The organism is Sphingobacteriaceae bacterium GW460-11-11-14-LB5, assembly GCA_002151545.1.
Lineage (GTDB): Bacteria > Bacteroidota > Bacteroidia > Sphingobacteriales > Sphingobacteriaceae > Pedobacter.
Window position 1 is genome coordinate 5,248,104 of record CP021237.1, and the last position, 57,671, is coordinate 5,305,774.

At 39.0% G+C, this 57,671-nt stretch carries 54 protein-coding genes (2 of these 54 cut by a window edge); 25 read left to right on the plus strand and 29 right to left on the minus strand.

All coding sequences use genetic code 11. From position 1 onward, the window contains the following. From CA265_21280 to CA265_21310, 7 genes are all read left to right on the plus strand, one after another. Positions 1 to 1,612, plus strand: partial view of a hypothetical protein gene (locus CA265_21280; GenBank protein ARS42051.1) — the 3' portion only. The gene continues 1,322 nt to the left of window position 1, outside the view; the window shows 1,612 of its 2,934 coding nt (coding positions 1,323-2,934); the start codon falls outside the window, past its left edge; the stop codon is at positions 1,610 to 1,612. Positions 1,613 to 1,647: 35 nt separating this feature from the next. Further along, positions 1,648 to 2,274 carry a DNA-binding response regulator gene (locus CA265_21285; GenBank protein ID ARS42052.1) on the plus strand — a complete coding sequence of 209 codons (627 nt, stop codon included), beginning with the start codon at positions 1,648 to 1,650 and terminating at the stop codon, positions 2,272 to 2,274. Between the two features lie 105 nt (positions 2,275 to 2,379). Then, positions 2,380 to 2,745 (plus strand): hypothetical protein, encoded by a 366-nt coding sequence (locus CA265_21290; GenBank protein ARS42053.1) that lies wholly within the window; start codon positions 2,380 to 2,382, stop codon positions 2,743 to 2,745. Next, a complete protein-coding gene (locus CA265_21295; protein ARS42054.1) occupies positions 2,696 to 3,616 on the plus strand; it encodes a hypothetical protein in 921 nt (306 codons plus the stop codon). Before CA265_21290 ends, CA265_21295 begins: the two co-directional genes overlap by 50 nt. A gap of 290 nt (positions 3,617 to 3,906) precedes the next feature. Beyond that, positions 3,907 to 7,083: a hypothetical protein gene (locus tag CA265_21300; GenBank protein ID ARS42055.1), complete on the plus strand. Its 3,177-nt coding sequence runs from the start codon at positions 3,907 to 3,909 to the stop codon at positions 7,081 to 7,083. An 11-nt stretch (positions 7,084 to 7,094) separates the two neighbouring features. Beyond that, positions 7,095 to 8,603 (plus strand): hypothetical protein, encoded by a 1,509-nt coding sequence (locus tag CA265_21305; protein ID ARS42056.1) that lies wholly within the window; start codon positions 7,095 to 7,097, stop codon positions 8,601 to 8,603. 99 nt (positions 8,604 to 8,702) lie between these two features. Then, positions 8,703 to 9,230 carry a hypothetical protein gene (locus CA265_21310; GenBank protein ARS42057.1) on the plus strand — a complete coding sequence of 176 codons (528 nt, stop codon included), beginning with the start codon at positions 8,703 to 8,705 and terminating at the stop codon, positions 9,228 to 9,230. 95 nt (positions 9,231 to 9,325) lie between these two features. Here the strand turns inward: CA265_21310 and CA265_21315 are convergent, their stop codons facing one another. The 3 genes from CA265_21315 to CA265_21325 form a co-directional block, all read right to left on the minus strand. Next, positions 9,326 to 9,895 carry a hypothetical protein gene (locus CA265_21315; GenBank protein ID ARS43082.1) on the minus strand — a complete coding sequence of 190 codons (570 nt, stop codon included), beginning with the start codon at positions 9,893 to 9,895 and terminating at the stop codon, positions 9,326 to 9,328. Positions 9,896 to 10,028: 133 nt separating this feature from the next. Continuing rightward, entirely contained in the window at positions 10,029 to 10,214 is a 186-nt protein-coding gene (locus tag CA265_21320) for a hypothetical protein (GenBank protein ID ARS42058.1), read from the minus strand. A 72-nt stretch (positions 10,215 to 10,286) separates the two neighbouring features. Continuing rightward, positions 10,287 to 12,797 (minus strand): cellulase, encoded by a 2,511-nt coding sequence (locus CA265_21325; protein ARS42059.1) that lies wholly within the window; start codon positions 12,795 to 12,797, stop codon positions 10,287 to 10,289. 111 nt (positions 12,798 to 12,908) lie between these two features. Between CA265_21325 and CA265_21330 the strand changes: the two genes are divergently transcribed. The 6 genes from CA265_21330 (at position 12,909) to CA265_21355 (ending at position 21,448) form a co-directional block, all read left to right on the plus strand. Continuing rightward, a complete protein-coding gene (locus CA265_21330) occupies positions 12,909 to 13,535 on the plus strand; it encodes a TetR family transcriptional regulator (GenBank protein ID ARS42060.1) in 627 nt (208 codons plus the stop codon). Further along, a complete protein-coding gene (locus CA265_21335) occupies positions 13,532 to 14,851 on the plus strand; it encodes a transporter (protein ID ARS42061.1) in 1,320 nt (439 codons plus the stop codon). The genes CA265_21330 and CA265_21335 overlap by 4 nt, the downstream gene beginning before the upstream one ends. An 8-nt stretch (positions 14,852 to 14,859) precedes the next feature. Continuing rightward, on the plus strand, positions 14,860 to 15,939 hold the full coding sequence (locus CA265_21340; GenBank protein ID ARS42062.1) for a secretion protein HlyD: 1,080 nt from the start codon (positions 14,860 to 14,862) through the stop codon (positions 15,937 to 15,939). A gap of 8 nt (positions 15,940 to 15,947) precedes the next feature. Then, positions 15,948 to 17,495 carry an MFS transporter gene (locus CA265_21345; GenBank protein ARS42063.1) on the plus strand — a complete coding sequence of 516 codons (1,548 nt, stop codon included), beginning with the start codon at positions 15,948 to 15,950 and terminating at the stop codon, positions 17,493 to 17,495. Positions 17,496 to 17,757: 262 nt separating this feature from the next. After that, positions 17,758 to 20,343: a phosphoenolpyruvate carboxylase gene (locus CA265_21350; protein ARS42064.1), complete on the plus strand. Its 2,586-nt coding sequence runs from the start codon at positions 17,758 to 17,760 to the stop codon at positions 20,341 to 20,343. 904 nt (positions 20,344 to 21,247) lie between these two features. Continuing rightward, complete coding sequence (locus CA265_21355) at positions 21,248 to 21,448, plus strand: hypothetical protein (GenBank protein ARS42065.1); 201 nt, start codon at positions 21,248 to 21,250, stop codon at positions 21,446 to 21,448. Between the two features lie 149 nt (positions 21,449 to 21,597). On the opposite strand, the gene CA265_21360 is transcribed toward CA265_21355, so the two are convergent. From CA265_21360 to CA265_21380, 5 genes are all read right to left on the minus strand, one after another. Next, positions 21,598 to 21,846 carry a hypothetical protein gene (locus tag CA265_21360; protein ARS42066.1) on the minus strand — a complete coding sequence of 83 codons (249 nt, stop codon included), beginning with the start codon at positions 21,844 to 21,846 and terminating at the stop codon, positions 21,598 to 21,600. Continuing rightward, positions 21,846 to 22,154, minus strand: a complete 309-nt coding sequence (locus CA265_21365) for a thiol reductase thioredoxin (protein ID ARS42067.1) — start codon at positions 22,152 to 22,154, stop codon at positions 21,846 to 21,848. Before CA265_21365 ends, CA265_21360 begins: the two co-directional genes overlap by 1 nt. 14 nt (positions 22,155 to 22,168) lie before the next feature. Further along, the gene (locus CA265_21370; protein ID ARS42068.1) at positions 22,169 to 22,801 is read right to left on the minus strand and encodes an alkyl hydroperoxide reductase; all 633 of its coding nucleotides are present in this window, start codon (positions 22,799 to 22,801) and stop codon (positions 22,169 to 22,171) included. A gap of 407 nt (positions 22,802 to 23,208) precedes the next feature. Beyond that, positions 23,209 to 25,488, minus strand: a complete 2,280-nt coding sequence (locus tag CA265_21375) for a S9 family peptidase (protein ID ARS43083.1) — start codon at positions 25,486 to 25,488, stop codon at positions 23,209 to 23,211. 285 nt (positions 25,489 to 25,773) lie between these two features. Further along, entirely contained in the window at positions 25,774 to 26,961 is a 1,188-nt protein-coding gene (locus tag CA265_21380; GenBank protein ARS42069.1) for a hypothetical protein, read from the minus strand. Positions 26,962 to 27,149: 188 nt separating this feature from the next. On the opposite strand from CA265_21380, the gene CA265_21385 reads away from it, so the two are divergent. The 3 genes from CA265_21385 to CA265_21395 all read left to right on the plus strand — a co-directional run bounded on the left by CA265_21385 (position 27,150) and on the right by CA265_21395 (position 29,654). Continuing rightward, positions 27,150 to 28,547 carry an aldehyde dehydrogenase family protein gene (locus CA265_21385; GenBank protein ARS42070.1) on the plus strand — a complete coding sequence of 466 codons (1,398 nt, stop codon included), beginning with the start codon at positions 27,150 to 27,152 and terminating at the stop codon, positions 28,545 to 28,547. 109 nt (positions 28,548 to 28,656) lie between these two features. Beyond that, positions 28,657 to 29,181, plus strand: a complete 525-nt coding sequence (locus CA265_21390; protein ARS42071.1) for a metal-dependent hydrolase — start codon at positions 28,657 to 28,659, stop codon at positions 29,179 to 29,181. Further along, positions 29,178 to 29,654 carry a hypothetical protein gene (locus CA265_21395; protein ARS42072.1) on the plus strand — a complete coding sequence of 159 codons (477 nt, stop codon included), beginning with the start codon at positions 29,178 to 29,180 and terminating at the stop codon, positions 29,652 to 29,654. The genes CA265_21390 and CA265_21395 overlap by 4 nt, the downstream gene beginning before the upstream one ends. A gap of 1 nt (position 29,655) precedes the next feature. Here CA265_21395 and CA265_21400 read toward each other — a convergent pair whose 3' ends face one another. The 8 genes from CA265_21400 to CA265_21435 all read right to left on the minus strand — a co-directional run bounded on the left by CA265_21400 (position 29,656) and on the right by CA265_21435 (position 35,417). Next, entirely contained in the window at positions 29,656 to 30,375 is a 720-nt protein-coding gene (locus CA265_21400; GenBank protein ID ARS42073.1) for a heavy metal transporter, read from the minus strand. A 282-nt stretch (positions 30,376 to 30,657) separates the two neighbouring features. Then, positions 30,658 to 31,482 (minus strand): 4,5-DOPA dioxygenase extradiol, encoded by an 825-nt coding sequence (locus CA265_21405; protein ID ARS42074.1) that lies wholly within the window; start codon positions 31,480 to 31,482, stop codon positions 30,658 to 30,660. A gap of 105 nt (positions 31,483 to 31,587) precedes the next feature. Beyond that, positions 31,588 to 32,160, minus strand: coding sequence for a hypothetical protein (locus CA265_21410; GenBank protein ARS43084.1), 573 nt, complete (start codon positions 32,158 to 32,160; stop codon positions 31,588 to 31,590). A 239-nt stretch (positions 32,161 to 32,399) separates the two neighbouring features. Further along, a complete protein-coding gene (locus tag CA265_21415) occupies positions 32,400 to 32,960 on the minus strand; it encodes an AraC family transcriptional regulator (GenBank protein ARS42075.1) in 561 nt (186 codons plus the stop codon). After that, positions 32,960 to 33,499 carry a hypothetical protein gene (locus CA265_21420; protein ID ARS42076.1) on the minus strand — a complete coding sequence of 180 codons (540 nt, stop codon included), beginning with the start codon at positions 33,497 to 33,499 and terminating at the stop codon, positions 32,960 to 32,962. Before CA265_21420 ends, CA265_21415 begins: the two co-directional genes overlap by 1 nt. A 50-nt stretch (positions 33,500 to 33,549) precedes the next feature. Continuing rightward, positions 33,550 to 34,362 (minus strand): hypothetical protein, encoded by an 813-nt coding sequence (locus CA265_21425; GenBank protein ID ARS42077.1) that lies wholly within the window; start codon positions 34,360 to 34,362, stop codon positions 33,550 to 33,552. 1 nt (position 34,363) lies between these two features. Next, a complete protein-coding gene (locus tag CA265_21430) occupies positions 34,364 to 34,900 on the minus strand; it encodes a hypothetical protein (protein ID ARS42078.1) in 537 nt (178 codons plus the stop codon). 115 nt (positions 34,901 to 35,015) lie between these two features. Next, positions 35,016 to 35,417: a hypothetical protein gene (locus CA265_21435; protein ARS42079.1), complete on the minus strand. Its 402-nt coding sequence runs from the start codon at positions 35,415 to 35,417 to the stop codon at positions 35,016 to 35,018. A gap of 94 nt (positions 35,418 to 35,511) precedes the next feature. On the opposite strand from CA265_21435, the gene CA265_21440 reads away from it, so the two are divergent. The 4 genes from CA265_21440 to CA265_21455 all read left to right on the plus strand — a co-directional run bounded on the left by CA265_21440 (position 35,512) and on the right by CA265_21455 (position 39,692). After that, complete coding sequence (locus CA265_21440) at positions 35,512 to 36,240, plus strand: peptidylprolyl isomerase (GenBank protein ARS42080.1); 729 nt, start codon at positions 35,512 to 35,514, stop codon at positions 36,238 to 36,240. A gap of 381 nt (positions 36,241 to 36,621) precedes the next feature. Next, complete coding sequence (locus CA265_21445; protein ARS42081.1) at positions 36,622 to 37,389, plus strand: exodeoxyribonuclease III; 768 nt, start codon at positions 36,622 to 36,624, stop codon at positions 37,387 to 37,389. 91 nt (positions 37,390 to 37,480) lie between these two features. Beyond that, positions 37,481 to 38,719: an imidazolonepropionase gene (locus CA265_21450; GenBank protein ID ARS42082.1), complete on the plus strand. Its 1,239-nt coding sequence runs from the start codon at positions 37,481 to 37,483 to the stop codon at positions 38,717 to 38,719. After that, positions 38,712 to 39,692, plus strand: coding sequence for an arginase (locus CA265_21455; protein ID ARS42083.1), 981 nt, complete (start codon positions 38,712 to 38,714; stop codon positions 39,690 to 39,692). The genes CA265_21450 and CA265_21455 overlap by 8 nt, the downstream gene beginning before the upstream one ends. Positions 39,693 to 39,969: 277 nt before the next feature. On the opposite strand, the gene CA265_21460 is transcribed toward CA265_21455, so the two are convergent. The 9 genes from CA265_21460 to CA265_21500 all read right to left on the minus strand — a co-directional run bounded on the left by CA265_21460 (position 39,970) and on the right by CA265_21500 (position 48,008). Next, entirely contained in the window at positions 39,970 to 40,530 is a 561-nt protein-coding gene (locus CA265_21460; protein ARS42084.1) for a 5-formyltetrahydrofolate cyclo-ligase, read from the minus strand. A 122-nt stretch (positions 40,531 to 40,652) separates the two neighbouring features. Then, the gene (locus tag CA265_21465; GenBank protein ARS42085.1) at positions 40,653 to 41,213 is read right to left on the minus strand and encodes an elongation factor P; all 561 of its coding nucleotides are present in this window, start codon (positions 41,211 to 41,213) and stop codon (positions 40,653 to 40,655) included. A 131-nt stretch (positions 41,214 to 41,344) separates the two neighbouring features. Then, positions 41,345 to 41,905 carry an elongation factor P gene (locus CA265_21470; protein ID ARS42086.1) on the minus strand — a complete coding sequence of 187 codons (561 nt, stop codon included), beginning with the start codon at positions 41,903 to 41,905 and terminating at the stop codon, positions 41,345 to 41,347. A gap of 437 nt (positions 41,906 to 42,342) precedes the next feature. Beyond that, a complete protein-coding gene (locus CA265_21475) occupies positions 42,343 to 42,969 on the minus strand; it encodes an ABC transporter ATP-binding protein (GenBank protein ID ARS42087.1) in 627 nt (208 codons plus the stop codon). A 12-nt stretch (positions 42,970 to 42,981) separates the two neighbouring features. Further along, a complete protein-coding gene (locus tag CA265_21480; GenBank protein ARS42088.1) occupies positions 42,982 to 43,449 on the minus strand; it encodes a GNAT family N-acetyltransferase in 468 nt (155 codons plus the stop codon). Positions 43,450 to 43,522: 73 nt separating this feature from the next. Continuing rightward, the gene (locus tag CA265_21485) at positions 43,523 to 44,308 is read right to left on the minus strand and encodes an acyl-[acyl-carrier-protein]--UDP-N-acetylglucosamine O-acyltransferase (protein ID ARS42089.1); all 786 of its coding nucleotides are present in this window, start codon (positions 44,306 to 44,308) and stop codon (positions 43,523 to 43,525) included. Beyond that, on the minus strand, positions 44,308 to 45,720 hold the full coding sequence (locus tag CA265_21490) for a UDP-3-O-[3-hydroxymyristoyl] N-acetylglucosamine deacetylase (protein ARS42090.1): 1,413 nt from the start codon (positions 45,718 to 45,720) through the stop codon (positions 44,308 to 44,310). Before CA265_21490 ends, CA265_21485 begins: the two co-directional genes overlap by 1 nt. Further along, complete coding sequence (locus CA265_21495) at positions 45,710 to 46,786, minus strand: UDP-3-O-(3-hydroxymyristoyl)glucosamine N-acyltransferase (GenBank protein ARS42091.1); 1,077 nt, start codon at positions 46,784 to 46,786, stop codon at positions 45,710 to 45,712. Before CA265_21495 ends, CA265_21490 begins: the two co-directional genes overlap by 11 nt. A gap of 121 nt (positions 46,787 to 46,907) precedes the next feature. Further along, the gene (locus CA265_21500) at positions 46,908 to 48,008 is read right to left on the minus strand and encodes a phosphohydrolase (GenBank protein ARS43085.1); all 1,101 of its coding nucleotides are present in this window, start codon (positions 48,006 to 48,008) and stop codon (positions 46,908 to 46,910) included. A 234-nt stretch (positions 48,009 to 48,242) separates the two neighbouring features. On the opposite strand from CA265_21500, the gene CA265_21505 reads away from it, so the two are divergent. The 4 genes from CA265_21505 to CA265_21520 all read left to right on the plus strand — a co-directional run bounded on the left by CA265_21505 (position 48,243) and on the right by CA265_21520 (position 52,444). Continuing rightward, complete coding sequence (locus CA265_21505) at positions 48,243 to 49,796, plus strand: two-component system response regulator (GenBank protein ID ARS42092.1); 1,554 nt, start codon at positions 48,243 to 48,245, stop codon at positions 49,794 to 49,796. Between the two features lie 172 nt (positions 49,797 to 49,968). Further along, positions 49,969 to 50,385, plus strand: coding sequence for a tRNA (adenosine(37)-N6)-threonylcarbamoyltransferase complex ATPase subunit type 1 TsaE (locus tag CA265_21510; GenBank protein ID ARS42093.1), 417 nt, complete (start codon positions 49,969 to 49,971; stop codon positions 50,383 to 50,385). Between the two features lie 73 nt (positions 50,386 to 50,458). Further along, the gene (locus CA265_21515; GenBank protein ID ARS42094.1) at positions 50,459 to 51,685 is read left to right on the plus strand and encodes an alanine dehydrogenase; all 1,227 of its coding nucleotides are present in this window, start codon (positions 50,459 to 50,461) and stop codon (positions 51,683 to 51,685) included. A gap of 75 nt (positions 51,686 to 51,760) precedes the next feature. Further along, positions 51,761 to 52,444, plus strand: coding sequence for a D-alanyl-D-alanine dipeptidase (locus CA265_21520; GenBank protein ID ARS42095.1), 684 nt, complete (start codon positions 51,761 to 51,763; stop codon positions 52,442 to 52,444). Between the two features lie 85 nt (positions 52,445 to 52,529). Here CA265_21520 and CA265_21525 read toward each other — a convergent pair whose 3' ends face one another. From CA265_21525 to CA265_21540, 4 genes are read right to left on the minus strand one after another with little or no spacing between them, the layout of a single operon-like run. Beyond that, positions 52,530 to 53,030, minus strand: coding sequence for a hypothetical protein (locus tag CA265_21525; protein ARS42096.1), 501 nt, complete (start codon positions 53,028 to 53,030; stop codon positions 52,530 to 52,532). 37 nt (positions 53,031 to 53,067) lie between these two features. After that, entirely contained in the window at positions 53,068 to 54,114 is a 1,047-nt protein-coding gene (locus CA265_21530; protein ARS43086.1) for an aminotransferase class I/II, read from the minus strand. A 1-nt stretch (position 54,115) separates the two neighbouring features. Further along, positions 54,116 to 55,141 carry a hypothetical protein gene (locus CA265_21535; GenBank protein ID ARS42097.1) on the minus strand — a complete coding sequence of 342 codons (1,026 nt, stop codon included), beginning with the start codon at positions 55,139 to 55,141 and terminating at the stop codon, positions 54,116 to 54,118. A 30-nt stretch (positions 55,142 to 55,171) separates the two neighbouring features. Further along, positions 55,172 to 56,500, minus strand: a complete 1,329-nt coding sequence (locus CA265_21540; protein ID ARS42098.1) for a peptidase S13 — start codon at positions 56,498 to 56,500, stop codon at positions 55,172 to 55,174. Between the two features lie 52 nt (positions 56,501 to 56,552). On the opposite strand from CA265_21540, the gene CA265_21545 reads away from it, so the two are divergent. Further along, on the plus strand, positions 56,553 to 57,671 hold the 5' portion of the coding sequence (locus tag CA265_21545; GenBank protein ID ARS42099.1) for a hypothetical protein. The gene runs 129 nt beyond the window's last position; only the first 1,119 of its 1,248 coding nucleotides appear in the window; it begins with the start codon at positions 56,553 to 56,555; its stop codon lies off the right edge, out of view.

The following is a 57,671-nucleotide window of genomic DNA, read 5'->3' on the forward strand; positions in this document are numbered from 1 at the left end:
AACCGAACGAATCAGTGGGTTTGATGGCTATTTATCTTGTATTTACCCTTTGACCAAGGATAGCGTATTTCTTGGTACCTCAAATGGCATTACGCTCATCAAAAACAAAAAAATAGATAAAACCTTTCACATCAAATCGCTCAGCAATGTTTACGTACTGAGCATTATAAAACATCATGATAATTTAATTTTTGCCACGCTTGGTGATGGGATTATTACCTGGAATTTAAAAACAAAAGCCATTAAGCGTTATGTTGTTGCCAATGGACTAAACTCAAATGATATTTATAGCCTGGCAACCGATAAGAAAAATAATTTATGGGCCGGAACAGGGCGGGGGATTAACAAACTAACTTTTAATAAACAGCAGCAAAGTTATGAGGTGTTTAGAGATCATCCCCTAATTGTGGAGTGTAATCAAAACGCCATTATCAATTACAAAAACAGCATATTGGTGGGCACTATAAACGGACTCATTCAATGTAAAACCAATCCGACTACTGAGAACAAAAAGAACCCTTTTATCCATATTCAACAGGTAAGTGTTTTTCATAAAAATGATCGTGCAAAAGATATTTCAATAGACCTAAGCAAAATAGGGCATAAATTTTATAAACTGAACTACAGTCAAAACCACATTTCGATAAGTTTTAAAGGGGTTTATCTCACCAATCCCGAAAGCGTACTTTATCGCTACAAACTGGTTGGAGTAGATAACGATTTCAGTAAACCTGTACCCAATACGGAAATCGAATATTCGGCCATAAGGCCGGGAAGTTATACCTTCCAGGTTTATGCCATTGCAAATGGTCAGCAATCGAATATAGAGCAGTTTAGCTTTACCATTGTGCCGCCATATTATGATACCGTTATATTTAAAATCATCGCCTTTTTGGTGCTTATATTTCTAATCTGGCTTATTTTTTACCTGATTTTTAAAACAAGAGAGCGTAAAAAACACCAGTTCGAGAAGTTAAAGCTAAAAGAACAGGAAAAAATAAGAAAACAAACTGCCGAGGATTTTCATGATGATATTGGCAATAAATTAACCAGGATTAATGTTTTGTCAGAAATTTTGGATAAAAAGGTATCCGGAGCTGAAAAAGAGCAAAAAGAACTGATCCGCTTAATCAGAGAGAATGCCGGCCTTTTGTATACCGGAACTAAAGATATCCTTTGGGCATTAGATCCACATAGCGATAATCTATTTGAAATATTAATGCATATTAAAAATTTTGGTGTAGACCTTTTCCAAAATACCGGCGTTACATTTAAAATGGAAGGAGTATTAAGTAAATACCAAAAACTACACCTGTCGATGGAGTTTAACCGAAACCTCACGTTAATTTTTAAGGAAATGCTGAATAATGTATTAAAGCATGCTAAAGCAAGCCAGGTGTTGATTATGGTTATTGAAACTGATCATGATACGGTAAACATCCTGACAACAGATGACGGAGCGGGTTTTGATATTGAAACGGTACAAAAAGGAAGAGGACTAAACAACATTCAAACACGCTGCAAACGCATAAAATCGACCTTCCAAATTTCTTCTGTTAAGGGGAAAGGTACCACCACAACAATTTCTACCAGAATTCCTGTTACAAAATAGCACTAAAAGCGTCTTAATTAAAACCAACCACAAAAATGAGCCAGAATTTACGAATTGTTCTAATCGAAGACGACGATATTTTAAGAATGGGTTATGAATCGTTATTAAGCGATGTAGACGATTTTGTAGTCGTAAATGCTTATGCTTCGTACGATTTGGCCAGGAAACACTTAGAAGCCGATCATCCTGATGTGATTTTGCTCGATATCCAGATGCCTGGCACCAATGGACTGCAGGCTTTGCCTTTTATCAAAAAAACCTTACCTACTGCAAATATTATTATCCTTACCGTTTTCGATTCGCCCGAATTGGTTTTCGAAGCCTTAACCATGGGCGCCGGTGGTTACCTCACCAAAAATTCGAGTGCCTCAAAAATTATAGATGCAGTAAGAGAGGTGAGTACAGGTGGAGGCGCCATGAGTACCAATGTAGCGCGCATTGTTATGCATTCTTTTCAGAAAAACCTCAATTCTCCTTTAACTAAACGCGAAACCGAAATATTAGATCGGATTGCAAACGGACAAACAAAATCTCAAATCGCAAACGATCTCTTTATCGACCAGGAAACGGTAAGGAGCCATGTGAAAAATATTTACATCAAACTCGATGTAAATTCAAAATCAGAAGCGATTAAAACAGCCAAAGAAAAGCGCTTTATTTAATCTATACCCATTTCCTGCTAAAAAATAATGCGAAAATCACCCTTTTTGGGTGATCCTTCGGGTTCAATTTCAGTTTAATTTTACATCATACAATTAAACAAGGCAATGAACCAATCTGCAAAATTCTTTTATGTGCAAGTAACGCAGCTAAATGATGCAGATGCATTCTATGCCAACTGTTTGGGCATGCCTACAGAATCGACAATGATTTCTGAACAGGAAAAAGGAATCATGGTAAAGGCAGATCATGAGACCAATATTTTCCTGTCAGAACGGAAGCATCAAAACCAGACCAATAAAATTGTATTAAGCAGTGATGATTGTTTAGAAGATTATTGCAGGCTAAAATCGAGAGGGGTTGTTTTTAAAAATAGACCAGCTTACTTAAGTGAGGGTTTAAGTATCGAATTTTCTGATCCTTATGGTAATCATTTCATCATATTGGAGCAGCGTAACTATAATGAGGATTAATGTTATGAGATACGTAAAAGAATTAAGCAATAGGAATAAAATTATAAGCGAAAGCACCTGTGAGGCGCTTTACGAGCAACAGAATGATGCTTATACCATTAAATTTGTTTTTAACGGCACCGAAGACTGCGAAATTAACAAACGTAAGTTTAGCATTTATCCCGATACTTTTGCCGTGGTAAATGCCGGTACAAATTTTAGCAGCAAAATCGATTCGATAAGTCCTGTAAATACATTTTCGGTTTCCTTTGGCGAAAATTTTATTAAAGATTTTCATCATACTTTTTCAAACAGCAACGAAAGTTTACTTGCCGGAAAAGAAGCCCGGGAAACACCTCCGTTTATCGAATCGCTTTATCCGTTTTCTGGCGATATGCGCTTTAATGTACTGCATTTAAAAAGCCAGCTCGATAAAGGTTTGAAAGACGAAATGCTGATTAATGAGTACCTGTACCACTGCCTTTTAAACTATTATAAAATTTATGATAAGGAGGTGGCTCAGAAATTAGATAAACTCAGCTTTATCAAAACAAAAACCCGCGAAGAGGTTTTAAAAAGATTAACACTCGCTAAAGAATACATTAGCAGTAATTATAATCAAAATATAACATTAGAAAATATTGCCGAACAGGCATGTTTATCGGTTAACCATTTGCTAAGAACCTTTAAAGAAGCATATGAAATTAGCCCATACCAGTTTTTAGTGCATTTAAGATTAAACCGGGCTAAAAAACTATTACAAACCACCACTTATTCCTTAAATGAGATAGTAGGTTTAGTAGGATTTGAATGCCCAAGTTCATTCATCAGGTTATTTAAACACACGTTCAATATTACCCCGCTAAAATATAGAAAGAGTAGGTTGAACTAAAGTATAAATAGTGATTTCTGCATATTTAGAATGTTAGGATGAAACTATTTTTGAAGCTCTTGCAGGACAATTTGTAGAAGTTTTTTCCTGTTTAGGTTAATAATGATTAAAAAGCAAACTGCCAGGATTGGGGTTTGCTTTTTTGCGTTTAAAGCCTCCTTCTGTCCAGAATGGTGATTTTCGCACATTTTTGGATTTTCACAGCGCCTAAATTGCTTATTGATTTGGTTTCGTGCACATCTGCTAAGAACCTACAGAACTAATTAATTACTAACTATTTATTCCCAGACATGAAACAAAAATTACTATTGATTTTAATGGTGACGGTTTTGTCTTATTTAAACGCTTTAGCGCAAAATAGAACAATTACCGGAAAAGTGGTTGATGCGGATGATGGCTTACCATTGCCAGGCGTATCTATAAAAATAAAAGGGACCGCACAACTGACCCAAACCACCGGGCAAGGAACCTTTTCGATTTCGGTACCAGCCAATGCACAGAGTTTAGTGCTAAGCTATGTTGGTTACACCGAGCAGGAAGTAAAAATAACTGGCGAAACGTTAAATATCCGCATGGTCTCCTCTTCTAAAAACCTGCAGGATGTAATTGTGGTGGCCTATGGAACAAGTAAGAAGGAAGCCATTACAGGCTCTGTGGCTACTTTAAATGCTAAGCAATTAGATAACCGGATTATTACGAATGTTACCAATGTGCTGTCGGGCGTTGCGCCTGGCGTGGTAACGACCTCCGGAAACGGCCAGCCAGGCAGTAGTTCGGCCATCCGTATCCGTGGATTTGGTTCTATATCGGCATCGAATAGCCCTCTTTTTGTATTAGATGGTTCTGTTTATGATGGTGAGCTTGGCGACATTAACGCCAACGATATTGAAAGTATTTCTTTGTTAAAAGATGCATCCTCATCAGCACTTTATGGTTCGAGGGCAGCAAATGGCGTGGTGATCATTACCACAAAAAAAGGTAAATCCGGTACGCCAACATTAAACGCAACCTATAATCAGGGCTTTTCTAAAAGAGGCATACCAGAGTATGATAGAATAGGTGCTTTAGATTATTACCCCCTAATGTGGCAGGCTTTAAAAAACAGCCTGGTATATCCGGCAACTGGAACTGGTATAAGCGAGTCGGCTGCGGCTACACAAGCTTCCAATACCATTCAGGGGCAATTGATCTATAATCCGTTTAATGTGCCGAACAATCAGATTGTAGGTGTGGATGGCAAATTGAATCCTAATGCACAGTTGCGTTATGATGACTTCGATTGGTTTAAGCAGTCTTCTCGTGTTGGAAAACGTACTGAGTTTAATGTGAACTCGAGTGCTAAAAATGAAAAAACCGACTATTATTTCTCTATGAATTACCTGAAGGATAATGGTTATTTAATTAAGACTGACTTCGAAAGATTTAATGTTCGTGTTAATGCCAATACTCAATTACGACCTTGGTTAAAAACAGGGGTAAACCTGTCGGGAAGTTTGTCGAACGGAAATTTAGCACAGGACGCCTCAACAGGTAGTGCCACGGCTTTTGTGAATGTTTTCAATTTTGCCAGAACTATTGGTCCTATTTATCCAGTACATGCTTATGATGCCAATGGCAATCCGGTTTTAACCGCCACTGGCGAGCAATGGTATGACTACGGCGGACATCCTGGTTCTGTTAACAGGCCACAAGGTGCTTTAGCTGGTCGAAATGTAATTTATGAAACTTTGCTAAACGATGTACAGAGCCGTAGGCTTGCCCTTAACGGTAGAGCATATGCCGAGATTAAATTTTTAAAAGATTTTACTTTTAAACCAACCTTTAGTATCGATTTTATTAATGCCTATAGCAGCGAATATCGAAACCCGGTTGTGGGCGATGGAAGTACCGTTGGTGGTTCATCTACCAAGCGGAGCACGCCAACACAGAGTTATACCTTTAACCAGGTTTTATCGTACAGCAAAACATTTGGCAATCATAGTGTAAATGCTTTGGCCGGACATGAAAACTACGACTATGACTGGCGCAGGTTAAGTGCGACCAAACAAAGCCAGATTTTAGATGGAAATACAGAATTCCCGAATTTTGTAACCCCTAGTGATGCCGGAGGATATAAAGATACTTATCGTGTAGAATCTTATTTTGGTAAAGTAGGTTATAACTATTTGGAAAAATACTTTGTAGATGCCTCTATCCGTCGTGATGGTACTTCGCGTTTGTCTTCACAATCAAGATGGGGAACATTTTTCTCTGCAGGTGCATCGTGGGCAGTTAACAAAGAAGATTTCATGAGAAACATGGATTGGATCAGTGATTTACGCCTGAAAGCTTCGTATGGTGAAGTAGGAAATGATAATTTAATTGATGCAAACCTTGTTGAGCACAACAGCCTTTATTACAATTACCAGGCTTTTTATGAGTTAGGCTGGAACAATGGTAGCGAGCCAGGCTTGTTATTGGCCACCGCCGCAACGCCCGAGTTAAAATGGGAATCGGTAAACACTTTTAATACGGGGATAGCCTTTGGTTTGTTTAAAAACCGCCTGAGAGGTGAGATCGAATATTTTAAACGTGGTTCATCAAATTTATTGTTTGCGGTACCTCAGCCACTGTCTGATCCAATCACTTCTATCCGTCGCAATATTGGTTCCATGTACAATACCGGAATCGATTTGCAATTAAGCGGCGATATTTTGAAATCTGAAAACTTCAACTGGAACATATTAAGCAATTGGTCCTGGTTAAAAAATAAAATCACCAAAATGCCGGCAGAAACGCCAACCGTAACCAGTGGAACGAAAAGACTTGAAGTGGGGCGCGACATTTATGCTTATTATCTGCGCCAATGGGCAGGAGTAGATCCGGCTGATGGTTCAGCCTTATTTGAGCCTAATACTGGTGTAACAACCAATCTGCGCACCGTAAATGGCCGTGTTTTAACCACCGATATTAATAATGCACGTTCTGATTATTCGGGCACGGCTATTCCAGATTTATATGGCTCGGTTACCAATACGTTTAACTATAAAAACTTTGGTTTATCCTTCCTGATCACTTACCAGATCGGGGGTAAATTCTTTGATCAGAATTACCAGGGCTTGATGGCCACCACCTATGGTTCGGCGCTGCATGTTGATGTATTAAACTCGTGGATGACACCTGGCCAGGTTACCGATATACCACGATTGGATATTGGACGCTCAGCCCAATTTAATGGGATATCAAGCCGCTGGTTGGTCGATGCTTCTTATATCGCTTTCCGTAACATAAATCTATCCTATACTTTACCACAAAGCTGGATTAAAGGCGCAACATTAAGCAATGTTAGGGTATTTGCTGCAGGCGAAAACCTGGGCTTAATATCTAAACGCAAAGGAATGGATCCGACCGAATCGTTTACGGGTTTAAATACAACTAATTACGTGCCTTCGCGGATGATTAGTTTCGGAATCAATGTTTCACTATAAAAGATACGATCATGAAATATAAAAAATATTTACTTTTTGCAGGTTTCAGTCTATTGAGTATTACGGCCTGTAAAAAAGATTATCTCGATACAAAACCGACAGATCAGGTTGATAATTCAGCACTGTTTACCTCTGCCGCAAATGCAAAAAATGCATTAAATGGTGTTTACCGCTATATGTTTGAACGTTCTACCACCGTACCAGATAATGCGCAGCAAAACAAGCCCGGTGTAGGTGGTATTATGCTTTACATGGACTTTATGGGTGAAGATATTGGTATATCCTCATCAAACTGGTATACTTCTGATGGAGGATCGTGGATTAGTCATCGTACCGATAACAGTACTTTGTTAACGTATATGTACCGTACCTATTACCGGATTATCGGAAATGTGAATTACATCATCGATAATATCGATCAGGCCTCAGGCGCAGCAGCTGATAAAAACATCGTTAAAGCAGAAGCCCTAACTTTAAGAGGTTACGCGTATTTTGGTTTGGTACAGCTTTATGGTAAACGTTATGATGCAGCAGCGAAACCAAACAACCAGCTTGGTGTGCCACTTTTATTGGCCTCAACCGATACCAATAAACCACGGGCAACAGTAGAAAGTGTTTATGCAGCAATTGTTAGCGACTTAGAAACAGCAATTGCACTTAATGCCACCGCTTCGAATAAGACCCACGCAGGTGCTACGGTAGCAAAAGGCATTAGAGCAAGGGTGGCCCTGGTGATGCAGGATTATCCAAACGCCATTAAATATGCTAAAGACATTGTAGATGCCAACCAATACCCGCTATTGTCGGTTACCGATTATCAGGCGGGCTTTAATAACGCGGCTTTAGGCGAGTTTATATGGGCTTCTATGCCAACATTAGATCAGGGCGATACATTCGGATCATATTTTGCGCAGATTGCTTACAATGCAAATACAAGCTTTATGCGTGGAAATCCAAAAAGGATTAATTCGGCATTATACGATCAGATATCAGCTACAGATGTTCGGAAAAAGATGTGGGAGCCTGTACCAACTACAGTAAATTTCCCATTGCCTGCTACAAATTTTGCCCGTCAACCTTATATGAGCCGCAAGTTTTCGGTTAAAGAAGTAGGCGGCCCGTCTTTAGGCGATGTGCCTTTAATGCGGACTTCAGAAATGTACCTGATTTTAGCCGAAGCTTATGCAAAAACGCCTGGAAGCGAGGCTGCGGCCAGAACGGTTTTATTTAACCTGGTTAAGCAGAGAGATCCGGCTGCGGTAATCTCGGTAAATACAGGACAGGCCTTAATCAACGAGATTCTTTTTAACAGAAGAATTGAGCTTTGGGGAGAAGGCCACAGGTGGCTAGATTTAAAACGCTTAAACCTGCCGCTGGACAGAACGGTTGTTCCAAACTATGTTTCGGCTTCTGTTGCAGGAACCTTAACCATACCTGCCGGAGATGTTAAATGGCAGTTTTTAATCCCACGGGCAGAAATGGAAGCGAATTCTGGCCTGGCCGGACAGCAAAATCCGTAATCATTTAAAACCCTGAAGAGAGGTTATGTTATCGTTTAATTAAGCAAATGATAACATAACCTTTTCTTTTTATCACATTTTAGTTACCTCAGCATTACGGTGTTATCTGCATATTATTTTTCTTTATTCCAGCCGACATTTAATAAAAAAACACAGATAGTTATGAGACTAAAAGCTTTGGTGATTTTATTACTAGGTATTACAATCACAAATAATGTTTTTGCAGCTGAAAAACCAACTGCAAGCCATAAATCAGTTATCAATTATTATATGGACAGCTATATGAACTCTGATTATAAAAAGTTAAAAGCTGTTTTAAGTGAGGATGCTGTTTTTACTTCGAATAGAGATGTAAGGGTAATTAAACATAAAGCGAGTGATGTGTTAAACCAGATGAAGAAAAATGAAGGCGTCATTCAGCGCGATTGTAATATCAGTTCTACTATTGTTTCTGAAACCGATGCCCTGGTAATTGCACGTGTAGATATTAATTACGAATTATTTGATGGCGCACAACAAAACTTTGTCATCATGGAAAAAGATAAAGAAGGCGAATGGAAAATTACTCAGGTATATAAAGTGTTTATCAGCAGCGAAAGCGAAGCTAAAAAGCTGGTTTCAAATTAGCATTAATTCCCTAAGTTCCACCAAAGAACAAAACGATTTAAAACAAAAAAAGTCCCGGCCATAACCGGGACTTTATATTTTTCTTTCTTTTCGACTTAAAAATGAATGGGTAATTCTACCTGCGTTCTGTCCCAGCCAATAACCAGATTCGCACCTCCGGTAATTTCGGTAAAGGTTAAGGAGAAATATTCGATCGGTTTAGCCAGGGTTTTAACCGGAACATTTACACGAACAATATCTTTAGCCTGATTGTAGGTAAAAGCGCCCCATTTATCCGTTTCGCTATTTACAATAATAGTCCAGGAATCTTTGTTTGGGATAGCGAATAAGCTATACGTACCTGCTTTGATTTTTTTGCCGCCAATGTTTACTTTTTTGAAGAAACGAACTTCTGTACTTTCGTTGGCACCAAAACGCCAAACGGTTCCGTATTGTTCTAAAACGCCAAAAATATCACGGCCTTTTTTCTGTGGGCGCGAATAAACAATCTTTATCACCGGTTTTGTCAGATCTCCAGCCTTTGCCTTTGGGGCATTAAGCGGAAAATAAACAATATCTGCAGGGCTTGGGTCTGCAACAGGAAATTTTACTTCAGCAGTAGGGGCTTGTTGGGCCTTTGCGCTAAAACAAATAAGAGCGAAAACAACAATGAAGATATTTTTCATTTGTAGGTTTTTGTTTTCAGTAGCGATGAGCAATCATGATTTTACAGCTGTTCGTAAAATCACAATGGCCTCATTTGCTGTGGGATTAATTTTTAATCCTTAAAAGGATTTATTGGTATAAAAGGGCTAAAAACTAGTATTTTCTTCCTTTTACGATAGCGTTTAAGAATAAACCTGCTGTTAACAGACCTAAAACACCACCTAACAAAGCGAAAATATAGTTTTGCGTAATGATTGCTCCAGTTAAAACTCCGAAGAATAAACCTAAAGCATAATATAACCAGTTGAAATTATTGCTGCTGTTCTCTTGTACACTCATGTTTTTTGTTATTTGGAGGCAAAGTTAATATTTATTTTAAATTTTAATTTGTCATTATGCCCAATATTCTAATTAATTATCAATTCTAGCCAATTTATAATCAGCCCTTTTCAGATAAGTAATCAATTCTGCCAGCCTGTTATAAAATTTATCAGTTCTTCGGGCATCAGTACCGATGTGCAGCAACAAGATAAAACCATTTAAACCATTGGGCTTGGTTTCGTTAAAAGCAGTAATCGATCTGTATATCTCATCGCTCGATCGATAACTTTTCCCCATTTCGGGATAAGTGTAATCGGCGTTGGATCGTGTGCCCGGAGTAAAATTAATCAGTTGCAGGCCCTGTGCTTTTGCCCAGTCGGCGATGGTTTGGTTATACCATTCGTAGGGAGGTAAAAAATAGCCTGCCGCTTCTTTGTTAATCCCAAAATTTGCCATTGCCTGATAATTTTTGTTTAAATCGGTTTCGAAACCTGTTTTGGTCACCAGGAGACTGTCGCGTTTATTCCAGTCGCAGTACAATAAATGCTGGTCAGAATGCGGGCCGAGGTAATGACCATCATTCTTTAGTTTTTTAATCAATGAATTAAAATTTGGATTCCGATAAAAATTTCCGGTAAGAAAAAAAGACGCTTTAACTTTCTCTTGCGCCAGCACTTTGCTTATTGTTTCAGCGCCATCCGCATATTCGTCACCTGTAAAAACCAGGTAGATTTTCTTTTGGGTAGAATCGCCCCGGATGATGGCGCCGTAGCTGTAAGTTTTATGGTCGGCCAGGGGATAAGCCTGTGCTTCTTTTGCTGCCAGTAAATAGATTAGCGATGCGGTTCCATCCATTGTGGGTTCGTTGGTGCTATAATCGCCATAATCATCATGGTAAACAGCCAGATCGCTCTGAAAGTCAGCATATTCATCACTATCATTGAGCTTGATCCCGATTAAACCTTTATAAATATTGGTGTAAACGGGTCCGTCAACCAATCCGCCGTTTATGGGATAATTCTTTAAATGGGTAAAGGCCGAGTGCGGATCGGCTGGTGTATCTCCCCATTGAGGCAAGCCGTAAACCATACTCGTTCCCCATGGATTACAACCAAAAAGCCAGTCGAAATTGGCTTGTTCAAGCTCGGAATAAGTTTTATCGCCACTTAAGGTTGCATACCAATGGCATTGTATGGCGAAAGAAACGGTTAAATTGTTGCTGCACCAGATAAAAGGAACACCACGGTAAAAAGCGTTGTTTTTTGCGCGGTTCCAAACTTGCTTTATTCCTTCCTGATAATAATTAATAGCTGTTCTGTCTTTTAAATCTTGCCGGGCAATTTCGTAGTGACCAAGGTTGATGAATGGATAATATTGATAATGCGCTGCGGTGTCTTTTTGTAGCCAGGGTGTGGTGCTTTCTTGCCGGGCATAGTTTAAGGCCAGTTTTATTTTCTTTTGATCGGCTTTTTCTCTTCCGAAATTGAATGAGGTTTCGGCCAGTTCCATATCGTCAACCCAATTGTCTTCAGCATAAATGTATGGCGATTTTACGGATGCAGTTTGTGTTACCCCAGGTTTTTGTAATGCAAATATATAGGCCGTTTTGGCTTTTTTAGCAAGGGTTTGGGCGTAAGCACGATCACGCCCTTTAAATAAAACCGAGCCCAAATTAAAAGCGCTCGTAAATTTAGCGGCTGTAGAAGATGTACCGGTGGTGTTATTCATAAACTTACCGCGTTGCTGCGGTTCGCCGGTAATAAAATAGAGTGGGCGCTCAAAACCTTTTCCATATTGACTGTCTTCTTTCGGAATCCGCATGCTGATATGATCGCGGTCATCGGCCAGTTGGTTAAACATGATGTTTTTCAGGGGATGCATTTTCAGCAACCAATCCAAACCCCATTTTGCTTCGTCCAGCACATCAGCAATTCCGTTTTTTCCGTCTAAACCATTGGCCAGCTGCTGATCGTTAAAGACTTTTGGAAAATCGCGATAAGCCATTAATAAATGATAGGTCGCATTGGCAGAGGTGGTTGAATACTGCAGGTAATCACTTGCATCGTGCCAGCCACCGGAAGCATCAATATGTGTACTGTCTTTAAGGCCAGCTTTAGCGCCATATAAAACAAAGCCATCATGCGTATGGCAGCTATCTTTCAGGTAGGGATTAAAACCACTTCGTTGCTGGCGCATATATTGTAAGCAGAAATCTGCAGCACCCTCATAAACGTTATTATTGATGAGCAATAGGGGAGAAAGAATACCATTTGCCCTAAGGTAGAAACTTCCTTTACTTTTAAAATCACTGAAATTTAATCGGGCCGTTTGGCTAAAAGGACCATAATGGCTAAAACTTTTAATATTGGTTGAGGTATAAACCACCTGGTTGGTCTCTTTTGTGATAATCTCAAATTTGGCAGGTAGCTCACCCGTTTTGCTTGCCCACACGGCAACTTTAATGCTTTCGGTAGGGTAACCCAGCAAATTAATCCTGATCCAGCTTTGTTGAATTTTTCGCTGGACAGCCATAAATGAACATAAGAAGCATAAGACAAACGAGAAGGTTAAGGCCAGGAAGAACTTATTTTTCATTATGATGAGTGATTATTTCATTTAAAATTAGGGTTTTATCAAGATAATGTAAAAGAAGTAGGTAAACATTTGGAAATTAATCAATCGTTTGATTAATTTTGTGTCGTCAAAAAAGAAATGAAAACAGAAAAAGTAGATAAAAGACAGGCCATTCTTGAGGCAGCAGAAAAGCTGTTCTGCGAGACCGGGTATGAGGGAACTTCTACCCGCCAGATTGCCAAAGAATCTGGAGCGAATATGGCGATGATAAATTATTATTTCGGTTCTAAAGAAGGGGTTTTTGTAGAGATCATGAACGAGCGTATTGCAAGTTTTGCCTCTCAGTTAAAAATCATCAATGAGGATAAGATTTCGGCATTGGAGAAATTGCACAGGGTGATAGAAGGATACGTAAACAGAATCCTGAATAACACGGCATTCCATAAAATGATGCACCGCGAACTTTCTTTAACCCAAAGGCCCGAAATGTACGATAAGATTAAAGATGCCATGAGTCATAATATGCAGCTGATCGATCGCATTATTACCGGTGGAATTGAAGATGGTAGTTTTAACAAAGTAGATGTACGGATGGTAATTGCGACGATTATGGGTACCATTACCAATATCGTTATTGCGCCGAATAAGGTAATGCCTTGTTCTAACTTCGATCTGAACAATCCGAAAGACAAAAAAATTATCAGAGACCGGGCAATCGCTCACTTACAAGATCTAACAACCGTTTATTTAACAACAAAAAAATGATCCCAAAATCAATTAGATTAATGCTTGTGGCATCATTAATTCCTGCAGCCTTATTTGCACAAAGTGCGAAGGAATTAAATATCAATCAGGCAATAGAACTCGGCATAGCCAACAGTAAAAACTTAAAACTTTCCCAAAATAAAATCGATCAGGCGGTAGCGCAGCTTGAAGTTGTAAAAGACAATGTTTTGCCAACAGCAAATGCAAGTTTCATGTACAACCATGCTGAAATACCCACCACTACTTTTACATTACCAGGTAGCGAATCCTCTTTCCACCTGCCTAAAAGAGCCGATGCTTTTGTCGGAACTGCAGCAGTGCAGGAATTGGTGTACGGCGGGGGTAAATTAAGATACGCAAAAGAATCGACAAAGTTATTGGCTGACGTAGCACGTTTAGATGCCGATAAAAGCAAGGAAGAAATCACTTATGCAGTAATCAATACCTATTACGCTTTATACAAAGTATTGCAGAGCAGAAAAGTGGTTGATCAGAATTTAGAATCAATTGCTGCACAGATTAAACAGGCACAACGTTTCTTCGAACAAGGCATTGTAACCAAAAACGATGTGTTGCGTTTCCAATTGCAACAGGCAAATGTTACGCTAACACAAATGGATATCGAGAGTAACCGTAAAGTGATCAACTACAATTTAGATATCCTTTTGGGTTTACCAGAAGATACCGAAGTTAAAATTGTTGATCCAACCGCCGGCTTAAAAACGCCGGGCTCGTTAAACGAATACATTGGCCAGGCAATGGCTAATCGCCAGGAGTTAAAACAACTTGATGTGCAAAACAAAGTTGCCGATTTTAACATTAAAACCATTAAAGCAAATACGCTGCCTACCGTTGGTGTTGGTGCTAACTTATATTACATTAACCCAAGTGGCAATTTTATCCCGCCAACAAACCAATATTTAATGCCTGTTACATTAGGTGCAACCGTTTCCTGGAATTTCGGTAACCTTTGGACAAACAAAAACAAGGTAAGCGAAGCGAAAATTCAGCAAAGTGCAATTACCATTCAGAAAGATATCTTATCTGATCAGGTAAAAACAGATATCAACAAAAACTTCCAGGGATACCAGGTGGCGATGAACAAAATCCAGGTATTGGAAACTTCAATTGCCCAGGCAACCGAAAACGATAAGTTATTGGCATCTAAATACAAAAACAATGTGGCTTCGGTTACTGATCGTATCGATGCAGAAACTTTATTGTACCAGGCAAAAATAAACTTAGAGATAGCTAAAGCAGACGCAGGTTTGGCTTACTATACCCTACTAAAATCAACAGGAAAAATAACGCAATAAATACAGCAATGACAACTGAAAAGAAAAAAAAGAACATAGTAGTACCCATCATTTTAGGCGTTTTACTAGTAATAGGCATAATCTTCGGGATTACAGAATGGAATTATTATAGCAAACACGTAGATACGGATGATGCGCAGATTGATGGTGATATCAGTCCGGTTGTTGCACGTGTTGGCGGTTATGTAAAGGATATCAATTTTGAAGAAAATACACACGTCACTGAAGGACAGATTTTAGTGAAACTTGATGACAACGATTATAAAGTTAAATTAGAACAGGCCCAATCTGGTCAGAAAGGGGCGAGCGCAGGTGTTGGTGTGGCTGAATCGCAAATTGTGGCTACCCAGGCGAATACGGGTACTGCAAAAGCAAACGTTGATGCAGCAAAATCAAATGTTCAGGCTGCAAATGTTAAAGTAAATCTAGCGCAGAAAGATTATAACCGTTATGAAAACCTGGTGAAAGACGGTTCGATCACACAACAGGCTTTCGATCAGGCTAAAGCAAATAAGGAGTCTGCAGAAGCAGCAAGACAATCTGCCCTGGCAGCATACCGCGCAGCGCAAGATCAATACAATGCTGCGGTTAAACAGGTTGGTACTACGCAATCGCAGTTAGCGGTGAGCAGCAATGTAATCAGCCAGCGTCAAAGCGATATCGATTTTGCAAAGCTTCAATTATCCTATACCGATATCAAAGCCCCTGCAACCGGTATTGTATCTAAAAAGAATGTTCAAAAAGGACAATTGGTTCAGGCTGGTCAATCTTTATTCTCTATCGTGAATGACGGAAGCATTTATGTAACCGCAAACTTTAAAGAAACACAGTTAGAGAAAATTAAAGAAGGATCTAAAGTTGAGATCGAGGTTGATGCTTATCCAGACGAAAAAATCCATGGTGAAGTATATAATTTCTCGCCAATTACTGGTGCAAAAGGATCTTTATTACCTCCTGATAATGCGACCGGTAACTTTGTTAAAGTTGTTCAACGCGTTCCGGTAAAAATCAAAATCCATCCATCAAAAGAACTGTTGGCTAAGTTACGCCCAGGTATGAGCGTTAAAGCATCAGTATCTACTAAATAATATTTAAAATGGCCGAAGTAGGTTTAAAAAAGTGGATTATTACGTTTACGGTAATCACAGCTTCTTTATTGGAGCTGATTGATACGACTATCGTAAACGTGGCAATTCCACAAATACAGGGAAACCTGGGCGCAACCCTTGAGGATGTGGCCTGGCTTTCTACCGGCTATGCGGTAGCGAATGTTATCGTATTGCCAATGTCGGGCTGGTTGGGTAACCGATTCGGCAGGAAAAATTACTTTCTTACCTCCATCATCGTTTTTACATTAGTTTCCTTTTTATGCGGAAACGCTACGTCATTGAATGAGCTTATTTTATTCAGGATTATTCAGGGTTTGGCCGGTGGTGGTTTAATATCAACAGCGCAAGCTATTTTAATTGAAACCTGGCCACGTGAAGATGTGGGTATTGCAACCGCCTTGTTTGGTCTGGGTGCAGTAGTTGGACCAACTGTAGGCCCAACCATCGGTGGATATATTTTGGAAATCAGTTCGTGGCCCTGGATCTTTTATGTAAATATTCCCGTCGGAATACTCGCGGCCTACTGTACGTACACCTTTGTTCGGGCAACCCCGAAATCAGGGCAGGGGCAACCTGTCGATTGGTGGGGTATCGCATTATTGGCTATTGCAGTAGGTAGTTTACAAACCTTATTGGAAAAAGGAGAGAGCGAAGACTGGTTTGCTACACCATACATTACCGCATTGGCTGTTGCATCGGTATTTGGTTTGTTGCTCTTCATTTGGAGAGAGATGACCACCGACCACCCGATTGTGAACTTTAAAATTATGAGACACAGAAGTTTCTCTGTGGGTATGTTTACCTCATTTATTTTAGGTTTTGGTTTATATGGTTCTGTATTCGTATTTCCGGTATTCTGTCAGAATTTGTTAGGATTTTCGCCTTTACAAACCGGAGAAATCTTATTTCCAGGTGGTTTGTGTACCATTGTCATGATGCCTTTTATTGGTATTATGCTTAAAAAAGGTGTTCCAGCACAAATTATGGCTACGTTCGGGATGCTTGCATTCTTTATTTTCTGTTGGATGTTGAGCAATTCGACGCTACAATCAGGAACTGGCGATTTCTTCTGGCCATTGGTTATCAGGGGTGTGGGTATGGCCTTATTATTTGTACCATTAACAACATTGGCCATCCAGGATCTGAAAGGACCAGAAATTGGCCAGGGTTCAGGTCTGAACAATATGATGCGCCAGTTGGGCGGTTCATTTGGTATCGCTGCGTTAACGACGTTAATCCACATTCGTTCAGGTTTCCACAGAAGCGTTTTATTGTCGAATGTAAATGATTATAACCAGCCATTTGTTGATCGTTTTAACGGTTTAATCAAAGGTTTTATGGCAAAAGGACAAACGCTGTTCGATGCTAAAATTATGGCTGCAAAAGCGATGGAAGGAATTGTCACCCGACAAACCATGTTACTTACTTATGACGATGCATATTGGGTTGCAGGATTGATCATGTTGTTCTCCATTCCACTGCTGTATCTTCAAAAGTTTAAGAAAAATGCAAACATTCCTGCCGATGTGCACTAAAATTTGCAAAGAAATGCCATAAAAAATGGCAAAAAACAAAAACAGCCGGTGTATTTTATTACATCGGCTGTTTTAACCCAAAAAATTAACAATCAATGCAATGCCCTTAAACATTGCAAATGTTCTTACTTAACCACATAGTGGCCAAATAAGATTCTAAAATTAAAATTTATTCTACAATTTTCCAAATTGTAAGCCTTAGAATTTTAATACCTTATGCATTTTTTGTAGTATTACGGTATACAAAACTATTGCATAAGCTATGCCTAAACTTCGTTTAACTACGCAACGAGAATCTATTTTTAATAATGAGGTCATCTCAAAATTCGAACTATTTAACAGTTTATTTCTCACCTTGCCTTTTTACAAAATTAAAGACACCGGAACCCTGCTTCCGCTATTTTTTAAGAGCTGTGAAGAAGGCATTGCAAACGGAGAAAAACCTGCACAGATTATCGAAGAATTTTTCGCCAAGTATACCAGTTATACCGAGCGCAAAGATATTGTTGACCTGCTCTTTCGTTTTATCCAGTATATCGAACGTCAGGTGGTACTCTTTGATGCCGTAGAAGATGCTTCTTTTACCAAACTCAATACGACTGACGAGCAGAGTACACTGGCATTCATCTTAAAAAAGAATGCCGATAACAAACCCGTGTTATCAAAAATTGAGAAATTGATTGATGAACTTTCGCTTCGTTTAGTTCTAACTGCACACCCAACCCAGTTTTATCCGGGAAGTGTATTGGCCATTATTACCGATTTAACCAAAGCCATTCGTGATAACGACCTTACTTCGATGAACTCGTTATTGCAGCAATTGGGTAAAACGCCGTTTTTTAATAAAAAATCGCCAACACCGGTTGATGAGGCCTTAAACCTTGCCTGGTTCCTGGAGAATACATTTTACTTTGCTGCTGCGAACATACAGGAAGAGATCGATCAGAACCTGGATGAATACAACCTGGAAACCAAGAAAATTTTAGAGCTGGGTTTCTGGCCAGGAGGCGATAGAGACGGAAATCCGAACATTCATGCCGATACCACCCTGGAGGTTTCTAAAATGTTGCGCCAGATCCTGTTCCGTTGTTATTACCGCGATTTCAGGGTAATTAAACGCCGCATTACTTTTAGAGGCGTTGAAGAGAATATCGCAAAACTACATGATGTATTGTATCTGAATGCTTTCGATCAAACTTGCGAGCTCCATGATATTTCTAACGAGTTAAGGGATAACCTAAATAAAATTAAGGAAACATTGCTGGCCGAACACGATGGTTTATTTGTTGATTTGGTTAACGATCTGATCCGTAAAATAGATTTGTATGGCAACTACTTTGCTTCACTTGATATCCGTCAGGATAGCCGTGTGCTGAGGAATGTACATGCTTACTGCCGCGCCAATAAACCAATATCTTCTTTATATCCTGCTGATTATGATAAGCTATCAGAAGCAGAGAAATTAGCTTTAATTTCTTTTAAAGAGGCAACCATTGTTTACGCAAGCGAGCCCGATGCCCTGACAAAGGATACAATCGAAGTAATCAAAGAAATTAAAGGCATTCAAAGCCGTAATGGTGAAAAAGCCTGTCACCGTTTTATTATCAGTAATTGCCAGCAAGCAAGCGATATTTTGCAATTGATTGAGCTTTTCCTTTGGAATGGCTGGAGTAAAGAATCCTTAACGATTGATTTTGTGCCGCTTTTTGAAACGGTTAACGATTTAAAAGGAGCCGCGGCAATTATGGAAACGCTTTACAGTAATCCATTTTATAAAGCCCATTTGGCCAGCCGTGGAAATAAACAGCATATTATGCTTGGTTATTCTGACAGTACCAAAGATGGTGGTTATTTAATGGCCAACTGGTCTATTTTTAACGGAAAAACCTCTCTATCGGCTGTTGCTGCAAAACATAATATTCAATTGGCCTTTTTTGATGGCCGTGGAGGACCGCCTGCACGTGGCGGAGGTAAAACACACCGTTTTTACGCTTCAATGGGTAAAGAAATTGCCAATAAAAACATGCAGTTAACCGTTCAGGGACAGACAATTAGTTCACAATACGGATCTGTAGAAAGTGCAGAATTTAATATCGAACAATTAATCAATGCCGGATTAACCTCTGGATTGAAAGAGAAACACAATATTCTTTTAGATCCTGAAAATAAAACCCTGCTTGATGAGATGGCTGAAGAAAGTTATAAGGTTTTTGTCGATTTGCGTGAGCATCCGTTATTTGTGAGTTATTTAGAAAAATTGTCTCCTTTAAAACTTTTGTCGCAGGCGAACATTAGTAGTCGTCCGGTAAAAAGAAATGGTGGGGGTGAGATGAAACTCGAAGATTTAAGGGCTATTAGTTTTGTTACGGCCTGGAGTATGCTGAAACAAAACGTTCCTGGTTTTTATGGAATGGGAACAGCGTTGAAAAACCAGGAAAAAGCTGGTAATTGGGATAAAGTAGTTAAAGTTTACCAGGACTCTGATTACCTGAAAACCATTGTAGATAACTGTATGATGAGTATGAGCAAATCAGACTTTACCATTACGGCGCATTTAGCCGCAGATAAAGAATTTGGTGCTTTTTGGACTCAACTACACAACGAATTCGAATTAGCGAAGGAGATGCTTTTAAAACTCTCCGGACAGCCAACATTAATGGCGAATTATCCGGTAGATAAAAAATCGATCGCCACCCGCGAAAAAATTATTTTACCACTGGTACTCATTCAGCATTTTGCTTTAGAGAAACTGCAGCACAATCAGAACGAGAAAGACCAGCAGGCTTTAGAAAAGCTTGCAGTAAGAACGGTATTTGGTATTGTAAATGCAGGTAGGAATTTAGCTTAATATTTAAAACGAAGCTCCAGGTTTCATAAAACTGCGATGTTTTAAATATAATCCAAGGTCAGTGTCCTCACAGACCTTTTTTTGTTAGAAATATTCGGGCGTCACCCTGAATTCAGTTCAGGGTCTTAATAACAGGAAAGATGCTGACCACGTAGTAGCTACAAGGCAATTGAAAATACTATTTCTACTTGTAAAATAAATTCAGCATGACGAGAAGTAAAAAAACAAGCAAAAATCCCTCGCTGATTTTTTCATCAACGAGGGATTTTTCGTTAGTCGGGATTTGCAATCCCGATTTAAGAGTAAAGGATTTGTAATCCTTATGAGAGTGGATTATAAATCCAAAGCTCAGAGGTCGGGATTTTAAATCCCGACCAACATAATAAGTTAAAATATACTCCAAGGTCTGTGTCCTCATAGACCTTTTTATAATGAAGAAGAATGTTTCAAGCTATCAGGGTTAAAATATCTTTTTCTAACAGGTTTTGTGAAATAAAAGATCAGTGTAAAGAAGTAAAATAGAAATGGCGAAAGTTGAGCAAAATAACAAATGCGTTTGATCCGTATGTTTTCATAGCAGAAATAACACGTTCTAAACCCAAAATCCATTCTTGTTGCATCACTTGCTGTAGGTGCATAAACAAATAAGTCATAAAGGCCATAGACGCATAATAAAACCATAAATAGCCACGATAACCAGTTACGATGAAAGAACAAAAGGATAATAAATAGCAGTAATGAAATATGAGATCTGTAAAAACGTAGCTCATGATTCGCAATCATCATGAGTTCCATTAATATGATGCCGCCGAAGATTATTGTCCAAGACCATTCTCCTATTTTGAGCAGCGTGTTCATAATCTAAAAGTATCAATTAAATTTTAATCATGCTCACTCCATTTTGTTGGATTGTTACTGCGCTCAGCATGACAAACCTGGCCACATAAACCTGATGGAAATGGCAGCTCCTGATTTTTTAATCGGGACTAAAATGTACAGCAGGACTACCTTAACCGATGAAAACCGAACCTTGCTTTTCAAAAAAAAGATTCAAGACTTAATAGGTATTTATGTTTTAATAACAGGAAAGATGCTGACCACGTAGTAGCTACAAGGCAATTGAAAATACTATTTCTACTTGTAAAATAAATTCAGCATGACGAGAAGTAAAAAAACAAACAAAAATCCCCCGCTGATTTTTTCATCAACGAGGGATTTTATATTTCGAAAAAGCCAGATTAAGCTTTAAGACGATTACCGATCAATCGAACCCATTACCTTTTGGCCGAAAGCATTTAATGCATCCTTTTCGGCAGCACCTTCGCTTACCATTTGATGTACTTCTAAGGCACCGCAAATATTGGTAATCATTTCGCCTGCAACATCAACTTCGTGTTCGCTAACCCCTCTAAACTCACAGAAAGCCTCTAAAACCTCAAGAGTTGTCTCCAGTTGTGCCGGAGTGGTGTTTTGAAATAATTGTCTTATAACCGGAATCTTCATTACTTTATCTTGTTAAATAGTTCAATTAAACCTTCTGCTTTGTTGGTTTGCACCTGATCTACCAAGCTACCGCCTTCAAAAGCTGCGAAAGTTGGTAAATTATCAACGTTTGCAAATTTGCGTGAGTTTGGAAGTTTTTCGGCATCAACAATCAAGAAAGCTACATCTTCATTTTCTGAAGCCAGTTTTTTAAACTTCGGTTTCATGATCCGGCAGTTTCCGCACCAGGATGCAGCATACTGAACCATTACCTTTGAGTTATCGGCTAAATACTGTTGAAGATTGTCTTCTGTTAATTCTAAAAACATAACGTTTTATTTAATTAGTTAGCAGCTAAATATTCAGCTACGCCAGTTCTGTTTGCGTTCATCGCTTCTTTTCCTTCTTCCCAGTTTGCAGGACAAACTTCGCCATGTTTTTGAACGTGCGCATAAGCATCGATTAAACGTAAATATTCTTTAACGTTTCTACCTAGCGGCATATCGTTAACACTTTCGTGGAAAACTTTACCAGTTTCGTCGATTAAATAAGTCGCTCTGAAAGAAACATTTGATCCTGAGAAAGATTCATTTCCTTCTTCATCGTAGTTAACTTCCTGATCTAAAATATCTAAGATGCCAGATAGTTGTCTGTGTGTATCTGCTAAGATTGGATAAGTAACACCTTCAATACCGCCGTTATCTTTCGGTGTATTTAACCATGCGAAGTGAACTTCGTTTGTATCGCAAGATGCACCGATTACAATTGTATTTCTTTTTTCAAACTCAGGTAAAGCAGCTTGGAAAGCGTGTAATTCTGTAGGGCAAACGAAAGTAAAATCTTTTGGATACCAGAACAATAACACTTTGCTATTTTTGTTTACAGCTTCTTCAAATACATTGATTTTCAAGTCATCACCCATGTCTGACATTGCATCAATACTAACACTCGGGAATTTTTTACCTACTATTGCCATAATTTTTTGTCTTTAATTTTGTGCTGCAAAGGTAAGGCTAAAACAGATGTCAATCAACCCCGATTCACTAATTGTTAATTGTATTTATTGATAACGATATAGATGAAAACTATATTGTGTTTAAGATGTATAGTCGGCTTCTATTCAGAGGTTTTGGAAATGAATGAGGGATGCTTTTAACGTCTGCAGTCCCGCCATCCGTTACTTCCGATGAAGAATCGGAATCACTGCTGTCGGGTTTATTTAACAAAAACCAGTGGTTATTGGGGTAGTATTATATCTGGCGCTTTATGACCCACCCCCTTCCTAAAACAGGAGGGGAGTAGGTGATTAGAACCCGAATAACTTAATCAGGAAGTCTTTATGGTAGTGTCCAGCTCCCCTCCTCAAGGAGGGGTTGGGGGAGGTTACTTCTTCAACGTATTCTCATACAGTTTAAATATCCTTTTATACTCATCTGTCCAGCTGCTGGGCTCAATAAAGCCGTGATCTTCAACAGGGTAAACGGCGAGTTCCCAATTGTTTTTGCCTAGCTCTATAAAACGTTGGCTAATGCGAACAATATCCTGAAAATGAACATTCACATCAACCATTCCGTGCGCCATTAAAAGGTTGCCTTTTAACTTATCAGCAAAATAGATAGGAGAACTTCTTTTGTATGCAATCGGATCGTTAAATGGTTCGTTTAAGATGTTTGAAGTATAACCATGGTTATAATGTGCCCAATCGGTAACCGAACGTAAAGCGGCGCCGCTTGCAAAAACATCTGATTCGTTAAACATGGCCATCAAGGTAATAAAACCACCATAAGAGCCGCCATATAAACCAACATGCTGAGGATTAACACCATATTTTTCAACCAGAAACTTAACGCCATCTACCTGGTCGGTTAAATCTTTTCCACCCATGTGGCGGTAAATGCCTGTGCGGTGATCGCGACCATAACCAGAACTTCCGGTATAATCGATATCGATTACTGTGTAGCCATTATCAGCCAGTAAATTATTGAACATAAACTCGCGGAAGTAAGTGCTCCAGCCAAAGTGAACGTTTTGAAGATAACCTGCACCGTGGACAAAAACTACAGCAGGATGGTTTGGATGCGGATTATCTGATTTATAAACCCGCGCATACACATCAGCACCATAACGGTTTTTAAAGCTCACCATATCCGGTTGACGCCATTTATAAGAATTGAATTCGGCAGAGGTAGATTGCGTGATTTTCTCCGCTTTGGTACCCACCTTATTCGGCTGAAGATACAACTCACCAGGTTTATCCATAAAGGAATAATTGATGGCGATGTATTTTTCATCAGGAGAGAGGGTAATCTCATTCAAACCTTTCATGGCGGTAATCTGAACAAGTTCACCACCGTTTACACTGATTTTATAAAAATTTGTAATGCCGGGGTGCTCTTTATTTGTCTTAAGATAAAATGTACTCTTGTCTTTAGAAAGTTGAACAGATTGTACCTCCCATTTGCCAGAGGTAAGTTGTTTCTTATCGCCAGAGGCAATGTTGACCGTATAAAGGTGAGAATATCCTGTAGCTTCGCTTTGGTAATAGAAACGGTTGTTATCTATCCATCCGCTATTGCCCTGGTAAAAACCACTAATGCCGGGACCACCTATCCAGGCTTCATCGCGCTGACGATCTATTAAAGAAAATTTACCAGTTAAGGCATCTAGCTTTAAAATCCAGCGGTCTTTATTGTCGGTAGAAGCTGCGACAACAATTGCCGTACTCCCATTATCATTCCAAAGCGGACCGAAAAAATTTACAGGCCGATCTGCATTTTTCTTTTTTAGGGTATCCAGTTCTTTTGGGTAATCTTTTAGGTAATCAGGCAGGTCTTTAATCCCTGGAATGGTTGATGTTTGAATATTATAGAGGGTATCTCGTTGGGTATCGTATATAAAACCCTGTGAGACATTTTCGTTTTCGCCAACCTTGGTTCTTCCCGCAATATCTTCCGTATAACCCGAAGAAGTAATATAGTTTGGAACAATAGTCCCGTGGTTATTCTGCGCCGGAGTGGTGAGCTTATACGTAATGAAGCGCCCATCCGGACTAATGCTTACGCCATTTAAAAATTTATCTTCGGTATAAAGTTCTTTCAATGGTTTGGTATCCCCGGCGGCGGCACCAGAACGGCCTCTTCCTGTCCTCGAACTGTTTCTGGTTTCAGCATTTCTCTTTTTAATGATATCGAACAGTTCGGTCTGCTGTGCTTTCAGCCATTTGTCCTGTTCGGTAACCGGTTTGATTTCTGGTCTTCCGGCTTTTTTGCCTTTAATAAAATTAGTTAATTGTTTGGTTTCGGCTGATTTTAAATCAACCTCAAATAAATTATCGCCCAATTGATAAACAATATTTCCATTGGTTAAAAAGAGCGGGCTACTTTCTCTTTCCTGTGTACTGGTTAAACGGGTTTCTTTATTACTTTTGAAATTCTGTAAGTAGATATCGCCGCTTTTTTCGGTTAAACCAAGTGAGCGATCAGTATTATAGGTGTAGTTTAAACTTAAAAGCTTTTCATCTTCCTTTTCTGCCGCTTTAACGGGTTTGGTAGAGGTTGCTGAAACTTTGAATAATTCTTCTTTAGCTTTATTTTCAGGATTCCAGTTAAAGTAAAGGGTTTTGCTATCTGCAGTCCAGCGGAAATTAGTTGGTGCAACGCCCATCCACTTTGGATCGCGCATGATCTTCTCAACGGTTAAAGGCGCTAATTGCTGTGCAAAAGCATATTCGCCCGTGCAAAGCAAAAGGAAAAGTAAATATTTCTTCATGAATTTTAGGTTTGGCTGCAATTTAGGGAATGGACACGCTAATTTTAGCAGGAAATGGAAATGTTACAACAACCTCACCCTCTGAACGGTATGCTTTATTGCAAAGGCTGTTCATTCCCTCTCCTTGAAGAGAGGGACACGAAATACAGAAGTAGCTGCATTAACTTACATAGGGTGAGGTTAACGGATTACCTGTCCGGTTCTATCTACATTCACTTTATCAAAAGGTTCGAGGTACTCGTTGATGATTACTGCAAATTCTCGTCTGGTTAATACCTTTTTAAGATCGTATTTAGCAACGAACTTGTAATTTTTGTTCCATTTTTTTTGCAGCTCCGTTTTGGTTGCCTCAACCGATTTATTACCCACATAACAAATCATGCCAATGGTATTTTCTAGCGTGATGGCAGTATTTTGATGGTCATCAAACCAGATCTGTGCCTTGTAATAATAATCTTTTATCGGCTGCTTAATTTCATCATAGGTAACCTCTTTTTCCGGATTGAAATAGGCCTTATTTTGTTTTATTTCGGCCTTAAGAATGCCCGTTACACCAACTTTTTGAATCGCTAACCAATTAGAATCGATCATTTTTACATCTTCAAAAGGCATCAACGCCTGTTTGTAACTGAGCAGTTCGCCCTGAATCCTTTTTAGGTTTGATAAGCTGGTTTTCGTATCGAAAAAAGCCGCATAAGCAGCGGTTGCACCAGCCGCAGGTCCGATTTCAAACTGATTGGCAGGAATATATAAAAGGTTTTCCTGATTTGGGAGGAGTAAGTTATACAAGGATAGAAAACCTGCACCATTTGAAGAAATACTGGCTATTGAGGTTCTGTACAGGTTTTCGTTATAATTTAACTGGTTGGAAGCAGCAGGATTTAAGCTTGTAATTTTTAATGCTGCTATTAATTTTTCAGGACTATCAGCTAGTACGAGAATTTTTGCCTTAACACTTTTGTCTTTCGTGAGTTTCACTTCCCAGCCACTGCCTGACCGTTTAATTTCGGTGTAAGGCGTGTTGTTGATTACATTCAGTAGCAGCGTACTATCTACTGTCACTTTTACCGGCTTCTTTTTATCTGCTTTTGGTTTTGGAGCCGCCAAACTTTTTTCATTTTCAATTTCCCTTTTTAAAAAAACCTGATAGAAAGTAGTCGCTGTTTCAGGCTTGCCCTCAGCAACTTTCTTAAGATCAAGTTGTTCTTTTTGCGTGAGGAGAATGGTTTTAACACCCGATTTGAACGATTGAAAAGATGCGGCATAGGCGGCATCACCACTGCCAATAACCAGCACATCTGTTTTTAGGGTTTGGGCATGTATAACCAGGGGAATTATGAATGCGAAAACAAAAAACAATCTTTTCATCTTTGAATATTAAAATTTGCTGCAATATGCTTTAAATGAATGAATTTTTAATGAAATGCATGCATTTTAACTAAATTTAACTCACAATTATAACCCGCTCGATTAAGCATTTAAGTTTCATATTATCTCACCAACCTTATATTTCCTTAAATTGTTTATATGGTAAAAATTGTGAACGTTTGTTAATTATGGAAGAACAGATAAAATCAGTTTTCGATTTACAGCAAAAACACAAATTCGAGCTGCGCAAAACCGATGCTAAAACCCGTATTGGAAAATTAAAATTACTGAAGCAAGCTTTAGAAAAAGCCGAAGAAGAGATATATGCGGCATTAGAAGCTGATTTGCGCAAAAATCGTTTTGAGACTGCAGTAACCGAACTGTTTTTCACCTACGCAGAAATAGATCATGCTATAAAAAAATTGCAGGGCTGGATGAAACCAAAATCTGTCGCCAGAACCATGAGTAATCTTTTCGCCAGTAACAAAATTTATTACGAACCCAAAGGTGTTTGCCTGATTATTGCACCCTGGAATTACCCATTGCAGTTAATCATGAGTCCGTTGGTTTCGGCAATAGCCGCAGGGAATTGCGTAATCCTGAAACCATCTGAACTGAGTGCCGCCACGGCGGACGTGATCAGTAAATTGATTTCAAATACTTTTGAGGCAGAAGAAATTGCCTGTTTTGAAGGCGATGCTGAAGTTTCTACCGCACTGTTAAAACTTCCTTTCGATCATATCTTTTTTACCGGAAGTACCGCAATTGGTAAGGTGGTGATGGAAGCTGCTGCAAAAAATCTTACCTCAGTTACCTTAGAGCTTGGGGGGAAATCACCAGCGATTGTAGATGAAACCTGCGATCTAAAAAAAGCAGCAGAGAAAATTGCCTGGGGTAAATTAGTTAATGCCGGCCAAACCTGTATTGCGCCAGATTATGTATTGATTAAAGAAAACATTTCGGCTGATTTTGAAATGTACTATCAGGCAGCAGTTCAAAAAATGTTCTTCAATGAAGCAGCAATTAACAAAAATGATTATGCTAAAATCATCAATATAAAACAGTTTCAGCGCTTAAATAAATTGATTGAAGAAGCCATTCGCGATGGTGCTGTATTGGCTTTTGGCGGAAAATCGGACGAACAAAATTTAACCATTACACCAACGCTTTTAACTTCTGTAGCTGAAAGTAGTGCAATTATGCAGGAAGAAATTTTTGGACCGGTTTTGCCAGTTATTACCTACCAAAACTTACAGGAAGCCATTGATGTTGTAAACCGGAAAGCGAAACCTTTAGCATTATATATTTTTTCAGATAGCACTACAAACCAGAATAAAATCATCAGCGAGACCAGTGCCGGGGGAACCTGTGTGAATGATGTGCTCGTTCATATCGGCAATCCGGATTTGCCTTTTGGTGGGGTTAACAATAGCGGTATAGGCAGTTGCCATGGTATTTTCGGCTTCAAAACTTTTTCGCACGAAAGGGCCGTGGTTTTTCAGTCAAAATTGGATTTAACCAAAATGATTTATCCACCATATGCATCAAAAATGGGTTTGTTGAAGTGGCTGAAGAAATTGATGTAGTTAGTGTTTTAATGTTGGAACGTTTGAAAGTTAACTCAACTTTACAACTTGTAACTTTCCAACTATTTATTTCTGGAATAAAATCGATAATTCTCCTTATTTTGGTATTATGGATATAGAAAAGCTTAAATACCCCATCGGTCAGTTTTCTATGCCTGAAATTTTCGATCAAAAACAGATTGATACCTGGATTTCGGAAATTGAGGCTTTGCCCGGGCAGCTTAAAAATGCGACAGAAAACTTAACTGATGAGGAATTAAATCAAACTTACCGCCCTGAGGGATGGACCTTAAGGCAGGTGGTGCATCACATTCCTGATAGTCACATTAATGCTTACATCCGTTTTAAACAAGCCATTACGGAAGATATTCCCGTAATCAGACCGTATTACGAAGAACGCTGGGCCGAAACAGGGGAGGCTAAAGGCGGCGACATCAAACTGTCTATCGATTTGTTAACGGCGTTGCACCTGCGCTGGGTAGCTTTTTTGAAAACATTAAAACCCGAAGATTACCAAAGGAAATATATTCATCCTGCCCTGGGAAAAGAACTTAGCTTAGCAAATATGCTGGGTATGTATGCCTGGCACGGAAAACACCATTTGACACACATTACAAATACAACTGTAAAATGAAAAGAACCTACTTCAGTTTCGTGATGCTAATCCTGATTTGCTTTTGCACTCATGCGCAAGTGCAAAAAGCGCCATTAAAAACTTTTGCTTTTGTACTAGGCTCGTGGGAAATGCAAACGCCGAAGGGAAAAATTGTAGAACAATGGATTCAAAATCCGGATAAAACCCTGAACGGCAAAAGCTATCGAATAAATGCTAAGGGCGATAGTTTGCTTACAGAAAGCCTTCAGATCAGAAAGATCGGAAAAGAGACTTTTTATTGCTCAACTGTAACCGGACAGAACGGAGGAAAAGAGACTTGTTTCAAATTGATCTCGACCAAGGATAAAATCTATATTTTCGAAAATAAAACGCACGATTTTCCACAGCGAATAGTCTATCAAGATCAGGGCAAAGCTGAAATGCTCGCCTGGATTGAAGGCGAGCTTAATGGTAAAAGCAGGAAATCGGAATTTAGGTATAAGCGGCAATAGCTTACATCAAAATCAGCATGGCTGTACTCATCGCAATCATGATCGCATCCTCAACAATGGTTACGGTGCTCATGGGCAGGTTAAACACAGCACCCAAACAGGCACACTGAATCTTTTTCTTATTTAAAACACTTTCCAAAACACCAAGGATGCTTATTGTCATTACAATCAGCGTAACCCAGTTTACAGTGACAGGAGATAAGTTTAAAGCAAAAGACAATCCTAATCCAAGCTCGATAAAAGCATAGATATAACCCCATGCGCTGAATTTTTTAGCAACAATGTCGTACATGGCATAACTTTCTGCAAAAGCTTTCAGGTTAAGCATTTTAAAGAAAGAGAAGGTAAGGAAGAATCCGGCCATGAATATGCGCATAAATACCATAAAATTAATGCTGTTTCCCTGCCAGGAGACTACAAGTGATATGGCAGTAACGTATCCAAAAATTAATAAAATGGGTTTATAAGTTTCGGCCCACGATTTTGCTTCTTCTAATGTTTCGTTGTGATGGGCTGCAGAAATCTGATATTTACTATCTGATCCGCCCAGGGCTTGTTGAAGTGTATCTAAGCTGATGTGTTTATCCATACTAATTGTAGCCGAATTGGTGTCTTTCGAAACTTCGACAGCGGTTACATCTGGTAAAACGAGCAGGTTACTTTTTACTTTATTTTCGCAACCGCCACAGGTCATGCCGGTGAGTTGATAGGTGTGTGTCATGATTAAAATCTTTATACAAATTTACCGCTTCATAGGGCCATAAGCGTTACAGAATAATCATAAAGTTTTATAGAATTTTAGTGTACTGAATGCTGTGAATAATCGTCGTTTCGAGCAAAACCAAAAAGTCTATGTATCTCCTTTCTCTATGGTAGAGAGCGTTATTTTGTTTTTCATCATTAAGGAGTTAAGAAAATTAAGGTTTCAGGTAAAAAATAAGTTCTGTAACGATCTGTTCCTCCCTAAACCCTAAACCCTAAACCCTAAACCCTAAACCCCTGCTTACCCCACCAAAACTGAGGTCATGGTTAACGAACCACCAACCGCTTTATCATTAAAGAAAGAAACTTCTTCTTTATCGTTTTTCATGCCAAGCGTATAAATTAATGGTAAATAATGCTCTGGGGTAGGGATGGCCAGCATCGCATCGGTACCCAAGTTTCGATAATTAATTAAAGGTTGATGATCGCCGTTTGCAATTAAATTTTTAAACTTATCGTTCATCTCTATTGCCCAATCGTAACCGCCACCATTAATCATTTCCCAGCTCAACATGCGCAGGTTGTGTACCATATTTCCGCTACCGATAACCAATATCCCTTTTTTGCGGAGGGCATAAATTTCTTTAGCAATTTCGTAATGCTGTTCAGGAGATTTGGTATAATCGATGCTGAGTTGTAAAACAGGAATGTCTGCGTTAGGATACATATGTTTAACAACTGTCCAGGTGCCGTGGTCCAAACCCCAATCGTGGTCTAAACCCACAGGAGTGGAATGGATTAAATTTGGTATTTCAGCGGCCAGCTTTGGATCGCCGGGCGCAGGATATTGAACATCGAAAAGCGCTTGTGGGAAGCCCCCAAAATCGTGGATGGTGCCTGGAAAATCCATCGCGGTAACAAAAGTGCCATGAGTGTACCAATGCGCCGATACCACCAGCACTGCTTTTGGAACAGGGATATTCTTGGCCAGCTCTGCCCAACTCTGGCTAAACTCATTGTTCTCGATACCGTTCATTGGCGAGCCATGACCGATAAAAAGCGTTGGCATTAAATCCGTTTGAGGCAAACGCTGAGTGAAGTTCCTGAATTGTGACAGTGCAGACATCATGTTGTGGTTGGTCTATATAAATTTAAATAATCGTCCTCCTGAACTTGTTTCAGGATCTAATGAGAAAGATTCCGGGGCAAGCCCGGAATGACGATCCAGGTGTTATTTCCCTTGAACAAATTCAAGGTTTAACGTAATGGCAACATCTTTAGCTACACCAGCGCCTGTTGGATCATATTTGATATTATAGTCTAAACGGTTAATGGTTGTTGTCGCGCCAAACCCGGCTTTGGTATTACCTTGTTGATCTTTAGCTGTGCCACCGTAAACCACGGCAAATTTTACATCTTTGGTTACATCGCGGATGGTTAATTTTCCACTTAACTCATAGTTGTTGCCGTTTAATTTTTTGAAAGAAGTGCTTTCGAATTTCATGGTTGGATAAGTAGCTACATTAAAAAAATCATCAGTTTTTAAATGACCATCCCTCATGTCAACGCCCGTAGTAATGCTGTTTATATCAACAGTAAAGTTGATTTTAGCATCCGTTAAATCTGGTTTCGAAGCGGTAACCGTTCCATCGAATTTTTTAAAAGAACCGTCAACGAAAGAAATGCCCATGTGTTTAACCGAAAAATTAACAAACGAGTGCATCGGATCAATTTTCCAGCTGGTTTGTGCAAATGATGCCACACTGATTGAGGTAGCGATCAGAAATAAGAATAATTTTTTCATCAGTTTATGATTTAGTTTTAACTGTGATGAAGCTATCAGATTTTTCACCAATGTGGTTTGAAAAAATCATGATGGTTTCATACCTAGTAAATTTATTTAAGCACAAAGTTATCACAGAATCAACCGGTTAGTCTTGATTTATGGTAAGAAATTGGTGTGGTTAATAGCTGATGGCTTATGGTTCATGGTCAAAGGCTATCAACTATCATCTATTTAACCATTGACCATCTTACCTCTCATTATATCTCGTCAAGCATTTTCCTGCTGTCGGTAGATGCTGCTTTATAAACCGAAGGTGTAATTCCGGTTACTTTTTTAAATTGTGCTGACAGGTGCGCAACACTGCTGTAATTTAGCTGATAAGCAATTTCGCTCAGGGTAAGCTCGCCATAAGTAAGCATTTCTTTCGCTTTTTCTATTTTTTGCGCGATGAAATATTTCTCGATGGTTTGATTTTCTATTTCTGAAAAAATACTGCTCAAACTGGTATACTCCATTTTTACCTGCTCGCTTAAATAAGCAGAGAGGTTAATTTTTAATGGCTCTTTGGTGTAATGGACCAGGTTAATAATAGCCGTTTTAATCTGCTCTGCAATCTGGGTTTTTTTATCCGCCAGCAGCTCGAAACCGAAATGGGTCAGGCGCTCTGCTATGTTGATTTTATCCTCCGAAGAAATATTTTCGGCTAAAGTAACTTCACCCAGTTCAACCAATAATGGTTTAAAGCCAAGCTTTTCCAGCTCAGCTTTAACCACCATTTTACAGCGGTTGCATACCATGTTTTTGATATGCAGCTTCATTATTTTGATTTTATGGTTTCAGCAACGTCTCCGCAATCGAACATCATACTTCCATAATATGGATTTTCGATGTTTTCCTTCTCGTTTAACCAGCTTGCCTTAGCCATTGGGCAATGTTGAACGTAAACGGTTTTGCTATTAAATTTTAGACCCTTTAAGGTTTTAATCATCGCATAAGAAATCCCTTCAAAAGCTTTTCTCTGTGTTTTAATATCGTTAGAGCCCGCAAGCTGTGCCGCCTTACTTTTAATGATGGCTGCTTGTTCCATAAATACTTTGTGCTGATCTGCTGGTAAATCTTTATGGTTTACAGCATTTACCTTTGCCGATAAAATTTTCACTTTTTCAATAGCCGAATCTTTTTTATCTGTTGCTAAGGCATTTTTTACATCGTAATAAGCCGTTAGTACCTGATTTAGGGCTACATCTGTTTTGCTTTGAGCGTAGGTGAACGCTGTTGTTGCAATCGTCATGATGGCAACTATTCCTAGTATTTTTTTCATTTTTTTTATTGCTTTTAATGGTGATGAAACGATCATGCTTTTATGTCAGTTTAATATGAAAACCATGATGGTTTGATCTTTTAGAATTATTTTAAAACGTTAAAGAAATTAAATTCTGCCCGAAGCAGATACATGTTTTTGGTGTACCGGTTAGCCATATTACCCGTCGCCTGAAAGCGATAGCCTAAATCGATGCGGGTGGTACTGTTCAAAATCACTTGTAGGGCAGGGGCGATATCCAAATAAGATTGGCCACTACCTGGGTCGGTTTTGCCCAGTAGTTCTAAATATACGTTAAAGTTCGGCTGCTTATAATCTTTGTAAACTATGGGTAGAACCAAATAACCCGATGATAAACTGTACGAAAGCATTTTATCAGGCTGAGGTGTATTTAACCTCAAAACTTTGTCAGTAATAATGGCATCAGCATAACCCAGAGTTGCCGAAAGTGCTAGTTTGTGCAAAAGCTGCGTGAAAATTAAGCCTGTTTGCCATCCCGTATTATCTCCCTCTAAATTAATATCTCTCGTAAAATTAGGGCGGTTACTTGTGCTTATCCTCCCAAAAGCTGCGGCCCTGAAATGACTCTGGGCACCATCAACGGATAGAAAACGATATTTCGCATACAAACTTCCGCCTTCTAAACGAAATCGGCCATCCATATCAGACATAAAACCTTGAGCATGCATCATCAGGTTTTTATTAAAACCTATCATTACTTCCGGAATGGTTCTGCTTACAAAACCTGGATTATTGAACATGCCTTCGTTCGTAATTCTTACACCAATCGATTTGGTTGGCATATTACTGGCAGGTTCGGTAAATACATACAGTTCTTGTGCAAAACCATTGGTATAGGCGCCGATCATCATCAACGCCAATACGGATATCTTTCTCATCTTAAGAAAGAACTAAATGATAAATGCGCGTTTTTTTTCCGTTAACTACACCGGTACCGCTCGCGTAGGCATCAGAATTAGCGGTTGTGGCTTGTTTTTTAAATGCCGAACCAGAAATAAAGTTTTTATCAACCACACTGGCTTTTACCGTTCCGTTAAGTGTTTTGCTTTTCGCATTTACAAAACGGTACACAGTGCCATCAACCACTGCCTGACCTTTATCGTCTATTTTTACCTGGTTAAAATTGAAACTTGCCGTTAAACCACCAACCGAAAAACCAGCATCCTGAACCTTTTTGCGAACCATGTCGAGATTGATATTGGCATCTTTTTTAAAGGTTAAAACAAAAGTGTTTTTGTTTAAATCGGGTTTTACACTACTGATAAAGTTTAGGGTTTCTAAGGATTTTTGTGTTGCATTCGAACACATGGAACAGGTTAAACCGGTTACCTGTAAATCTGCTGAAGATATTTGTTGTGCCGAAACATTAGCGGCAAAGAATAGCATAATGATGCTGAATATTTTTATTGCTTTCATGATTTTTTTGAATTAGAATAATTTTTAAGATGTCGTCTCCCTTGGATTCATTTCAGGGGGCACATAGCAAAATGGATGCTGAAACAAGTTCAGCATGACGAACAGATTAGAAATCCTAATTCCTAAAAATGCAATTGAAAATATGCAAAGCAACCCGCGAGGAGAGTGGCGGCGCTTTATTCGAAATTTTACTGAAAAACTTTGGCGTAATGTTGGTCAGAAATTCTAAAACCGGAGGATGAAGAAAAAGCTGGATAGAAAACAACTTCGGCATTTGTACCTGTGCTTCTGCCTGGTGACTATCTTTAACTTTTACGGTTACCTGGGTATTTTTGCAACATCCGTCATCTTTCTTTTCGGCCGGAATTTCCTCACAGAATTTGCAGGAAACTTCATTGCTGAAAAGTTTAACGTTTTCTAGTTTGCCTCCACAGAAATGGAGACTTAAAGCCAAACCCATAACACTAACTGCATAGAATACAGCCAAAGAAAGTGCTATTTTTTGTTTTAACTTCATTAATACAAAGGTAAAGGAAAAAATATCTAATAATGCTAGCAATTATTTATTGAATTTCATTTTTTAGCTTACTTTAGCCTTAAACACCAGTCAAATGAAGAAAATATTATTATTCCTCTGTGCCTTTTCAATACTTTCGGCTTTTGCAGCGAAGCCTAAAAACCAGTATGTACGCATTAAAACCGAATTTGGAGAATGCATCGTTAGGCTATATAATCAAACGCCGCTACATCGTGATAACTTTTTGAAATTAACGAAAAAGGGCTATTACAACGGTGTTTTATTTCATAGGGTGATTAAAGATTTTATGATTCAGGGTGGAGATCCGGATTCTAAAAATGCAAAACCCGATTCCTTACTTGGAGAGGGTGGGCCTAAATATACCATTCCGGCAGAGTTTAATGATAGTTTGTTTCATAAAAAGGGCGTTTTGGCTGCGGCCAGAGAAGGTGATGATGTTAATCCGGCCAAGGCATCGAGTGGTAGTCAGTTTTACCTGGTTCAGGGAAAAGTTTTTACCGATCAGCAATTGGATAATGTAGAAGAAAAACGTCTGAAATTCCAAATTCCTGAGTGGCAGCGTGAGGTATATAAAACCATAGGCGGTACGCCTCATTTAGATCGGAACTATACCGTTTATGGCGAAATAGTGGTTGGCTTGGATATGGTTGATAAAATAGCGGTTCTGGCAACGGATAAAAACAACCGTCCCAAACAGGACGTGAAGATGGAAGTTGCAATATTGAAAAGAAGAGCGGCCAAGAAGTTAGAGAAGCAGTTGTTACAGGGATCTTTGAAAGATAAAATGATTATGGGGTCTTAAGTAATTTTTGTTAACAATTATCGTCATTTTGAGCGGAGTACAACGCAGTCGAGAAATCTATTGTAGATCTCTCCATTTCGCGAAGCTTCAGTCGAGATGACGATTTTTCTATAGACATCCATCTTCGATAACACGTTTCAATATTTATCTGTAAAGAACCAGAAATAAGTTCAGGCTGCAGGCTGCTTGAATCAATCACTAAAATAGCTTTCTGAGTACATATGATTAATTGAACTTCAATTACTAAGCATTTATTCAATTAATTTCTAAATTTACCGCCCACAACAATTGAAATTTACTGAATGAGAAGATCATGATAAACAGATCATATGTTACGAAAATCATGATGGCTTCATCGTTATCGAAAACACACTTAACTAAATGAAAATCATCTCCTATAATGTTAATGGGATTAGGGCGGCAAGTACCAAAAACTTTTTTGGCTGGCTACAGGCTACAGACGCTGATATGGTCTGTTTACAAGAGGTAAAGGCCTTGCCATTGCAGATTCCAGAAATTATTGCGCTGATTGAGCAGCTCGGCTACCATCATTATTGGTTCCCTGCTGAAAAAAAAGGATATAGTGGCGTAGCTATTCTGACTAGAATTAAACCCAATCATATCGAATTTGGCTGCGGTGAGGAATGGATAGATAAAGAAGGACGGATTTTAAGGGCCGATTTTGACGATTTTTCCTTGATGAGCCTTTATATGCCATCTGGCTCAAGCGGAGATGAACGTCAGGTTAAGAAGTATGAATTTATGCGTTTTTTTGATGTGTACATCGGAGAATTGCGAAAAGAGATCCCCAACTTAATTGTCAGTGGCGATTACAATATCTGCCATACCGCCATCGATATCCATAACCCTAAATCGAACGCCAATTCATCAGGTTTTTTACCAGAAGAACGGGAGTGGATGCAGTTGTTTTTGGATAATGGTTTTATTGATACCTTCCGCCATTTTAATAAAGATCCGCACCATTATACCTGGTGGAGCTATCGTGCGGGCTCGAGAGGGAAGAACCTGGGTTGGCGGATCGATTACCATTTAGCCACTAAGCCTATGGAAAACCGCCTGAAAAATGTTAGAATTTTACCCGATGCGATCCATTCAGATCATTGCCCGGTTCTTTTAGAGATCGATTAAGTATTTGGGTAACTGGTTAATTCGGCTAATTGTAACCAAAACCCGATTAACCAATTTATACCGTTTAACCAATTAACCTTCAATCTAACCAATGCTAATCAAAAATATAAAAGGCCTCGTGGGCCTGCATCCCAAACACACAACGGTGCTCCGTGGTAATAACCTGGATCACTTACCCATTCTCGAAAATGCCTGGCTTTTAATTGAAGATGGCCTGATTAAAGATTTCGGTGAGATGGACAATTTTCCATCTTCCATTTCCCATCTTCCATCTTCCAGTGCTGAGGGCAGATACATTTTTCCTTCCTGGTGCGACAGCCATACGCACATTGTTTTTGCGGCATCACGCGAAGAAGAGTTTGCCATGAAAATCCAGGGAAAAAGTTATGAGGAAATTGCCGCTGCGGGAGGGGGGATTCTAAATTCGGCCAATAAACTCCAAAAAGCTTCGGAAGATGAGTTGTTCGAAAGTGCATCTGTGCGGTTAAAACAAATGATCCTCCAGGGAACAGGGGCCGTTGAAATTAAAAGCGGATATGGATTAACCACAGACAGCGAAATCAAAATGCTCAGGGTAATCCGTAGGTTGAAAGATCAGTTTCCGATTCCTATCAAGGCAACTTTCTTAGCTGCGCACGCTTATCCTGCCGAATTTAAGAACAATCATCAGGCTTACATCGATTTAATCGTTAATGAAATGTTACCTCAAATAGCAGAAGAAAAACTGGCCGACTATATTGATGTGTTTTGCGAAAAGGGATTTTTCTCTGTAGAAGAAACCGACCAGGTATTAAAGGCAGGTGCAAAATATGGATTGAAACCTAAAGTACATGCCAATCAGCTTTCCGTTTCGGGCGCGGTAGAGGTTTCCGTACAAAATAAAGCCATTTCGGTTGATCACCTCGAAGAAAGCGATGAACAAACTATCCAAGCGTTAAGAAATGCTGATACCATTGTAACATTACTCCCTTCTTGCTCGTTTTATTTAGGTATTCCTTTTGCTGATGCCAAAAGTTTTATTAAAGCCGATTTGCCGGTTGCTTTGGCTACTGATTACAATCCGGGTTCAACACCTTCAGGAAATATGAATTTTGTGGTTTCACTGGGATGCATTAAAATGAAGATGTTCCCTGAGCAGGCGATAAACGCTGCAACGTTAAATGGCGCAGCTGCGATGGAGATCAGTGAAAATTATGGAAGCATTGCTATTGGGAAAAAAGCGAACCTGTTTATAACTAAGCCGATGCCTTCCATAGCCTATTTGCCCTATAGCTTTGGCGAAACGCAGATAGAAACGGTTATTTTAAACGGTGAAATTTATAATGGATAACCTTAAAATATATTCGCAGGGCGACATCGATCATTTAATTATCACTCGTGATGGTGAAACTAAACTGGGTGAAAGGGTTAATGTATACTCTGGAGATTCTTCATCAACGGCTGGAATTTCGGTAGAAGGATTAAAAGCCAGCAGCGCTAAATTTGTCCTTTTAGGTATTCCAGAAGATATTGGCGTGCGTGCAAACTTAGGTCTTGCAGGTGCAGCATCAATGTGGAAACCAGGTTTAGTGGCTTTTTTAAATACCCAGAGCAACCGCTTTTTAAGTGGTGAGGAGGTTTTGGTTTTAGGGCATTTCGAAATCGATGAACCTGAAGATTCTTCGTTAAAAGGTTTGCGAAACAAAGTAGCACAGATTGATGACCTGGTTTATCCCGTAATTGAGAAAATTGTAGCCACGGGTAAAATACCTGTTGTAATTGGTGGTGGACACAATAATGCCTACCCGATGATTAAGGGCACTTCTTTAGCCCATAAAAGGCCTATAACGGTTTTAAATGTTGATGCACACGCAGATTTAAGAGAATTGGAAGGTAGGCATAGTGGCAATGGTTTTTCTTATGCGTTAAAGGAAAATTACCTGAACAATTATTTGATGTATGGCTTGCATCAAAACTATAATAATGAAGCTATTTTAAATCAAATAGATACAAACCCAAAGCTTAAGGCTGTATTTTTTGATGATATTTTAACTGGAGCTGATTTTACTAACCTGGTGAATGAAATAGGATCGGTTGCTGGTTTGGAGATCGATTTAGATTGTGTTCAAAATGTGCTTTCCAGCGCTGAAACCCCATCTGGTTTTGCGGTTAATGATATTAGAAAGTTGATTTTAACCAGTGCGAAGAAATTTTCTTATTTGCACCTCAGTGAAGGTGCCACCCGGATGCTGGATGGAAGGGTGAGTAAACTCACATCTAAGCTGGTTGCTTATTTGGTGAGTGATTTTATTAAAGCACATTAATCTAAGCGCGTCACCCTGAATTTATTTCAGGGTCTTTCTTGTTTTTATTAATTGAGAGGCTTATGCCCTGGAAGTAGATCCTGAAACAAGTTCAGGATGACGATTCACGGGGTAGCCTACAAATGCTCCGCTTCGTATCTTTCTCCTGCCTTTAACATCAGTTCGATTTGTTTCAGGTCTTCGGCGGTTAATTCTTCCTTTTCCTGTAGCTCGAATACCGCAATCATATTGTCTTCGTATTGTTTTTCGGTTTTGATAACGATTTCTGGTGGCATGTTTAAAAATTTATAATTTCTGTTGGTGTAATGCAAAAATCCAATCTAATGTCGTGTTCATTTACATCATCGATTTTTTCAATAGCAGGGTACAAAGATAAGCCTATTTTTTGAGCATTTATATGCTGTAAAAAACGATCGTAAAAGCCTTTGCCATAACCCACGCGATAACCTTGCCGGTCAAAAGCTAAAAGCGGAACAACAACAAGATCTACCTCGCCCTCATGCAGGTTTCCCTTTTGCGGTTCGAGGATGTTATACAGGTTTTTCTTTAAATCATTTACACCTAAATATTCATGATTGGTCATTAATGCAGTTTCAAAATCGGCTTTAGGTACAATGATTTTAATTTCGGGGTGATTTTTATTGAGCCATTCGATCAGTAAAAAAGTATTGGGCTCTTTTTTTTCTATAATGGGTAAAAAGATATGTAAGGTTTTAATTTGGCTAAAATCGAGCGTTTTAAACTCATTTAAGAGCGCTTCGTTCAGGTTTTCGTATTCTGCGTCGCTCAGTAATAATCTGTCTTTTAAGGCTTGCTTTCTGATTTCGGCTTTTAACATAATATTCAAATTTATGTTTTTATAACAAGATAGCGAAGCAGGTTGTTTTTACAGGTCTAAATGCAGAAACCAAAAAGCCCCTGAAGCATTCACTTCAGGGGCTTTTCTTGTGTTCTAATCAATTATTTTACACGTTCAACATATTCTCCGGTACGGGTATCAATTTTAATTTTATCGCCCTGATTTACAAACATCGGAACTTTCACTTCAACACCATTTTCTAATGTTGCCGCTTTTAGTGCGTTTGTAGAAGTATCACCTTTAACTGCTGGCTCCGAATAAGTAATTTCGAATTCAGCGAAGTTTGGTAATTGAGCCATAATGGCTTCTTCACTTTCCATAGAAACAATAATGTTCATGCCTTCTTTTAAGAATTTAATAGCCGAACCAAATAAAGCTTTCTCTACGTTAAACTGCTCGTAGCTATTATTGTCCATTACAACCAGATAGTCACCTTCTTCGTATAAATATTGGTAATCGTTGGTTTCAACGCGGCAGATTTCTACGGCCTCGTCGGTATTCATACGTGCTTCAACAATTCTGCCCGATTTAATGTTACGGAATTTACCAGTGTAAAATGCGCCGCCTTTTCCAGGTGTACGGTGATTCCATTCGTCAACAGTAACCAGTTCGTTGTTGATGCGAAGGATGTTACCTGTTTTAATTTCTGATGCTTTTGCCATATTGTATGATCCTAAATTGGATTTATATTTCAGTTTTTCGTGACGGCAAAGGTAAAATTATTTTGATAAAAACCTATAAAGCTTTATGGTATAAGGCTTAGGGTTTAAGGAGATTTAGAACCCCGGTTATACTATTTTACTCTTTCCATATATTCGCCGGTTTTAGTATCAACCTTAACCTTGTCGCCCTGGTTAATAAACAAGGGTACCCTGATTTCGGCTCCGGTTTCTACAGTGGCGTATTTTTGTGCACTGGTAGAAGTATCGCCTTTTACAGCGGGTTCAGAATAGGTAATTTCTAACTCTACACTGTTAGGGAGCTGTGCAACAATCGGTTCATCACTTTCAAAAGCGATGGTTACATTCATACCCTCTTTTAAAAACTTAATGGAGTTTCCGAAAAGCAACTTAGGGATGTTGTACTGCTCAAAAGTGTTGTTGTCCATCACCACTAAATAATCGCCGTCTTCATAAAGATATTGATAGTCGTTGGTTTCTACACGGCAAATGGTCACCTCTTCATCGGTACGGAAACGGTATTCTACAATTTTTCCGGTTTTTACATTGCGCATACGCGCCTGATAAAACGCCCTTAAATTTCCCGGAGTACGGTGGATGTACTCTTCTACACTTACCAACTCTCCGTTAAAACGAAGCACATTTCCGCTTTTTACTTCTGATGCCTTTGCCATTTTATAATAGTGAATATTGTTTTGTTAATTTTTGAGCACCAAAGTTAAAAAAATGAATGGATATTAGTAGTCTGCCAGTGAAGACCGTCTTTTAAGTAGATTACTTTCCGAAAGGTCGGGACAGGCTGTCGGCTGAAAAAGCCTTCTCGCAATGACGAATTATTGGTATAAAAGAAATGCCTTTGGGAACCACTCCAAAGGCATAATCAACCTAAACCTCAAACTAAACTATGAAAAACTCTTTTGCCTTATCAGGCTATATATTTTAATTCCGCAATACGGAAAATATGATCTTTTACTTAAAGAGATAAATTAATAATTGTTTCTCTTTTTGGTGGTGCAAAGGTAAGAACAATTTATCAATTACAAAATATTTTTTTAAAAATTTATTTTTAATACAAATGTATGACAAAACAGACGTTTTGTAAGGGCTGGCTTTAAGCGTTAAATAGCTTATAATCTGATATTTGTATTTGATTTGTACAGAAGTCGTATTCCTGTATTTGATTCGAACCAATTATCGTTAAGCGGTCTTTTCCGAAATTTTCGATGAGTTCACGGTACCAACTTATTCCCTGAACGTCTAAATTACTCGTTGGTTCGTCTAAAAATAAAATTGGCGTATCAGTGCAGCAGGCCAAAGCTAGTTTGGTTCTTTGCTTCATTCCCGATGAAAAGTATTTAATTTCTTTGTTGGTTGCTTTTTCCAGTCCTAATATGCCGATAAGCTTTTTAGTATCAAGGCCTAGGGCAAAATTTTTGAATTTAAAATGGAAATCGATGATCTCTCTTAAAGTGAAGGTTTCCACCAATTCGAGGTACGGTGCTGCCAAACTGATGTATTGGTAGATGTTCTCTACAGGAATATCTTTGTTGTCTGAGAAGGAGATTTCTCCCTCAGAAGGGGATAAACTGCCCGTCAGCACACTCAATAAGGTTGATTTACCAGAGCCGTTAGGTCCTAATATGGCGTAGCTATTACCAGAAGAAAATTCAGTGCTTAAATTCCTGAAAATCCACTCTTTATTAAACCTTCTGCCAACATTTTGTAAAGTGATGTTCATTTGTGCCGGCGTTTAGGGTTTAGCGTTAAGTGGTTTAGACATGCAAACGCTGTTATCAACGCCAATGTATTGTCCGTAGTTGGGGGTGATGTGATAACCCACCTTTTGATAAAGCGCAATGGCTTCGGGCTGTTTCTTACCAGTTTCTAAAACACATGCTGCGAAACCGAGTTCCGTAGCCCAGCTTTCTAATTCATTTAAAACTTGAGCCGCTATGCCCTGGTTTCTGTAATCCGGGTGTACAAACATTCTTTTAACTTCGGCTTCAGTCGCTGAAAAAGGCTTTATAGCACCGCAACCTACAGGGCATCCATCTTGATAGGCGACAACCGCTTCTTTAATGGTATCGACTTTATTAAATTGAGCATAAAACGCATGGTCATCACCATCTCTAACCGCTAAATCTTTATCCAATAAAGCAACCAAATTCCTAAAATCGGTATCGTCTGAATTGGTCCTGATTAGCGTTAAATCACTCATGAATATTTATTAGAATTTGGTTAAGACAATGGGTTTCACCCTCCACCTTAAACCCTTCAGTCTGCTACCTTAATTAGCTTCCCATTCCGAAGCCCTTCATTACCCCACGGTTAGAATTGCGGATAAAATCTACAATTTCATCACGGATTTCAGTAGGTTTAAATTCGGCTTCGATCATGTCTAAAGCTTTGGTTACGTTATTGTGTTTTACAAAAAGTACACGGTAAATTTCCTGAATCTCGTCAATCTGCTCGTTGGTAAAACCTCTTCTGCGTAAACCTACAGAGTTAATACCCGCATAAGAAAGTGGCTCGCGGGCCGCTTTAACATAAGGAGGGACGTCTTTACGCACCAATGAACCACCGGTTACAAAAGCATAAGAACCCACTTTAACAAATTGATGTATAGCCACCAAGCCTGCCAAAACTACATTGTTTCCAATGGTAATGTGGCCAGCTAATGTGGTGCTGTTGGAGAAAATACAATTATTGCCAACCTCACAATCGTGCGCGATGTGCGAATACGCCTGAATTAAACAATTGCTACCGATAGTGGTTTTCCATTTGTCTTTAGTACCACGGTTAATGGTAACACACTCACGTATGGTGGTATTGTCGCCAATTTCTGCAGTCGTAATTTCGCCTGCAAATTTTAAATCCTGCGGTTCGCCAGAAATAACAGCACCAGGAAATATTCGGCAGTTTTTACCGATACGTGCGCCATCCATAATGGTCACGTTCGATCCGATCCATGTTCCCTCTCCAATTACAACGTCTTTATGTATCACTACAAAGGGTTCAATTACCACGTTTTCGGCAATTTTTGCCTGAGGATGTATATATGCTAAAGGTTGTATCATTATTGAGCGGGTTCTGCTTGTTTAACTTTTGAGATTTGAGCCATCATTTCGGCTTCGACAACGATTTTTTCGCCAACCATACCCACACCTTTCATCTGGGCAATGCCCCTTCTGATGGGTTCCAGTAAATCGCAGCGGAAAACAATAGTATCGCCAGGCAAAACCTGAGCTCTAAAGCGTACGTTATCTATTTTTAAGAAATAGGTTAAATAATTTCTAGGATCTGGAACGGTGCTTAACACTAAAATACCACCAACTTGAGCCATAGCCTCAATTTGAATTACACCAGGAAAAACCGGTGCACCAGGAAAGTGACCTTTAAAAAACTCCTCATTCATGGTTACGTTTTTGACGCCCACCACGTGGTTTTTTGAAAGTTCTAATATTTTATCAACAAATAAAAATGGTTGGCGGTGAGGCAAAATATCCATAATCTGAACTACGTCATATAATGGTTTTGCACTGGGATCGTAAACCTTTTGTATTTTTTTGTTTTTCTCTTTTTTAATGGCTGCTTTAATCTTTTTTGCAAAAGCAACGTTTGCTGCGTGACCTGGACGGGCCGCCATAATATGGCCTTTTAAATGCATCCCAACCAAAGCCAAATCGCCAATCATATCCAATAATTTATGACGGGCAGGTTCGTTTTGATAACGCAGTTCCATGTTATTTAAAATCCCCTGAGGGGCAACATCGATATCTTTACGGTTAAATAATTTAGCCAGGTGGCTTAATTCATCCTTCGTAACTTCTTTATCTACAATTACAATGGCGTTATTTAAATCGCCACCCTTAATTAAATTGTGAGATAATTGGTATTCCAGTTCGTGTAAGAAACAGAAAGTACGGCAAGAAGCAATTTCTTTCTTAAACTCTGCAATGGTATTAATGCCGGCATGCTGGCTGCCCAAAACAGGAGAATTATAATCAATCATACACGTAAAACGATAATCGTCTAACGGCATGGCTACAATTTCTACTTTTCTATCTTCTTCGGTATAGGTAATGTTATGTGGAATGGTGAAATACTCGCGATCTGCATTTTGCTCAACTGTACCTACTTCTTCCAGCAAATCAACAAACTGGATAGAGCTGCCATCCATAATGGGTGTTTCTGGTCCGTCTAATTTAATGAGCACGTTATCAAGGTCCATACCAATCAAAGATGCCATTACGTGTTCTACAGTACTTACGCTGGCTCCATTTTGGGTTAGCGTAGTACCTCTTGAGGTATCTGTAACGTTATCTGCATCGGCTTCGATAATCGGGTGGCCATCTAAATCAATACGCTGAAATTTAAAGCCATGATTTTCGGGGGCCGGGCAAAATGTTAAAGTAACATTAGCGCCTGTGTGTAAACCAACACCAGATGCTGATATTTCTTGTTTAATCGTTTTTTGTCTAACGTTCATTGTGTATTGTATTCTTTTCCAGTTCAGCTGTAAGCTTTTTCAATTCCTCTTCGAGCGCGTTTATTCTTTTTTCTACATCTGGAAGATGTTTGAAAATTACGGAGGCACGCATCCAGTTGCGCAGTGGCTGCGCCGGACTACCATGCCATTGTTTATTTTCTTCAGTAATATTAAAATTGATACCGGCCTGCGCGCCAATTTGGGTGCCTTTAGCTAAGGTTAAGTGCCCGGCGATACCCACTTGTCCGCCAACAACACTGTTAGGGCCAATTTTTGTACTGCCTGATATACCTGATTGTGCAGCTAAAACGGTGTTTTCACCAATCTCTACATTGTGCGCAATCTGGATCAGATTATCGATTTTTGCACCTTTTTTCACAATTGTTGATCCCATTGTTGCACGGTCAACCGTTGTATTTGCCCCAATTTCTACATCATCTTCGATAATGACATTTCCGATTTGAGGTATTTTATTGTAGGTGCCATCCTTTTGCGGTGCAAAACCAAAACCATCGCTTCCGATAACGGTATTGGAATGGATAACAACCCTGCTACCGATTACCGAGTTGTGATAAATTTTTACGCCAGGGAAAAAAGTGCTGTTATTGCCGATTTTAGAATTAGCGCCAATAAAAGTTTGCGCATTTATTTTACATCCATCTGCAATTTCTACGTTTTCGGCAACATAGGCAAAGGCATCGATAAACACATTTTTGCCAATTTTTGCTGTTGGGTGCACAAAAGCCAGCTTATCAATTCCAGATTGTGCTGCCTGTGCGTTTACTGCTTCGTTATATTTATCCAGCAAAATGGTAAAAGCACTATAAGGATTTTCAACCCTGATTAAGGTACTGGTATAGGGCTGGGTAGGCGCAAAGTCCTTTGAAACGATAACGACAGAAGCCTGAGTAGAATACAAGAAGTTTTCATACTTAGGGTTCGAAAGAAAAGACAAAGAGCCTTCCTTTCCGTCTTCTATTTTAGAAAGTTCGGTAACGGCTACGTCAGGGTTACCATCAATGGAACCGTTTAGAAACTGACTTATCTGCGTGGCAGTAAATTGCATCGTACAAAGGTATATGTTAAATTGATATGAACAAAAAAACCTGCTCGGGTTAACTGTGTATATTTTACACAATAATAAGACTTAAAACGGCACTAAAAGTTAAATATTTTGTTAAATAACCTTAAATCCCTCTGGGGTAACAGAGGATATATTTTTCTACAGTTTTTTGCAGCGACTCCAGATTTGATAAATCAGAGGCCTTTGCAATATCTACAATATCGTTATTTTTCATCAAAATCTTAATATTTCCAACGCCTGCATTATAAGCGCGGTTTTGGATAGAATCGGTAAAAACAAAATAACGGGCTTCTTCCGGCTTAATTTCTAATAAATTAACCGCGGCATCCTGCAAAAAGTTTACACGGTCTCGATTTGCCATTTCATTACCCATTTCTACTTTATAAAGATTTCTGGAAGTAAGCATTTTACATAAGGTAGACAAAATTTTATCCGGGTGTTTGGTCCAAACCTTAACTGCGGCATAAATGTCCTGATCATCCAGGTTGGTAAAATGTTCAAGATTTTCGTGCTGGGCGAAGAAATTGGCCTCGTTAATATCGTTCTTTAAGAAATAATTTAATGAGGGTGAAGCAAATAAATCGGTTCCGGTGGCTGATAATTCTTTGGCGCGCTCCAATAGCTTTACCAAAATCATCTCGCCAGAAATAACGGTTTTATGCAGATAAACCTGCCAGTACATCAGCCTCCGGGCAATTAAAAACTTCTCGATAGAATAAATGCCTTTCTCCTCAATTACCAGATCATCGTCATAAACGTTAAACATTTTAATAATCCTGTCGAAACTGATTACCCCTTCGCTTACCCCTGTAAAAAAGCTGTCGCGGTTTAAATAATCCATTCTATCGAGATCTAACTGACCAGAAATCAATTGATGAAGAAACTTTTTAGGATAGGTGCCGTTAAAAATTTCGATGGCATGTGTTAACCGTCCATCAAAATGTGCGTTTAAATCGTGCATCAGTTTTGCCGAAATATCTTCGTGTTTGATTCCGCTCACCAAAGAATGTTCTAATGCGTGCGAAAAAGGGCCATGGCCGATATCGTGCAGTAAAATGGCCAAAATGGCGGCTTCTTCTTCGCCCTCGGTGATGTTATGCCCTTTACTTCTTAAAAGATTAATGGCCAAACTCATTAAATGCATGGCACCTAAAGCATGGTGGAAACGCGTATGTAATGCCCCCGGATAAACCAAATGTGTCATTCCAAGCTGTTTGATATAACGCAAACGCTGGAAATAAGGATGTGAGATCACATCGTAAACTAATTCGGATGGAATGCTGATGAAACCGTATACCGGGTCATTTATTATTTTCTTCTTGTTCAATCGTTAAAAATAGTTAAATAGATAGATACGGTACAAAAATTGCTATTTTTATTTATAGTTTGATTTACCTGCCAAAATTAAAAGGCAATACTTACCTATTTTTACAAAAACATGCAAGAAACTAAAATATTATGGGCCGATGATGAAATCGACTTATTAAAACCGCATATATTATTGCTAAATGATAAAGGATATAATGTAACCACATTTACCAATGGGAATGATGCGTTAGAGGCCTTTGGGAAAGCTCATTTTGATCTGGTTTTTTTGGATGAAAACATGCCAGGCATGAGCGGGATTGAAACCCTTTCGGCCATTAAAAACCTTAATCCCGATGTTCCTGTTGTGCTGATTACCAAAAGTGAAGAAGAAAATTTGATGGAGGATGCGATTGGTAGCAAAATAGATGATTATCTGATTAAACCGGTAAACCCTAAGCAGGTTCTTTTAACCATTAAAAAACTGATTGATAACAAACGTCTGGTAAGCGAGAAAACTTCCATGGCTTATCAACAGGATTTCCGCAGGTTGGGTATGACCCTGGGCGATAGGCTTAATTATGAAGAGTGGGTGGATGTGTATAAAAAAATCGTTTTCTGGGAGCTGGAATTAGAAAAACTCGACGATCCGCAGATGCATGAAATTTTGACCATGCAAAAACAGGAAGCCAACACACAGTTTTCTAAATTTATTGAAGAACATTATTTAGGCTGGATTAAAGAAAAAGATAAAGCGCCCTTACTTTCTAACGAGTTATTAAAGAAAAAGGCCTTCCCGCATATTAACGATACTACACCGGTATTTTTTATTCTGATTGATAATTTACGTTACGATCAGTGGAAAATTATCAATCCCTTAATTTCTGAATATTTCAGGATTGATGAGGAAGATATGTATACCAGTATTTTACCTACGGCTACACAATATGCGCGTAATGCTATCTTTTCTGGATTGATGCCGCTGGATATGGAGAAACGTTTCCCTCAGCTTTGGCAGAACGATGATGATGAAGGTGGAAAAAATATGCACGAAGAAGCATTTTTGGCCGATAATATTAAACGCAACATCAGAAAAGATTGTAAGTTCAGCTATAACAAGATCTTAACTTTCGAACAGGGAAAAGATTTAGTAGACCAGACCAATAATTTATTGCAGAACGATTTCAATGCCATTGTATTCAACTTTGTGGATATGTTGAGCCATGCCCGTACCGATATGCAGATGATCCGCGAGCTGGCTAATGATGATGCCGCTTACCGCTCGTTAACCCTATCCTGGTTTGAGCATTCGCCACTTTGGGATTTATTGAAAAAAATCTCTCAGAAAAAGGTTAAAGTGATCATAACTACCGATCATGGGACAATCAGGGTTAAAAAACCGGTTAAAGTAATTGGCGACAGGAGTACAAACACCAATTTAAGGTACAAACAGGGTAGAAACCTTAATTTTAATGCCAAGGAGGTGTTTTTGATTAAAAATCCTCATGATGCGTTGTTGCCTAAAATCAATATCAGCAGCAGTTATATTTTTGCAAGGGAAGACAGTTATTTCGTTTATCCGAATAATTACAATCAGTTTGTGAATTATTACAATGAAACCTTCCAGCATGGCGGTATTTCTCTGGAGGAAATGATTATTCCGGTAGTGACGTATTCGCCGAGATAATAAAAATAGAATTGAGATACTAGATTTGAGACCCGTCATTTCGAGCGGAGTGCAGCGCAGTCGAGAAATCTATAGCAGATTTCTCCATTTCGCTTTGCTTCAGTCGAAATGACCAGATATAAAAGGCAAAAGCAATGCAATTATGTATTACTTTTGCCTTTATTTTTTTAAAATGGATATCGAAGTAAATAGTTTAGCCGATTTACCTGCTGTTGCACAACAGCTTTCAGATTTTGCCGGGAGCCAAAAAGTCTTCATTTTTGAGGGCGATATGGGGGCTGGAAAAACAACTTTCATTAAAAATTTCTGTAAACATTTAGGTATTGATGATGTGGTTTCAAGTCCTACTTATTCCATCGTTAATGAATATGAAAGTCCTAACGGTTCGGTGTTCCATTTTGATTTTTATAGAATAAAAGATATTCACGAAGCCTATGATTTGGGCTATGAAGAATATTTTTATGGAGGTGGCGTTTGTTTAATAGAATGGCCGGAACGAGTGGAAGAGTTATTGCCCGAAAATCATGTTAAGGTTGAGATAAATGTGCTGGATGAAAACCGCAGATTATTCAGGTTTTCGAAGGTATAACAATTAGTTATCAATAAATTAACAGATTTTCCTTACCTTGAACAACCTAAAACTACCAAAATTTTAATTCAACATGGCTACAGGATTACGCGAAGGAATGGCCGATATAGCTCGTCAGGGTTTACTACAAACGCAAGAGGCAAAGTTAGAAACCAGAAATAAAAAAAACAGTCTATACATAGGAATACCCAAGGAAATTTCTTTCCAGGAAAATAGAATAGCGCTAACCCCTTTATCTGTGGCGCTGCTCGTTAACAACGGGCATCGTGTGGTTTTGGAAAGCGGAGCGGGCACAGGCGCAAATTTTTCGGATACCGAATATGCTGAACAGGGTGCTAAAATTGCCTATAACAAAAAAGAAGTTTTCGATGCTGATATCCTGGTGAAAATTGCACCACCCATGTTAGAAGAGATCGAGATGATGCATAAAGGGCAAACACTGATTTCTTCGTTGCAAACCGGAACTTTAAAGCAAGATTACCTGAAGGCATTAATGCAGAAAAAAATTAATGCCTTATGTTTTGAGAACCTTCGCGACGAAGGGAATGTACTCAGTGTGGTACGCGCCATGAGCGAAATAGTGGGGTCGACCTCTATTTTAATTGCGGCTGAATATCTGAGTAATGTAACAGGAGGGAAAGGTTTAATGCTTGGTGGCTTTACTGGTGTTCCGCCAACCGAGATTGTCATTTTGGGTGCAGGAACAGTGGGTGAGTATGCCGCCAGAACAGCTTTGGCATTAGGGGCCGAAGTAAAAGTTTTCGATAGTTCCATTTACCGTTTACGCCGCCTGCAGAATAATTTGGGTAGCAGGGTATTTACTTCGGTAATGCAGCCTATTGTTTTGAATAAAGCCATTGTTACCTGCGATGTAGTAATCGGTGCCATCAGAGCAAGCCATGGCCGCAGTCCATGTATTGTAATGGAAGAAACTGTTGCCCGGATGAAACCGCATTCGGTGGTAATTGATGTAAGCATTGATCAGGGAGGCTGTTTTGAAACTTCTGAGGTGACCAACCACACCAATCCCGTGTTTAGAAAATACGATGTAATTCACTATTGTGTGCCCAATATAGCTTCCCGTGTACCGAGAACGGCATCTTACGCTTTAACGAATATTTTTGCCCCCATTTTATTGGATATTGGTGAATTTGGCGGTTTAATGAATATGGTTTGGAATAATCCGGGTATTCGCGAAGCACTTTATATTTATCAGGGTAATTGTACCAATAAAGACCTGTCTGATATGTTTAATCTGCCCTTTAAAGATCTTGAATTATTGGTGGTTTCGAATCAATAAGCAAAAATGTAAAATGGACGATGTGAGCTGGATAATGGGTTACCTTTTGACGCTTGCTACTTGACATTAAAAAAAATGAAATTCAACCTCTTTACGTTATTTCTTTTCCTCTCGGTAATTACTTGCGCTCAAAATAAACCTGTTGGCGTAAAAAAGCTGGTGGTGGTAAGTTCCTATAATCAATACCTGGCAGCGATTAAAACAAATCCGGATAACGAACTCGTTGAAATCAAAAAAGCCATTCCCAATATCAAATTAGATATCCGCTACGCCACTAAGAACAACTTTATGCAGCAGGTAATGTATAAACAGGCGAGGGCTTTTGCACGAAAACCAGTTGTAACATCATTAAAAAAAATCCAGAAGGAATTAAATAAAAAAGGCTATGGCTTGAAAATATTTGATGGTTATCGTCCTTATGCGGTTACCATTGAGTTTTATAAAAAGGCCAGCGATAAAAATTTTGTGGCCAATCCGGCAAAAGGATCTAAACATAACAGAGGTTGTGCGGTAGATTTAACTTTGATTAGCCTGAAAACAGGTAAAGAAATACCAATGCCAACCCCTTACGATAGTTTTTTGGCCGCTGCCGCCGCGAAATACGAAAATGTATCGCCAGAGGTTAAGAAAAACCGCGATTTTCTGATCGCTATCATGCGTAAATACCAGATGAACGTACTAGAGAACGAATGGTGGCACTACGATTTTTCGGGATGGAAAAAGTACGACTTGATGGATATTCCCTTCGAAAAACTTTAACAGGTTTCGTCATCCTGAACTTGTTTCAGGATCTTTTGGGTAAATAAGTAGACGCTGAAACAAGTTCAGCATGACGATGGCAGGTTTACAAATGATGCGGTTTCCCGTATTGCTCCATTTTTACCCTTGCTTTATCTTCCTTTACTGATAATTCAAAAATATAATCGTAATCATCGTCTGTTAATTCCTCCTTAGGCTTTTTGCCGCCAAGGGCTTCAATAATTTCCAGTACGGTGTTCGAGTGGCCAGCTACAATAACAGTTTTGCCAACATAATTGGTTTTAATGCTGTCTACAAGCGATTTAATGTCTTTATAATCGATCACCTTCGGAATCACCAGTGAATCTAGGGTTTGGTGCGTTCTTTTGGTTGGGGTGGCAAAAGCAACATCGAATTTTACCTTTTTTAGGTAGGTTGCTAAATCTCCTGCACGAATCCTTCCTTCATCAGAGAGATTGGGGTTGGTATCCTGTGGATTAGACTTATCTTTCTCTGCGTGCCTAACAATCCAAACATTGGTGGTTTGTGCAGAAACTATATTGGCAAAGAGAAGCGTTAACGACAGGAATACGAACAGTTTTTTCATGTTATAAATATTGAAAAATTAATTGGATAAGGAAAGGTTAAAAATTTATAGCTGTTATCAGCTTTTCAATATCCTCTTTTTCGTGCCAGGCAGAAAGGACTATACGATCTAAAATTTTGTCGTTGGGATTTGGATAAGGGAAAGACGAAATCAGGATCTGCTGTTGTAAAAGACGTTCTGAAAAGTTTACATCGCCCAGCAGATAGACCGGAAAACCATATTCGTGTTTCCAGGTAAGATTTGAAACCGTTTCGAACATGGCCATATTGTTTTTCAGTTTATTTAAGGCCTTTCGATATATTTCTTCAGCATGGATAAAGGCATAAAGTGCGGCTGGACTTGGCGGAGAAGCACCTATAAAGGTATTTGCGGCTTTAAGTTTAAGGATCATTTTATCTGAGGCCAAAACCAGGCCCGCATCTACACCTAGTGCTTTTGCCATCGAGGCAACCACTATATTTTCGATGTTTTCTTGCTTAGGAAGATTTGCGATAGCGCTCGTTCCGTTATTATTTACACCGATTCCATGCGAATCGTCAACAACGAGAATTATATTTTTATCCTTACGGATCTCTTTTACAAAGTCGAAGTCATAAATTTCGGGCACAAGATTGTTCATCGAATTGCTGATCAAAACCCAGGTTTTTTCTTCCGATGAATTTATGCTTTCAATCGTTTCTGCAATCCAATCTCGAAATAACATTAAATTTTTGGTTTGATTTTCTGCCAGCCAAAGCGAGGGGTGTGTAGCCGGAGCATAAATTACTTTTCCTAATTTCGACAGTTCTTTAACGGTAAGCTGCGCCGCCAAATAACCACTAGAGGTAATCAGTGCGGCTTCAGTTCCGTAGCGTAGTGCAGCTACTTTTTCGGCATCATCATAAATACCTAATTGAATGTTGTTGGTACGACTTGTTCCGTTGTTTAAACCGAACTTTTTAATCCCTTCGATATATAAATCAATGAAATCCTGATTTTTGGGAATGCCCAGATAAGCTGTTCCGCCAAAATATAAATAGGTCTTTCCCTCAATATTTATTTGGTTAGCAAAAGGCTGATCAATCGATTTAAAGTTAGGTTTCATATTAATTGTAGTTTCTCCCAAGCTCATCATTGGCAGCGCGGATAATAGATTTATCGCCATTGTCATCATGGTAGAATTCCCAGAACATGATTCCATTTGCCATATCTTTGGCGAGTTTAGCTTTTTTTCTGGTGGTTATCGTTCCATTAAAGTAAAATTGAACGCCATCAATTAATACATTATCTAAACTTACATCGGCACCCGCGGTTACAAAATCACGGTAGGCCTTGGCCGAGTTACTGGCATTTTTACCATAAGCCGGGATGCCCAAAACAGCTTTCTCCTTCGGCATGCCACGGGTGCTTAACCAATAATTTAAACTGGCAACGGCCATGTTGTACGATGCATGTTGAATAGGTTCATTTTTATCCCAGCCAATGCCGTCATAAACCATAATATTAAAGAAATCTACAACAGGGAAAACTTCCGATTTTAATCCATCTCTAATACTGCCGGCATATACACCCGGGGTAATGGCCGCACTTAAAAATTTATGGTATTTGTGTAACGAATCTGAAAGTTCCTTCATCAGGAGCACGTAATTGTCTGCCGATCCATCGCTGGTGCTTGGGTATTCCCAATCCATATCTACGCCATCCAGATTGTTTGTTTTGGTAAAAGTTAGCACATTTTTCACAAACAGGTTTCTGGCCGTTGCAGATGCCGCCATGGTTACAAAAATACTTTTCGTGCCCGATATCGATATGCCTGTTTTTACACCATTAGCCTTAGCCTTTTGCATTACGGTTGTAAATCGGCCAGGTTGTTCCAATGTCGCTAAGCTTCCGTCGGTATTGGGATTTAGAAAAGCATAAAAGAGGTGCGTAATCATTTTGAACTTCGAATCTGCCACACCGGCCGGATCCCGGTAGCTTGGAAAATAGCTCACAATTTTAAAACTATTGTCGGGTATATAGGGTGTTGCAGGTATAGGAGGCCCGGTAGGATCGGTTAGCGGATCGTTTTTCTTACAGGATGATATGACCAGCAGGATAGAAATGCCCATCAATAAATAGATTTTTTTCATAGGGTAGGTATTAACTGGTGTTACATATACTTAAAAATTATCGTGTATATAAGTGATTATCCTAACCATTTCTGCACGTACCTCGGCAGTTGGTTTTACAAAGCTGTTGTTCATGAAAGAATAGATATAGGTTTTACCTTTTTTAGTGAGTACATAGCCGCTTTGATTATGAACACCACCCAGCGAGCCGGTTTTCCCAAAAACAAAAGGTTTGTCGGTTTTGGGGTAAGCGCTTTTTAAAGTACCACTTTTTCCACCTGCAGGTAACAGGTTAAAAAGCTTTTCCGGATTGTTTACCAATTTGTAAATGGAATCGAGAAGGTATACATTATCACGCGGCGTAAATAAATTCTGACGGGACAGGCCAGATCCATCAGCCCACTTTACTTTATCGGGCAAAAAAGAAAGGTAGTTTTTAGTAATGTAATCAATCGCTTTTGTAGTACTCAATGTATCGCCAATCTGATTGGAGCAAACCAATAATAAATGTTCGGCGATAAAATTATCGCTGGGTAACATCATGTGTTTTAAAACAGAATCGCGCTTAGCGCCCGGTAAAGTTTTAGCATAGGAGGGGATTTTAAAATCGACTATGCCCACTGCTTTGTGCAGCGTGTCTGATAATATTTCGACAGTAACATGTGCACTGGTTTTATATGGGTTTTGCTGATTGTAACCTGGCGGCACTGAAACGGCGGGATAATGAAAGCGGTTGCTTAAAAAATCTCTGCTTACCTGGAAACTACCAGCTTTTTTAGTAGAATCTATTTCAAAACAGGGCGCAAAAACCTTTGGTTCGATATTGATTTTATTTGGAGTAAGATAAGTAGAAGTAACCATGTTATCCATAATTGGCATTTCGGTAATTTCTGGCTGATAATAATAATCGTAATCATCCCACGACCAGCCGTCGCCAAAAAAACTACCCGAATATCGTCCCGGAGAAAAGAATAGTTTTTTGTTCGAAGCCAAAAGAAAATTGTAAGCCGATTTGTCTTTTACGGCAAACTGTAAAAAAGCCGGATCGCCTGTGCCCCAGAAAATCAATGAATCATTCCGTTCAATATATTTTAACGCAGGCATTAAGTCCGGCAGCATTTTTAAACTCGCAAAAAAAGTATAAAGTTTGGTGTTTGATGCCGGTGTGAAATACTTATCGGCATCTTTCTGATAAATCATTTTTTGATCTGCCGGATTATAAAGCGCAAAACCCACCTGATATTGTTTGATTACCTGTGAATTTTTGAATGTTTTAGCTACTTTTTTCGAAATGATCTTATTGGTTGAACAACCCGTTAACAAACAAACAGCGAGTACAAACGCAAGAAAAATAAAATTATAGCTTTTTAAAGGAAACATGTTCTAAATTTAGGGGGACATAATTATCAACTAATTTATTAAATTTAGTTTAATGTTAACCAAATATAGCCCCGGTGTAATAATCTGTTTACGCAAATTCACAATTTGTTTGGGCTTGGTATTGCTTACTTTTTCCGGATTTGGACAGGAATTCCTTTTTAAAAGAAACCGGCAAAAACAGTCCATTTCTTTTAAGTGCATTAAAAACCTAATGGTTATTCCGGTATACGTAAACGGGAAAGGCCCCTATGATTTTGTGCTAGATACCGGCGTTGGACCAATGATTATTACAGATCCATCCATTATCGATTCTTTGAACTTTAGTAAGCTTCGTAAAATTAAAGTTTCTGGTCTGGGCATCGAAACCGTTGAAGCTTATGTTTCTCAAAGTCTCGATGTTAAAGTAGGCAGTACAAACATTAAGAATATACCAACGGCAATCTTAAAAGAAGATCTCTTTAACCTGTCGGGGCACTTGGGACTGAAAATTTATGGATTGTTGGGCTTTAGTTTTTTTAACAGCTTTATTGTTGATATCCGATACAGTGAAAACAGGCTGATTATTTACGATCGCTACGCCAAGATTAAATACCGTGGAAAAAAAATACCTATTGAGATAGAGAACCAGAAACCATATATTCTGGCCACTGTTGATGTTCCCGGGGGCAAAGCTGTTGAGGCCAGGTTTTTAATGGATACCGGTGCCAGCCATGCTTTATCACTCGAAATGTTAAATGGAACTGAATTCCCCCTGCCTGAAAAAAAAATCAAAGCTAATCTCGGGATGAGTATCAGTGGACAGATTAAGGGATACGTGGGGCGCGTAGGTAAATTTAATGTTGGAGGTTATCCTTTTAAAGACGTTGTTGCCGGATTTCCCGATTTTAAAACTATTGCAGACAAGATCGATTTATCAAAGCGGAATGGAAATTTAGGGGCTGATTTATTGCGGAAATTTAACATCCAGTTTAATTACCAGGAAGGCTTTATTTATGTTAAACCCAATGGATTAAGTAAAACCCCTTTCGAGCACGATATGATCGGTATGGTGCTTTATCTCGATCAGAAAGAGTATAAAAGAGTATTGATTGGCGAGATAGACGAAAATAGTCCGGCAGAAAAAGCGGGACTATGTCCTGATGATGAAATTATTGCGGTAAACTTTAAAAGC

Excerpts from the sequence above, each read along its gene's own strand:
- CA265_21510 (ARS42093.1), top strand. The coding sequence starts at position 49,969 with ATGGATATCGAAGTAAATAGTTTAGCCGATTTACCTGCTGTTGCACAA.
- CA265_21465 (ARS42085.1), bottom strand. The coding sequence starts at position 41,213 with ATGGCAAAAGCATCAGAAATTAAAACAGGTAACATCCTTCGCATCAAC.
- CA265_21360 (ARS42066.1), bottom strand. The coding sequence starts at position 21,846 with ATGAAGATTCCGGTTATAAGACAATTATTTCAAAACACCACTCCGGCA.
- CA265_21345 (ARS42063.1), top strand. The coding sequence starts at position 15,948 with ATGGCCGAAGTAGGTTTAAAAAAGTGGATTATTACGTTTACGGTAATC.
- CA265_21335 (ARS42061.1), top strand. The coding sequence starts at position 13,532 with ATGATCCCAAAATCAATTAGATTAATGCTTGTGGCATCATTAATTCCT.
- CA265_21480 (ARS42088.1), bottom strand. The coding sequence starts at position 43,449 with ATGAGTGATTTAACGCTAATCAGGACCAATTCAGACGATACCGATTTT.
- CA265_21375 (ARS43083.1), bottom strand. The coding sequence starts at position 25,488 with ATGGGCGTTGCACCAACTAATTTCCGCTGGACTGCAGATAGCAAAACC.
- CA265_21395 (ARS42072.1), top strand. The coding sequence starts at position 29,178 with ATGAAAAGAACCTACTTCAGTTTCGTGATGCTAATCCTGATTTGCTTT.
- CA265_21475 (ARS42087.1), bottom strand. The coding sequence starts at position 42,969 with ATGAACATCACTTTACAAAATGTTGGCAGAAGGTTTAATAAAGAGTGG.
- CA265_21315 (ARS43082.1), bottom strand. The coding sequence starts at position 9,895 with ATGAAAAATATCTTCATTGTTGTTTTCGCTCTTATTTGTTTTAGCGCA.
- CA265_21470 (ARS42086.1), bottom strand. The coding sequence starts at position 41,905 with ATGGCAAAGGCATCAGAAGTAAAAAGCGGAAATGTGCTTCGTTTTAAC.
- CA265_21485 (ARS42089.1), bottom strand. The coding sequence starts at position 44,308 with ATGATACAACCTTTAGCATATATACATCCTCAGGCAAAAATTGCCGAA.
- CA265_21380 (ARS42069.1), bottom strand. The coding sequence starts at position 26,961 with ATGAAAAGATTGTTTTTTGTTTTCGCATTCATAATTCCCCTGGTTATA.
- CA265_21415 (ARS42075.1), bottom strand. The coding sequence starts at position 32,960 with ATGAAGCTGCATATCAAAAACATGGTATGCAACCGCTGTAAAATGGTG.
- CA265_21425 (ARS42077.1), bottom strand. The coding sequence starts at position 34,362 with ATGAGAAAGATATCCGTATTGGCGTTGATGATGATCGGCGCCTATACC.
- CA265_21370 (ARS42068.1), bottom strand. The coding sequence starts at position 22,801 with ATGGCAATAGTAGGTAAAAAATTCCCGAGTGTTAGTATTGATGCAATG.
- CA265_21460 (ARS42084.1), bottom strand. The coding sequence starts at position 40,530 with ATGTTAAAAGCCGAAATCAGAAAGCAAGCCTTAAAAGACAGATTATTA.
- CA265_21320 (ARS42058.1), bottom strand. The coding sequence starts at position 10,214 with ATGAGTGTACAAGAGAACAGCAGCAATAATTTCAACTGGTTATATTAT.
- CA265_21440 (ARS42080.1), top strand. The coding sequence starts at position 35,512 with ATGAAGAAAATATTATTATTCCTCTGTGCCTTTTCAATACTTTCGGCT.
- CA265_21445 (ARS42081.1), top strand. The coding sequence starts at position 36,622 with ATGAAAATCATCTCCTATAATGTTAATGGGATTAGGGCGGCAAGTACC.
- CA265_21390 (ARS42071.1), top strand. The coding sequence starts at position 28,657 with ATGGATATAGAAAAGCTTAAATACCCCATCGGTCAGTTTTCTATGCCT.
- CA265_21525 (ARS42096.1), bottom strand. The coding sequence starts at position 53,030 with ATGAAAAAACTGTTCGTATTCCTGTCGTTAACGCTTCTCTTTGCCAAT.
- CA265_21400 (ARS42073.1), bottom strand. The coding sequence starts at position 30,375 with ATGACACACACCTATCAACTCACCGGCATGACCTGTGGCGGTTGCGAA.
- CA265_21500 (ARS43085.1), bottom strand. The coding sequence starts at position 48,008 with ATGACACATTTGGTTTATCCGGGGGCATTACATACGCGTTTCCACCAT.
- CA265_21365 (ARS42067.1), bottom strand. The coding sequence starts at position 22,154 with ATGTTTTTAGAATTAACAGAAGACAATCTTCAACAGTATTTAGCCGAT.
- CA265_21450 (ARS42082.1), top strand. The coding sequence starts at position 37,481 with ATGCTAATCAAAAATATAAAAGGCCTCGTGGGCCTGCATCCCAAACAC.
- CA265_21285 (ARS42052.1), top strand. The coding sequence starts at position 1,648 with ATGAGCCAGAATTTACGAATTGTTCTAATCGAAGACGACGATATTTTA.
- CA265_21290 (ARS42053.1), top strand. The coding sequence starts at position 2,380 with ATGAACCAATCTGCAAAATTCTTTTATGTGCAAGTAACGCAGCTAAAT.
- CA265_21330 (ARS42060.1), top strand. The coding sequence starts at position 12,909 with ATGAAAACAGAAAAAGTAGATAAAAGACAGGCCATTCTTGAGGCAGCA.
- CA265_21405 (ARS42074.1), bottom strand. The coding sequence starts at position 31,482 with ATGTCTGCACTGTCACAATTCAGGAACTTCACTCAGCGTTTGCCTCAA.
- CA265_21340 (ARS42062.1), top strand. The coding sequence starts at position 14,860 with ATGACAACTGAAAAGAAAAAAAAGAACATAGTAGTACCCATCATTTTA.
- CA265_21295 (ARS42054.1), top strand. The coding sequence starts at position 2,696 with ATGGTAATCATTTCATCATATTGGAGCAGCGTAACTATAATGAGGATT.
- CA265_21305 (ARS42056.1), top strand. The coding sequence starts at position 7,095 with ATGAAATATAAAAAATATTTACTTTTTGCAGGTTTCAGTCTATTGAGT.
- CA265_21540 (ARS42098.1), bottom strand. The coding sequence starts at position 56,500 with ATGTTTCCTTTAAAAAGCTATAATTTTATTTTTCTTGCGTTTGTACTC.
- CA265_21300 (ARS42055.1), top strand. The coding sequence starts at position 3,907 with ATGAAACAAAAATTACTATTGATTTTAATGGTGACGGTTTTGTCTTAT.
- CA265_21420 (ARS42076.1), bottom strand. The coding sequence starts at position 33,499 with ATGATCGTTTCATCACCATTAAAAGCAATAAAAAAAATGAAAAAAATA.
- CA265_21410 (ARS43084.1), bottom strand. The coding sequence starts at position 32,160 with ATGAAAAAATTATTCTTATTTCTGATCGCTACCTCAATCAGTGTGGCA.
- CA265_21535 (ARS42097.1), bottom strand. The coding sequence starts at position 55,141 with ATGAAAAAAATCTATTTATTGATGGGCATTTCTATCCTGCTGGTCATA.
- CA265_21530 (ARS43086.1), bottom strand. The coding sequence starts at position 54,114 with ATGAAACCTAACTTTAAATCGATTGATCAGCCTTTTGCTAACCAAATA.
- CA265_21490 (ARS42090.1), bottom strand. The coding sequence starts at position 45,720 with ATGAACGTTAGACAAAAAACGATTAAACAAGAAATATCAGCATCTGGT.
- CA265_21455 (ARS42083.1), top strand. The coding sequence starts at position 38,712 with ATGGATAACCTTAAAATATATTCGCAGGGCGACATCGATCATTTAATT.
- CA265_21505 (ARS42092.1), top strand. The coding sequence starts at position 48,243 with ATGCAAGAAACTAAAATATTATGGGCCGATGATGAAATCGACTTATTA.
- CA265_21385 (ARS42070.1), top strand. The coding sequence starts at position 27,150 with ATGGAAGAACAGATAAAATCAGTTTTCGATTTACAGCAAAAACACAAA.
- CA265_21435 (ARS42079.1), bottom strand. The coding sequence starts at position 35,417 with ATGAAGTTAAAACAAAAAATAGCACTTTCTTTGGCTGTATTCTATGCA.
- CA265_21495 (ARS42091.1), bottom strand. The coding sequence starts at position 46,786 with ATGCAATTTACTGCCACGCAGATAAGTCAGTTTCTAAACGGTTCCATT.
- CA265_21520 (ARS42095.1), top strand. The coding sequence starts at position 51,761 with ATGAAATTCAACCTCTTTACGTTATTTCTTTTCCTCTCGGTAATTACT.
- CA265_21350 (ARS42064.1), top strand. The coding sequence starts at position 17,758 with ATGCCTAAACTTCGTTTAACTACGCAACGAGAATCTATTTTTAATAAT.
- CA265_21430 (ARS42078.1), bottom strand. The coding sequence starts at position 34,900 with ATGAAAGCAATAAAAATATTCAGCATCATTATGCTATTCTTTGCCGCT.
- CA265_21515 (ARS42094.1), top strand. The coding sequence starts at position 50,459 with ATGGCTACAGGATTACGCGAAGGAATGGCCGATATAGCTCGTCAGGGT.